The organism is Salinicoccus jeotgali (genome assembly GCF_039538805.1).
Taxonomy (GTDB): domain Bacteria; phylum Bacillota; class Bacilli; order Staphylococcales; family Salinicoccaceae; genus Salinicoccus; species Salinicoccus jeotgali.
Genome location: NZ_BAABCK010000012.1, coordinates 1 through 57671 on the forward strand (window position 1 = coordinate 1; position 57671 = coordinate 57671).

At 43.3% G+C, this 57671-nt stretch carries 58 protein-coding genes (1 of these 58 running past the window's edge); 15 read left to right on the forward strand and 43 right to left on the reverse strand.

From position 1 onward, the window contains the following. Window positions 1-68 precede the first annotated feature (68 nt). The 3 genes from ABD734_RS01720 to ABD734_RS01730 all read right to left on the reverse strand — a co-directional run bounded on the left by ABD734_RS01720 (window position 69) and on the right by ABD734_RS01730 (window position 1752). Window positions 69-488: an amidohydrolase family protein gene (locus tag ABD734_RS01720; protein WP_344700894.1), complete on the reverse strand. Its 420-nt coding sequence runs from the start codon at window positions 486-488 to the stop codon at window positions 69-71. 71 nt (window positions 489-559) lie between these two features. Then, on the reverse strand, window positions 560-1129 hold the full coding sequence (locus ABD734_RS01725; protein ID WP_344701046.1) for an erythromycin esterase family protein: 570 nt from the start codon (window positions 1127-1129) through the stop codon (window positions 560-562). Next, window positions 1120-1752, reverse strand: coding sequence for a hypothetical protein (locus ABD734_RS01730; protein WP_344700895.1), 633 nt, complete (start codon window positions 1750-1752; stop codon window positions 1120-1122). The genes ABD734_RS01725 and ABD734_RS01730 overlap by 10 nt, the downstream gene beginning before the upstream one ends. A 656-nt stretch (window positions 1753-2408) precedes the next feature. Here ABD734_RS01730 and ABD734_RS01735 point away from each other — a divergent pair. After that, window positions 2409-3302, forward strand: a complete 894-nt coding sequence (locus ABD734_RS01735; RefSeq protein ID WP_344700896.1) for a DMT family transporter — start codon at window positions 2409-2411, stop codon at window positions 3300-3302. 53 nt (window positions 3303-3355) lie between these two features. Here the strand turns inward: ABD734_RS01735 and ABD734_RS01740 are convergent, their stop codons facing one another. Continuing rightward, the gene (locus ABD734_RS01740) at window positions 3356-4072 is read right to left on the reverse strand and encodes a DUF5694 domain-containing protein (RefSeq protein WP_344700897.1); all 717 of its coding nucleotides are present in this window, start codon (window positions 4070-4072) and stop codon (window positions 3356-3358) included. A 316-nt stretch (window positions 4073-4388) separates the two neighbouring features. Between ABD734_RS01740 and ABD734_RS01745 the strand changes: the two genes are divergently transcribed. Further along, a complete protein-coding gene (locus tag ABD734_RS01745) occupies window positions 4389-5096 on the forward strand; it encodes an alpha/beta fold hydrolase (RefSeq protein ID WP_344700898.1) in 708 nt (235 codons plus the stop codon). 101 nt (window positions 5097-5197) lie between these two features. After that, entirely contained in the window at window positions 5198-5674 is a 477-nt protein-coding gene (locus ABD734_RS01750) for a GNAT family N-acetyltransferase (RefSeq protein ID WP_344700899.1), read from the forward strand. 258 nt (window positions 5675-5932) lie between these two features. Here ABD734_RS01750 and ABD734_RS01755 read toward each other — a convergent pair whose 3' ends face one another. The 10 genes from ABD734_RS01755 to ABD734_RS01800 all read right to left on the reverse strand — a co-directional run bounded on the left by ABD734_RS01755 (window position 5933) and on the right by ABD734_RS01800 (window position 17751). Then, window positions 5933-6166, reverse strand: coding sequence for a heavy-metal-associated domain-containing protein (locus tag ABD734_RS01755; RefSeq protein WP_344700900.1), 234 nt, complete (start codon window positions 6164-6166; stop codon window positions 5933-5935). 99 nt (window positions 6167-6265) lie between these two features. After that, window positions 6266-8188 (reverse strand): heavy metal translocating P-type ATPase, encoded by a 1923-nt coding sequence (locus tag ABD734_RS01760; protein ID WP_344700901.1) that lies wholly within the window; start codon window positions 8186-8188, stop codon window positions 6266-6268. A gap of 320 nt (window positions 8189-8508) precedes the next feature. After that, complete coding sequence (locus ABD734_RS01765; RefSeq protein WP_344700902.1) at window positions 8509-8835, reverse strand: cupin domain-containing protein; 327 nt, start codon at window positions 8833-8835, stop codon at window positions 8509-8511. 33 nt (window positions 8836-8868) lie between these two features. Further along, entirely contained in the window at window positions 8869-9756 is an 888-nt protein-coding gene (locus tag ABD734_RS01770; RefSeq protein WP_344700903.1) for a prenyltransferase, read from the reverse strand. 16 nt (window positions 9757-9772) lie between these two features. After that, entirely contained in the window at window positions 9773-10270 is a 498-nt protein-coding gene (locus ABD734_RS01775) for a hypothetical protein (RefSeq protein WP_344700904.1), read from the reverse strand. Window positions 10271-10680: 410 nt separating this feature from the next. After that, a complete protein-coding gene (locus ABD734_RS01780; protein WP_344700905.1) occupies window positions 10681-11496 on the reverse strand; it encodes a ZIP family metal transporter in 816 nt (271 codons plus the stop codon). A gap of 402 nt (window positions 11497-11898) precedes the next feature. Then, window positions 11899-13383: a malate dehydrogenase (quinone) gene (mqo, locus tag ABD734_RS01785; protein WP_344700906.1), complete on the reverse strand. Its 1485-nt coding sequence runs from the start codon at window positions 13381-13383 to the stop codon at window positions 11899-11901. 119 nt (window positions 13384-13502) lie between these two features. Further along, entirely contained in the window at window positions 13503-14696 is a 1194-nt protein-coding gene (locus tag ABD734_RS01790) for an erythromycin esterase family protein (protein WP_344700907.1), read from the reverse strand. A gap of 993 nt (window positions 14697-15689) precedes the next feature. Then, a complete protein-coding gene (locus ABD734_RS01795; RefSeq protein WP_344700908.1) occupies window positions 15690-16901 on the reverse strand; it encodes a hypothetical protein in 1212 nt (403 codons plus the stop codon). Between the two features lie 193 nt (window positions 16902-17094). Next, window positions 17095-17751 (reverse strand): hypothetical protein, encoded by a 657-nt coding sequence (locus ABD734_RS01800; RefSeq protein WP_344700909.1) that lies wholly within the window; start codon window positions 17749-17751, stop codon window positions 17095-17097. Between the two features lie 575 nt (window positions 17752-18326). Between ABD734_RS01800 and ABD734_RS01805 the strand changes: the two genes are divergently transcribed. Further along, on the forward strand, window positions 18327-19013 hold the full coding sequence (locus ABD734_RS01805; protein ID WP_344700910.1) for a TVP38/TMEM64 family protein: 687 nt from the start codon (window positions 18327-18329) through the stop codon (window positions 19011-19013). 104 nt (window positions 19014-19117) lie between these two features. Here the strand turns inward: ABD734_RS01805 and ABD734_RS01810 are convergent, their stop codons facing one another. Continuing rightward, window positions 19118-20215 carry a glycerol dehydrogenase gene (locus ABD734_RS01810; RefSeq protein ID WP_344700911.1) on the reverse strand — a complete coding sequence of 366 codons (1098 nt, stop codon included), beginning with the start codon at window positions 20213-20215 and terminating at the stop codon, window positions 19118-19120. Between the two features lie 162 nt (window positions 20216-20377). Further along, window positions 20378-21130, reverse strand: a complete 753-nt coding sequence (locus ABD734_RS01815; RefSeq protein ID WP_344700912.1) for a class I SAM-dependent methyltransferase — start codon at window positions 21128-21130, stop codon at window positions 20378-20380. A gap of 284 nt (window positions 21131-21414) precedes the next feature. Here ABD734_RS01815 and ABD734_RS01820 point away from each other — a divergent pair, with 284 nt between their 5' ends. Then, complete coding sequence (locus ABD734_RS01820; RefSeq protein WP_344701048.1) at window positions 21415-21831, forward strand: GlcG/HbpS family heme-binding protein; 417 nt, start codon at window positions 21415-21417, stop codon at window positions 21829-21831. A gap of 104 nt (window positions 21832-21935) precedes the next feature. On the opposite strand, the gene ABD734_RS01825 is transcribed toward ABD734_RS01820, so the two are convergent. Next, entirely contained in the window at window positions 21936-22733 is a 798-nt protein-coding gene (locus tag ABD734_RS01825) for a YhfC family intramembrane metalloprotease (RefSeq protein ID WP_344700913.1), read from the reverse strand. A 195-nt stretch (window positions 22734-22928) separates the two neighbouring features. Between ABD734_RS01825 and ABD734_RS01830 the strand changes: the two genes are divergently transcribed. Beyond that, on the forward strand, window positions 22929-23330 hold the full coding sequence (locus ABD734_RS01830; RefSeq protein ID WP_344700914.1) for a hypothetical protein: 402 nt from the start codon (window positions 22929-22931) through the stop codon (window positions 23328-23330). On the opposite strand, the gene ABD734_RS01835 is transcribed toward ABD734_RS01830, so the two are convergent. Continuing rightward, window positions 23327-24211: a DMT family transporter gene (locus ABD734_RS01835; protein WP_344700915.1), complete on the reverse strand. Its 885-nt coding sequence runs from the start codon at window positions 24209-24211 to the stop codon at window positions 23327-23329. The genes ABD734_RS01830 and ABD734_RS01835 overlap by 4 nt on opposite strands. Window positions 24212-24350: 139 nt before the next feature. Between ABD734_RS01835 and ABD734_RS01840 the strand changes: the two genes are divergently transcribed. The 3 genes from ABD734_RS01840 to ABD734_RS01850 are packed head-to-tail and all read left to right on the forward strand — an operon-like array spanning window position 24351 to window position 27227. After that, window positions 24351-24713 carry an ASCH domain-containing protein gene (locus ABD734_RS01840; RefSeq protein ID WP_344700916.1) on the forward strand — a complete coding sequence of 121 codons (363 nt, stop codon included), beginning with the start codon at window positions 24351-24353 and terminating at the stop codon, window positions 24711-24713. A gap of 21 nt (window positions 24714-24734) precedes the next feature. Continuing rightward, complete coding sequence (locus ABD734_RS01845; protein WP_344700917.1) at window positions 24735-26000, forward strand: S41 family peptidase; 1266 nt, start codon at window positions 24735-24737, stop codon at window positions 25998-26000. A 36-nt stretch (window positions 26001-26036) separates the two neighbouring features. Then, complete coding sequence (locus tag ABD734_RS01850; RefSeq protein WP_344700918.1) at window positions 26037-27227, forward strand: cation:proton antiporter; 1191 nt, start codon at window positions 26037-26039, stop codon at window positions 27225-27227. A gap of 8 nt (window positions 27228-27235) precedes the next feature. On the opposite strand, the gene ABD734_RS01855 is transcribed toward ABD734_RS01850, so the two are convergent. After that, window positions 27236-27550 (reverse strand): CHY zinc finger protein, encoded by a 315-nt coding sequence (locus ABD734_RS01855; RefSeq protein WP_344700919.1) that lies wholly within the window; start codon window positions 27548-27550, stop codon window positions 27236-27238. A gap of 189 nt (window positions 27551-27739) precedes the next feature. Here ABD734_RS01855 and ABD734_RS01860 point away from each other — a divergent pair, with 189 nt between their 5' ends. Then, window positions 27740-28174, forward strand: coding sequence for a hypothetical protein (locus tag ABD734_RS01860; RefSeq protein WP_344700920.1), 435 nt, complete (start codon window positions 27740-27742; stop codon window positions 28172-28174). A gap of 91 nt (window positions 28175-28265) precedes the next feature. Here the strand turns inward: ABD734_RS01860 and ABD734_RS01865 are convergent, their stop codons facing one another. Next, the gene (locus ABD734_RS01865; protein WP_344700921.1) at window positions 28266-29000 is read right to left on the reverse strand and encodes a glucose 1-dehydrogenase; all 735 of its coding nucleotides are present in this window, start codon (window positions 28998-29000) and stop codon (window positions 28266-28268) included. 247 nt (window positions 29001-29247) lie between these two features. On the opposite strand from ABD734_RS01865, the gene ABD734_RS01870 reads away from it, so the two are divergent. Then, entirely contained in the window at window positions 29248-30705 is a 1458-nt protein-coding gene (locus ABD734_RS01870; RefSeq protein WP_344700922.1) for an aldehyde dehydrogenase family protein, read from the forward strand. Between the two features lie 69 nt (window positions 30706-30774). Here ABD734_RS01870 and ABD734_RS01875 read toward each other — a convergent pair whose 3' ends face one another. Beyond that, the gene (locus tag ABD734_RS01875) at window positions 30775-31236 is read right to left on the reverse strand and encodes a MarR family winged helix-turn-helix transcriptional regulator (RefSeq protein ID WP_344700923.1); all 462 of its coding nucleotides are present in this window, start codon (window positions 31234-31236) and stop codon (window positions 30775-30777) included. Between the two features lie 238 nt (window positions 31237-31474). Between ABD734_RS01875 and ABD734_RS01880 the strand changes: the two genes are divergently transcribed. Beyond that, a complete protein-coding gene (locus tag ABD734_RS01880; RefSeq protein ID WP_344700924.1) occupies window positions 31475-33145 on the forward strand; it encodes an alpha-keto acid decarboxylase family protein in 1671 nt (556 codons plus the stop codon). A gap of 110 nt (window positions 33146-33255) precedes the next feature. On the opposite strand, the gene ABD734_RS01885 is transcribed toward ABD734_RS01880, so the two are convergent. Continuing rightward, window positions 33256-34017 carry a glucose 1-dehydrogenase gene (locus ABD734_RS01885; protein WP_344701050.1) on the reverse strand — a complete coding sequence of 254 codons (762 nt, stop codon included), beginning with the start codon at window positions 34015-34017 and terminating at the stop codon, window positions 33256-33258. Window positions 34018-34274: 257 nt separating this feature from the next. On the opposite strand from ABD734_RS01885, the gene ABD734_RS01890 reads away from it, so the two are divergent. Then, entirely contained in the window at window positions 34275-34769 is a 495-nt protein-coding gene (locus ABD734_RS01890) for a GNAT family N-acetyltransferase (RefSeq protein WP_344700925.1), read from the forward strand. Window positions 34770-34881: 112 nt separating this feature from the next. Here ABD734_RS01890 and ABD734_RS01895 read toward each other — a convergent pair whose 3' ends face one another. The 17 genes from ABD734_RS01895 to lepA all read right to left on the reverse strand — a co-directional run bounded on the left by ABD734_RS01895 (window position 34882) and on the right by lepA (window position 52949). Beyond that, window positions 34882-36750, reverse strand: coding sequence for a PTS fructose transporter subunit IIABC (locus ABD734_RS01895; RefSeq protein WP_344701052.1), 1869 nt, complete (start codon window positions 36748-36750; stop codon window positions 34882-34884). Further along, complete coding sequence (gene pfkB / locus ABD734_RS01900; RefSeq protein ID WP_344700926.1) at window positions 36750-37664, reverse strand: 1-phosphofructokinase; 915 nt, start codon at window positions 37662-37664, stop codon at window positions 36750-36752. The genes ABD734_RS01895 and pfkB overlap by 1 nt, the downstream gene beginning before the upstream one ends. Further along, window positions 37661-38413: a DeoR/GlpR family DNA-binding transcription regulator gene (locus tag ABD734_RS01905; protein WP_344700927.1), complete on the reverse strand. Its 753-nt coding sequence runs from the start codon at window positions 38411-38413 to the stop codon at window positions 37661-37663. The genes pfkB and ABD734_RS01905 overlap by 4 nt, the downstream gene beginning before the upstream one ends. A gap of 110 nt (window positions 38414-38523) precedes the next feature. Next, window positions 38524-39189 (reverse strand): hypothetical protein, encoded by a 666-nt coding sequence (locus ABD734_RS01910; RefSeq protein ID WP_344700928.1) that lies wholly within the window; start codon window positions 39187-39189, stop codon window positions 38524-38526. An 11-nt stretch (window positions 39190-39200) separates the two neighbouring features. Then, window positions 39201-40175 carry a flotillin-like protein FloA gene (floA, locus tag ABD734_RS01915; RefSeq protein WP_380570309.1) on the reverse strand — a complete coding sequence of 325 codons (975 nt, stop codon included), beginning with the start codon at window positions 40173-40175 and terminating at the stop codon, window positions 39201-39203. Between the two features lie 51 nt (window positions 40176-40226). After that, window positions 40227-40910, reverse strand: a complete 684-nt coding sequence (locus tag ABD734_RS01920; RefSeq protein WP_344700929.1) for an NfeD family protein — start codon at window positions 40908-40910, stop codon at window positions 40227-40229. Window positions 40911-41029: 119 nt separating this feature from the next. Continuing rightward, window positions 41030-41206, reverse strand: a complete 177-nt coding sequence (gene rpsU, locus ABD734_RS01925; protein ID WP_344700930.1) for a 30S ribosomal protein S21 — start codon at window positions 41204-41206, stop codon at window positions 41030-41032. Between the two features lie 101 nt (window positions 41207-41307). Continuing rightward, window positions 41308-41973 (reverse strand): deoxyribose-phosphate aldolase, encoded by a 666-nt coding sequence (gene deoC, locus ABD734_RS01930; RefSeq protein ID WP_344700931.1) that lies wholly within the window; start codon window positions 41971-41973, stop codon window positions 41308-41310. Between the two features lie 62 nt (window positions 41974-42035). Then, window positions 42036-43388 (reverse strand): tRNA (N(6)-L-threonylcarbamoyladenosine(37)-C(2))-methylthiotransferase MtaB, encoded by a 1353-nt coding sequence (mtaB, locus tag ABD734_RS01935; protein ID WP_344700932.1) that lies wholly within the window; start codon window positions 43386-43388, stop codon window positions 42036-42038. A 65-nt stretch (window positions 43389-43453) separates the two neighbouring features. Further along, window positions 43454-44200 carry an RsmE family RNA methyltransferase gene (locus ABD734_RS01940; RefSeq protein WP_344700933.1) on the reverse strand — a complete coding sequence of 249 codons (747 nt, stop codon included), beginning with the start codon at window positions 44198-44200 and terminating at the stop codon, window positions 43454-43456. Window positions 44201-44204: 4 nt separating this feature from the next. Then, window positions 44205-45137, reverse strand: coding sequence for a 50S ribosomal protein L11 methyltransferase (prmA, locus tag ABD734_RS01945; RefSeq protein WP_344700934.1), 933 nt, complete (start codon window positions 45135-45137; stop codon window positions 44205-44207). Between the two features lie 2 nt (window positions 45138-45139). Then, window positions 45140-46264, reverse strand: coding sequence for a molecular chaperone DnaJ (gene dnaJ / locus ABD734_RS01950; protein ID WP_344700935.1), 1125 nt, complete (start codon window positions 46262-46264; stop codon window positions 45140-45142). Window positions 46265-46358: 94 nt separating this feature from the next. Then, the gene (gene dnaK, locus ABD734_RS01955; protein ID WP_344700936.1) at window positions 46359-48194 is read right to left on the reverse strand and encodes a molecular chaperone DnaK; all 1836 of its coding nucleotides are present in this window, start codon (window positions 48192-48194) and stop codon (window positions 46359-46361) included. Between the two features lie 58 nt (window positions 48195-48252). After that, entirely contained in the window at window positions 48253-48867 is a 615-nt protein-coding gene (gene grpE, locus ABD734_RS01960; protein WP_344700937.1) for a nucleotide exchange factor GrpE, read from the reverse strand. A 5-nt stretch (window positions 48868-48872) separates the two neighbouring features. Next, window positions 48873-49871 (reverse strand): heat-inducible transcriptional repressor HrcA, encoded by a 999-nt coding sequence (gene hrcA, locus ABD734_RS01965; RefSeq protein WP_344700938.1) that lies wholly within the window; start codon window positions 49869-49871, stop codon window positions 48873-48875. A 93-nt stretch (window positions 49872-49964) separates the two neighbouring features. Beyond that, complete coding sequence (hemW, locus tag ABD734_RS01970; protein ID WP_425568273.1) at window positions 49965-51080, reverse strand: radical SAM family heme chaperone HemW; 1116 nt, start codon at window positions 51078-51080, stop codon at window positions 49965-49967. Window positions 51081-51125: 45 nt separating this feature from the next. After that, the gene (gene lepA, locus ABD734_RS01975) at window positions 51126-52949 is read right to left on the reverse strand and encodes a translation elongation factor 4 (protein ID WP_344700939.1); all 1824 of its coding nucleotides are present in this window, start codon (window positions 52947-52949) and stop codon (window positions 51126-51128) included. A 159-nt stretch (window positions 52950-53108) separates the two neighbouring features. Between lepA and rpsT the strand changes: the two genes are divergently transcribed. After that, window positions 53109-53354 carry a 30S ribosomal protein S20 gene (rpsT, locus tag ABD734_RS01980; RefSeq protein ID WP_344700940.1) on the forward strand — a complete coding sequence of 82 codons (246 nt, stop codon included), beginning with the start codon at window positions 53109-53111 and terminating at the stop codon, window positions 53352-53354. 58 nt (window positions 53355-53412) lie between these two features. Here rpsT and holA read toward each other — a convergent pair whose 3' ends face one another. Then, window positions 53413-54375 carry a DNA polymerase III subunit delta gene (gene holA / locus ABD734_RS01985; protein WP_344700941.1) on the reverse strand — a complete coding sequence of 321 codons (963 nt, stop codon included), beginning with the start codon at window positions 54373-54375 and terminating at the stop codon, window positions 53413-53415. Between the two features lie 94 nt (window positions 54376-54469). On the opposite strand from holA, the gene ABD734_RS01990 reads away from it, so the two are divergent. Continuing rightward, entirely contained in the window at window positions 54470-54604 is a 135-nt protein-coding gene (locus ABD734_RS01990) for a YqzM family protein (protein WP_344700942.1), read from the forward strand. On the opposite strand, the gene ABD734_RS01995 is transcribed toward ABD734_RS01990, so the two are convergent. From ABD734_RS01995 to ABD734_RS02005, 3 genes are all read right to left on the reverse strand, one after another. Beyond that, entirely contained in the window at window positions 54601-56745 is a 2145-nt protein-coding gene (locus tag ABD734_RS01995; protein WP_344700943.1) for a DNA internalization-related competence protein ComEC/Rec2, read from the reverse strand. The genes ABD734_RS01990 and ABD734_RS01995 overlap by 4 nt on opposite strands. A gap of 107 nt (window positions 56746-56852) precedes the next feature. Further along, entirely contained in the window at window positions 56853-57314 is a 462-nt protein-coding gene (locus ABD734_RS02000; protein ID WP_344700944.1) for a ComE operon protein 2, read from the reverse strand. A 17-nt stretch (window positions 57315-57331) separates the two neighbouring features. Continuing rightward, window positions 57332-57671, reverse strand: partial view of a helix-hairpin-helix domain-containing protein gene (locus ABD734_RS02005; protein WP_344700945.1) — the 3' portion only. The gene runs 287 nt beyond the window's last position; 340 of the gene's 627 nt are visible here — the last part of the coding sequence; its start codon lies off the right edge, out of view; its stop codon occupies window positions 57332-57334.

Consider the following 57671-nt stretch of genomic DNA (forward strand, 5'->3'; position numbering starts at 1 on the left):
ATTTATAAAATTAAAGGTAAGTCATACCGGATGAAACACACTTAGGCTTTCCTCCACAAATTACATTGTCAAAAACCTACATTTTTAGATTGCCGAAAACCTACAATTTTAAGTTGCCCTTGACAACTTATAAAGGTCACTCCATTTTTGACCATATCAATATAGCTCTTTTGAGCAATGTACCCAAACTCTTTTTCTGAAATCTCATTTTCTAAGTAATCGAATAGTAGTTGTTGTATTTTCCCTTGCTCTGATGTATTGCCCCAATCTTGAAGCGCCATTTCCTGCATCAATCCTTTAGCTAAAGGTGAGTAGCTGTGAAAATGAGCATTTATAAGTCCCGGGATTACGAAATAATCTTTGCAATCTATTGTATCCTCTTCATCTTCAACATTTAAATCAAAAACTATTTTATTATCTTTTATTAAAAACTCACCTGTTTCAAATTTCATATCGCTATTCAAAAATGTTACATTATTTAGTTTCATAAGTTGAATCAATTCCCTATTTATTATTAGTTTCAATGAATGTGTTTGATGTTTATACATGCTCAATTATCTTATTTATTTATATGATCGATATAAATCAGTCCATCAAATTGCTCTTGAGGTACCATTTTGGAGTCAAAAAACCCTTCCCAAAAAACTGTATATTGATTTTCTTCGATAAAGTCACTGCTGGCAAAATCAATAAAGACGTCGCTTTGAACCCGGTTCCCGATATAACCTTCTAATGCCTCATCTTTCTCTTTTCTTGGTGTGACATAGTCCTCAGAAACGAGTGCATAACTGTCTGCCTCATTGTGGAATAAACCTACATTATACACACTGTAGTCACTCTCTCGAAGCAACGCTCCGAGAGACTCTACACGCTCGCTTCTCTTTTGCTCGACGAATAATTCATTAGTATATTCTATGGACGTCACATCATAATTAGAATGCCCATTCGCTACCCATACAATGGCTTTATCGTCTTTAGTCATTTGTTCTAATACCTTCTCTGCCATCCCAATCTCTCGATAGTCGTAGTATATAGCGACTCCATCTTCAAAACTAATCTTTGAATAGTACTTATCAATATTTCTCTGTCTTGAAATGATATAGTTTTGTGTTTCCGGAGTTAATTTAATAAAAAAACCTGGCTTCTGATAGCTTCATATACATTGGTAGAGCGCTTGAAATACCCTACTTTTTTTCCTTTTAATAACCCTTTAGAAAACCAGTCCCGTAAGGCGAACTCCGAGCGCTTAAATTCTTCTGCAAGCCCAAGATTGTATTCAGAAATTTCATCAACGATGTTCTCTTCTAAAATTGAGACGGAACTGGCACGTTTACCTGCATATCCAGACGCCCAATCCATCGGCAACACTTGAATGCTTTTATTGCTGCCATCCAAGTATTTATTAAATATTTCATGTTGATATTGGGCAGCCACCCCGTCTGTCATTGGCAACCCTTTTTCTTGGTAATAATTAAACTTTGAGTCGTTTGTCTCCAGAAATAACTTGTTGAACCCGTGCTCTTTAGCCAAGTAATCGATGAGATCAGTTTTTTGCTTCGCGATTTCAGTTGACCAATGCGTACTCTCTCCCAGTATGACAATATCCTGTTTTCCGAGGATATCACCAATCGACTCAATGTCCGACTCCAAGTCATAGTAATCTTTAGTAGGCTCAGTTGCTCCGCGACACCCAGATAGCAGAATGAGCAGTAAAAGTGAAATAGTGATTAATCTACATTGTCTAAGTTTCATTTTAATGATTACTCCTTCTCTTATGTACAGCCACTTTACAAGAATGCCACACCAACCAGGCACTGCGTTCGACTATTAAGTCTTGGTTGATTTCGGTATATGTAATTATTTGGTAAAAGATAAGAATACCAAATGTTTTAAATAGTTAAATATTAATTTTTGATATTGAGAAAATTCATAAATTACTTATTATAATGGTTTCCGCTTCACCGCTTTTTTCAATCCTCTTTGGAGTCCCCTTCGGAACTACACACAGTAAGAAAAACGGAAACCATAAGTACAGCAATCAGTATAGCTTTCTTCATGACTAGCTTCCTCTTCTAAAAATGAATTTATAGTACTTTATGCTAAAAATAATCAGCCTGCCACATCTTATTCTTATTGTTATCTGGGAGATAACATTTTAAAGCATAGTCATTAAGGATATCGCCTTTTTTTCTGAACGGCTATAAATTTTAAACTTACAGAAAAGTTTCTTATTAAATCGATTGTAAAATTTAAAGAACACGTGTGATGGAAGCTTCCTTTGGGAATAACTGAGGATAAAGCTCCGGAAACAGATGATCCGAGAAATTTTTTTATGTATCTGAAAGTGTATGTATAGATTGCTCTATCAGGCTGCTCTATATCAGGCTGAATCTGGGGAGGACGTAACCATGAAATACACCGGCATTGCGCTTGTCATGTTGGCTGCCGTATTTTGGGGGATCAGCGGTGGCATTGCGGATATACTCATGGAAAAAGGGTGGGACCCCCTGATCATCTCTTTTTATCGAGGGGTTGTCGGGTTCATATTCTTCTTTGTATGGTTCATAACCCGCTTCCGGCAAAACTGGATCACCTCGTTGGGTTTTCATCTCTGGTCGGTGCTCGGAGGTATCGGGGTAGCGGGAAACTTCACCTTCTACTTCCTGACCATCCAAGATTCGAGCGTCGCTGTGGCGGCAACTTTGATGTACACGGCACCGATATTCGTCCTGTTTATTTCATTCCTCTTCGGTATGGAACAGTCAACGTGGTTCAAGTGGATTTGCGTCTTCTCCGTTGTCGTCGGCATTGTCCTGCTTACCGGTGCTTATGACCCGGCTTCCATTTCAACTGGCATATTCGGTGTGGTGGCGGGACTGATTGCCGGATTGTCATATGCCCTATTCATCTTCGGCTTCAAAAACGCCTCAGCCATCGGAGGTCCACAGACAGTATTGACCGTCGCCTTTTTAGCATTCTGCCTCATTCTTTTGGGGTTCATAGATATAACTGAGACTTTGAATGTATTGACCTCTGATGACATATGGTGGTTTCTGTTGCTTGGTGTGGTGGGTGCCGGTCTGTCATTTATCATCTATGTAATCGGCGTCCGTCAGACGACGCCGACGAATGCTTCCATGGTCGCCATGGTGGAACCGGTGACGGCTTCGCTGTTTGGTGTCTTCATTCTGGGGGCCGAACTTGGATTCATCCAATTATTTGGTATGGGGATCATACTGGTGACGATTACAGTGCTCAGCGTCAAACAATATGAGCGAAATATTATGTATACTTACGATTAGATTAAAATTTATAAAAGTAGCTGAAAGTCGCTTTAACATCAACGTTCAAATGCTTAGACCTCATTAAATCCCACCACATCCACCTGCCTGGATTCTGTTAAAAACTGTTTTAGAAGATGTAAGTGTGCTGCCCCGATGTATAGTAGTACTCTATCGTGCTTGGCTTGAATAAGTTCCATTATATTCTTATATATAATCAAATTCCGTTGATACCACCATCGCAACCAATCGATTCCTATATAATCTGTCCCCTCACCGATCTGGGCTAACCTCATGTAGGCACGATGATTATCACATGTATTTTCTATTGTGTTGATGATTTTAAGGTTCTCAATGATTGTATTGTTATTTTCAACTTGGCTATTCTTCATGAACATACCATAGACTTCATCATATACATTGGGTTGATGAAGTTTCGCCCACTCCATCACATCTCCCATACCTCTATTGCCGACTGAATCCATCCAATCTACTGCATTAAGTCTATCCATATCCAGATGCTTACCCAGCCGATACATCACTTGATGAACTTCATTTGATTCGAGTATGGACTTATCACTTAAATATGCTTGGTACTCATCGTCCAACAATTTTTGCTTATCTTTTGTAATTTCTACTGCTAAAGCGGTCGGTTTAAAGTCAGCGAGTAGATCTATCAGTTCTTGTAATTGATGCTGGTCTTCTCCCTCATTAAATGTGTCGATGTGGGCCACCATATCGAGGTTTGAAGTAAAGTGATAGGTGCCGACCAAAAGGACTTGTGGTTTCATATAAACACTCCAATATATATTAAATTTAAGTATCTCTCAGTAACACATGCATTCTGTAACCGTTGAAAGATACCCCACCTACTCTTGATGAATGGCTTTCATCCCTTCAGAATAGAATCCATTCCCTCAAAGCGTTTCATAATTCTAGTTTTTTCCTAACCTCCTTAGTTCATTTGCTTAATTACCATGTGCCCCCTATCGCTGATTAATCATTCCTGTATTTGTAATTATTTGGTATAGTATGAGTATAACAGATAAATCTTAATTTTTAGATATTAATATGGGAGTGTGAATCCTTATAATCTTAAATACAGAAGTGACAGGTACCGGAGAGCCTATTATTTTTCTACATACCGGATTGCAGACCGGAAAGGCTGAACTCGACCTCCAAAGAGAGTACTTCAATCAAAATTACCAAGTGATACTTCCCGATTTGCGGGGGCATGGAAAGTCAATATCCGATGATTTTTCCGATTATTTTAACCGCTCTGCCTGTGATCTGGCAGAGACGCTTGATGCATTGGATCTTCGTTCAGCGCATATTGTAGGATGTTCATTAGGGGCGCTTGTCGGTCTCGTATTTGCCAAACAATACTCCAACATGGTAAGCAGTTTAACTTTATCGGGCATCATGCCAGAAAAACCTTCTGATTGGGAAAAAATAAATCAAAATGAAACGGAGCAAATAGAACAGGTGTTGAAAAATCCTGATACTTTCAACTATTTTGACACAATTCATAAGGGTAACTGGCAAGCACTGCTAAAGATTACACAAGATCCCGATTGGTATCCTTTCAACACCACTTCAGATTTATCTATGATACATTGCCCCACCCTTTTTATTATCGGGGAACAAAATGTCAATGAAACAATAGGTGCTATCAAATATCCAGAAATGAACCCCAAGATACATACCGCAGTCATCCCTTTTGCTGGTCACACAGTACACTTGGATAGACCAGAAATTTATAATGAGATTCTGGAAATTTTCCTTAATGGATTTGCATTAAATAATGAAGACTAGTAATTCATTTTAGAGTGTTTCGATATATTCAACCGCTATATCTTAAAGTGGGATTGGATTATTGTTAAATGATATCAAAATAAATTAGAGGCGATATTCATATGATTCAATGTAGGCGTTTTGTTAATGAAGATGCTAAGGAGATTTCAGAATTGGTGAGGCAAACGTTAAAGCAAACAAATATTAAAGACTACTCCCAAAAATATATTGAAGATCAAGTAAGACAAATGGATGAAAACTTCTTTATTGAAAGAGCTCAATTCACAAACTGTTACGTCTTTGTAGATGAAAATACAGAAAAGATTGTTGGAGTCGGTTCTATAGGTGCGTATTGGGGAAGTGAGAATGAAAGCAGTTTGTTTACAATCTTTGTTTCTCCTGACTATCAAGGCAAAGGAGTTGGGAAGAGAATTATGGAGACCCTGGAAGCTGATGAATATTTCATAAGAGCAAATCGTATTGAAATACCTGCTTCCATAACTGCTTTGAACTTTTATTTAAATATGGGATATGATTTTAAAAATGGTTTAGGTGAAGTGGATGAAGAAGGTCTTTATCGTCTTGAAAAATTCAAATGAATCTATAGGCTCTCATCTATTTAAATTAGAGTAACTCTTAAAACCATTCTATTTTTGAAATTATTTAAAAAGATAAATCGTATTTATCTTAAACTATGTTCTGCACATACAACACGAAAAACCAGCCTATCTTTTTAAAAAGACGGCTGGCTCATTTTAATTTATGATACAAGTCACTCTCAAATTGAGTTTACCGATCTGCTGCCTGACAGAGGTGCAGGTCGGTAATATCTCATACCTTCTGTATTCTCCGCTCCCCTATGCTGCTTTAACTCTCGAGCGAATAACTGGATAGCCTAAATCTTCAATAGCTTTTTCAATTGCTTCAATTGTCGTCACTTCGGAATTAAACTCTGCCTTTACTCTGCTTGAGTTGAACATGACTTCGACACTGTCCTTTTCAACGCCGCTCAATCCTTTGAGTGCATTTTCTATTTTCTGGATACATGATGGACAAGTGAGCGTTTCTAGATTAATAACTGCTTTTTGCATAACCAATCTCTCCTTTTAAATTTGAAGTGTTCCTTTATTTCTATCTTTAGTATAACCCGGTTGCTTCATTAATAAATTGATCCATATCAAGTTTCATTCCTATTGTTGAGCATCTAATTGCGAAGATCGCTTCTCCTCTGCGTTTCTTGTCGATTGAGGAGATGGTGTCTTCAGACGATAGCTGAGGAGTCTGACACCATTCAAGATGACTGCAAAAACGCTGAGTTCATGTACTAACATTCCGATGGACATGCTCATCCAGTCACTGAACAGCAGCCCGGCAAACAATACGAGGACAACACCGACGGCAATGACGATGTTTTGCTTCATGTTGCTCGCAATTGACTGCGTCAGCCCCATTGCATGGGCCAGATGGCTGAAATCTGATTTCATCAAGACGACGTCCGAAGTCTCAATCGCAACGTCTGTCCCGCTGCCCATCGCAATGCCGATGTCCGCAAGCGCCAAGGATGGGCTGTCATTAATGCCGTCTCCGACAAATGCCACAATCTGACCGGCGTTCTGCATCTCTTTTATATAGGCAGATTTATCTTCCGGCAGCATATTGCCGTGTGCTTCGGTCAAACCCAGTTCGCCCGCTACTAGGTCCACTGTGCCCTGGTTGTCGCCTGAGAGGACGACCAAGTTCTTTGCACCGAGCCGTTTCAGTTTTTGTAGTTCTTGTTTTACGCCGGGTCTGACCTGATCTCGAATGCCTATGAGCACTTTCAATTCACCATCGATGGCAGTCAGGACCAGCGAGTTCCCATTCTTTTCGAAACGGGTGATATCCTTCTTGGCTTGTGGACTCAATATAGCATCTTCTCTCTCCATCAACGCAGCGTTTCCGACAGCCACGCGGTGCCCATTGACCATGGCAACAATACCTTCGCCCTTTACGACTTCAGTGCCGGTTACTGGAGATGCTTCCGTTTTTCCGATATCTGCCAACACAGCTTTTGCCAATGGATGATCTGATTCCCTTTCGACACTGGCCAAGTAGCTCAAAATCGTATCTTTCTCGGCTTCTGTGCCATAAAACGCTTTCTCTGACACTTCAGGATTGCCTACCGTGAGGGTACCTGTCTTATCGAAAACAATTGTGTCTACCCTGCTGAAATCATTGATGACTTCACTGCCCTTTAAAAGTACGCCGTTGCGGGCACCGTTTCCGATTCCGGATACATTGGAGACCGGGACGCCGATGACTAACGCGCCGGGACATCCTAAAACAAGAGCGGTGATGGCCATTTCTATATTTTGTGTAAAGAGCCAGATTACAACCGCAATAATTAACACTGCTGGAGTATAGTATTTGGAAAACCGATCGATAAACCGTTCTGCTTCTGACTTGGAATCCTGCGCATCCTCGACCAATTCGATGATGCGGCCAAAAGTGGTGTCTTCCCCGACACGATCCGCTTGAATTTGAATCGTCCCATTTTCTAGGATGGTGCCTGCGAATACATCCAACCCCTCCCCTTTAGTGACCGGGACCGACTCTCCAGTGATACTCGCTTCATTGATGTATCCTTCACCGGTCAGCACGGTGCCATCTACAGGGATGCTCGATCCAGTCCGGACCAATAGGATGTCACCTTCATCGACATCGAATATATCCACTTCTTCGAACTCCCCGTCTGCTGCCTGTTTTAATGCTCGCTCTGGTGCTATTTCAGTCAATTCCTTGATGGCAGAACGCGTCTTATTCAAAGAACGCTGTTCTAAATAGGCGCCGAATAGGAATAGGAAGGTTACGATGGCGGACTCTTCATAGTTTTGGATCAGGACCGCCCCAACTACCGCAATGGTCACCAGCACGTCAATGCTGACGACTTTCACTTTGAGCGCCTGATAGGCTTGAATGGCAATCGGGGCGATTCCGAGAATGGATGCGATGATGAGGGCCCCATTAAACAGAGTGGCATTGTCCAAGGCAAAATGTCCAAAGAAACCTAAGATGATCAGAAAACCGCTTATTACTGTAATCATATTCTTTTTACCTAAAATATACCTTTGCATGTTACTCCCTCCAGAGTTTGAATTATGTATGCAGACTTGATTAATTCCTTCTATCTTCAATATAGGACACTCTATGTCTAATTAACTTAACGCAGATCAATTTTCGGCACTCTTTTTGAATATCCTGTAAGAATATGAGGAATCATGTAAAAGATATCGGTTAAGGTTGTTTCAGATGATTCATGAAAGTACTTGTGGAGAATAGATGGGGAAAAGCAACTGGGTCTGGCAGGGGATGATGAAGAATAAGGTGCATCTACACAATCAAAAAGGAACCCTGTACCTTAAAATGGCACAGACTTCCCTTTTCCAACGGGTCATTACTGATGTTGACTAATTCTGTTCATCGTCACATAAATGGAGACTTGAGCTTCACTGTCATTCAGGAAGCCTATCATTTCATCCCCTCCAATATGGATGACATCATCTTTCGTTACAGAAATTTCTTCTCCGTCAACAGTAAACCTCCCCTCGCCCTTCAAAACATTCAGATATAGTTCACATCCTGGATGCTTATGCTCGGGCATCTTTTGGCCAGACAAAAAATTCAGGACGAATACCGTACAGTCGATTGTCTTGAATACATTTATCTTTGTGAACCGTTCTTCATTGAATTTCAGTGCAGATCCAATATATTTTTTCTCCATTCCCTTCATCTCCTTTGAATGCGTAGCTTTTCGTCAAAACATAAGTATAATGGCTGATATGATTACTGCGCTGTGTGCTACATGGTGCAAGGCAGCGAGTTCCATGGGATTATGGCCTTCCGATTTATAGAAGCGGTGTATGAGCGCAACTGCTGCGGGGAGTGACAGGAGTACCCACATTGATGAATAGACCAGAAGACTGCTGATATAAGTCAGAATCAGGAGGACAGCCAACAAGATTATGGCTCTTTCCCTGCCGATTCTGATGGCAATGGTCCTCCGTGTCGACCAATCCTTCTCTATATCGCGGATATTGTTGGTCAATACCATCGTTGCCATCAGTAATGCGAATGGGAGCGGATATATCAGCATCATCCAATCCATCCCGGCACCTTGTACAAGCATCGCAATGATGACGGGAAGCGGCCCCAGGGAGATGGCGGCTGCAACTTCACCAAGTCCGAGACTTGAGAGTGAACGTCGGCCCGATGAGTAGCAATAGCCTAACACGAGCCCGGTGATGCCAAGTGGAATGATCCAGAAACTGCTATTGGCAGCAAGCCACAGTGTGAGGATCGAAACGATGAAAACGAGCACAGCCGAAACATACGGCACCTGCCTGTAATGCGGTGTCAAAAACGAGGTGTATTGACTGTGGGCATACCATTTTCCTTCCTCCTGGCCTTTCATGAAATCGAAATAATCATTCAGCATATTAACTGCTGCCTGTATCAGTACACTGGTGATAAGTACTACTATGAAATGCGAAAAATTGAGTCCTGTAAGATGTGAGCCAATCAGCGTCCCGGCAGTCACCGGCATGATTGATGCCGTCAAAGTAACCGGACGGATGATGCGGAACCAGGTGGAATGGTAACTGAAGTCGGAAGCCATATTCCTGTATCCCAATAGATGAGCCATAATACATATCCCCTTTCTAAAGCATGAGCATAAGCGTGAGCAGAACAATGAAGCCCGCTCCCTCGACACTTTCCACGAAAACAAGGCCTGCCAATGAACGTATCAGCGGAGTGTAGTCTCCCGTGGACGCAGCCTCCCAAATGGTACCTTCAGAAAGTACGCGCATAGCGTATGGATAACCGATAAAAGTACCCCAAATCAAAGTCAGTACGCCTATGATGAGAGCTGAAAACCACACAATACCGTAATGGGTCTGCCATATCATACCGAAACTTTTCACAGGCCCGAGCCATGTTCCGAGCAGAATCCCCGTCAGGATGACTCCAGCGCCAATCATCGTGAAAAGATAATGACTATGTTTCATTATGGCCTTTATTGTCCTTCTTGCATCCTGCAGGGGGAAAATTTTTAACAAAGGAAAAACACCCCATCCGACGAAAAGGAGCCCCCCTACCCAATTTATAGCCAAAAATATATGGATCCAGAGCAGCGTCTGGTAGATAGTCCAATTCATCGGCTTTCATCTCCTCTATTCCATTATGAGTCGATTACAGAATAAATTCCTTGACCACGGTCAATTTTTATTGTTTACAAGCGCTCGAATAAATAGAAAAGAGACGAAAACCCATAAGAATTTTCATCTCTCTGTCTGCTTCTATATTTAAATGGCTTCTAGGACTCATCAGAGGAAACATGTTTCTTTATAGATTGATGACAGGCACTAAATTTCAAAAAAATTGTGTACATGATTTTCGTTATTTGGAGAAGATGATGAAATGTTCAGTAATACCTATTTATGGGCCCGCTCAACTGCAGGTCATTCAGAAGATTTTAACCTTTCCTTAAATACAAAAGCCCCGTCATTTGTTAAATGACGGGGCTACTTACTAACATTCTCATTAATCTGATGTAGTCGAATGTTGTCTATCCTAGTGCAACATCGAGAATCATCATAATGGTGAACCCGATCATAAGGCTCATGGAGGCAAGATCAGTATTTCCATTTTCCTGGGAGCCAGGGATGACTTCTTCAGCGACAACGAAAATCATCGCGCCTGCAGCAAAAGCCAATGCATAGGGCAGCAGAGGCTGCATGACGATGACTGCAAGCGCCCCCGTAATCCCGGCGATGGGTTCAACGATGCCGGATGCTTGTCCGTAGGCGAAACTTTTCCTTCTGGACATCCCTTCACGCCGGAGCGGCATCGATACGGCCAAACCTTCAGGGAAGTTTTGAATACCGATACCAATTGCCAGCGCTATGGCGCCTCCGAGTGAGGCAGATGGCAAGTCAGCGGCAACAGCTCCGAATGCAACCCCGACAGCCAGTCCCTCTGGAATATTATGCAATGTTATGGCTAGGACAAGAAGCGTGCTGCGTCTTTTTCGATCGGGATTAATACCTTCTGCCGACTCCATGGCCAATCCCGGATGAAGGTGTGGGAGAAGCTTATCGGCCAGCCAGAGGAAACCACCACCAGCTAAAAAGCCGATTGCGACTGGCGCCCAAACCGGTAAAGCACCGCCTTCAGCCTTTTCCAACGCCGGTGCCAGTAAAGACCAGAAACTCGCAGCAATCATGACCCCTCCGGCAAACCCGAGCATACTGTCCATGAATCGCTGGTTAAAACCTTTCGTTGCAAAAACAAGTGCTGCACCAAGGGCGGTCATGCCCCATGTAAAGAGTGTGGCAATAGTTGCTTGTAAAATTGGGTTCAATCCCAGAAAATAATCAAACATGCTGCATGAATCCTCCTTGTATAAATATTTAAAATATCTAGTTAATCTCCTATCTCTCCTATAACCATTATTCGTTACGCCTTAAACTCATCCAATAGGGTAACATCCCTTTAGTAAATTACGATTGCCCGACAGATCTTAACCATCAACAGAGGATAAAGAATCCCCATCCGATTTGTTGACAATCGTATTATACTCATTTCATGAGCATGAATATGATTTTTAGGTTACTCTAAATTATTATGCAATACAAGAAATAAATTGTAAATAATTTTGTCATTGTCCTCTTGACCGGATATTTTAAATCCATATATACGAAAAAGGCCAACGTATGGCGTAAGTCATACGTTGGCCTTCAGAATACATATTTTAATAGGCTTATAAATGTCTCGCGAAAGTATATTACTGTTCCAGGCCAAGTTCTCGGGAGCTTGATTCTCTGATTTCCTTCAACAATTCACTGTCTTCTATCAAAGAGTGTCCATATGAAGGAATCATTTCCTTTATTTTGGACGCCCATTTCCTTTTATGCTGTGGGAAATTTTTCTCCAGGACTTCCAACACGACAGATACAGATATAGAAGCGCCCGGTGATTCACCCAGCAGAGCAATGACCGAATTATCTTTGGAATGCACGACTTCAGTCCCGAATTGAATAAAGCCTCTCCCGTATTCTTCAGTATCTTTGATCACTTGTACACGCTTGCCGGCTACTAGCAGATCCCAATCTTCATCTTTTGCATCGGGAACGAATTTCCTCAATTCTTTCATCCGGTCCTCCTTATCCATCATGACCTGCTCAATGGAATATTTGACCAGAGGCATATTCTTGATGCCTGCCGAAAGCATCGTCACTACATTACTCGGGTTGATGGATTTGAAGAGATCTGAATTGGAGCCGTTTTTAAGGAATTTGGGTCCAATCGCCGCAAAAGGACCGAACAACAAGCTTTCCTCCCCCTGGATATAGCGCCTATCCAGATGCGGAACAGTCATAGGCGGCGTGTTCGGTGGCTCTTTCCCATAAACTTTGGCGTTATGCTTTTTGACTGCCTCAGGATTGCTGCAGACTAGAAATGCGCCGCTTATAGGGAATCCACCAAGATTTCTGCTCTCAGGAATTTTTGTTTTCTGGAGCAGCGGTATTGCATTGCCACCGGCCCCGATAAAGATATGATCCGCCACGTGATAATCGACTGTATCATTCTCAAGGTTACGCACTTTGACGCCCCACTTGCCGTCTCTTCTTCTCTCGAAATCAAGCACCTCATGATTATAATGAACTTGTGCATTGTCATGTTCACTGATGTTTTTCATTAATTTTCTGGTCAGTTCACCAAAATTGACATCGGTGCCCGAATTAATTTTACTTGCCGCGACAGGCTGATCGGATGGACGTCCTTCCATCATCAGAGGCATCCATTTCTTCAATACATTGAAATCCTCTGAATACTCCATACCTTCGAACATCGGCAGCGGAGACAATGCTTCATACCGTTTTCTTAAAAATTTCATATTATCCGTGCCTTGGACAAAACTTATATGAGGCAATGGATGTATAAACTCCCGTGGATTTTGTATTTCATTATTTTTAACTAGATGTGCCCAAAATTGCTTAGAGACTTCAAATTGTTCATTTATCTCTTTTGCCTTCTCGATATCTATCGAGCCATCTTCCTGTTCGACTGTATAGTTCAGTTCACACAATGCTGCGTGACCTGTTCCAGCATTATTTTTTTCATTCGAACTCTCCATCGCCGGCTGATCCAACTTTTCGAAAACTTTGATATCCCAGTCCGGTTCTATATTCTTTAAAAATGAACCGAATGTGCCGCTCAATACACCTGCGCCGATCAGGATGACACTCTTTGATTTTGAATTATCCACTTAATGACCGCCTTTCTTATTAAAAATGTCGCCTTTTAACACTGTAATTTTACTGATTCATAATGCACCCTATTTTGGATATAAGTATATTGATGAATATTCCATTTTATATCCATCCTCTATTTCTTTATATGATCCATGTATATCAATCCATCAAACTGTTCCTGGGGTATCATTTTATAATCGTGATATCCGACCCAATAAGCTGTATATTGATTTTTTTCGATAAAATCGCTCGTAGCAAAATCGATGAAAACATCTTCCTGAAGGCGGTTACCGATATACCCCTCTAATATACTATCCTTCTCTTTTCTCGGTGTAACATAATCCGTAGGATAGAATTCATAATCGTCGGATGCATTATAAAATAATCCTACATTATATACACTATACTTACTTTCTCGTAACAACGCACCAAAAGATTCCACGCGCTCATCTTCATTTTGCTCTACAAACGTTTCACTGAGATACTCTATAGAGGTCACATCATAATTCGAATGCAGATTCGCAACCCAAACAATTGCTTTGTCATTACGGTCCATTTGCTCCAACACTTTCTCAGACATTCCAATTTCACGATAATCGTTATACTCTGCCATCCCATTCTTAAAGGTAATATTTGAGTAGTACTTTTCAATGTTTTCCTGTCTTGATATGATATAATTTTGTGCCGCTGAAGTTAATTCACTAAAGAAGGTTTGGGTTTTAATATTCTCATATACATTGGTAGGCTGCTCCAAACGCCCTACTTTTTCTCCTTGGAATACCCCTTTAGAAAACCAATATCGTAAGGCGAATTCCGACCGCTTAAATTCTTCGGCAAGATCTAGGTCATGTTCAGAAATTTCCTCCACAATATTTTCTTCCAAGAGGGAAACAGAACTGGCACTATAGCCTGCAATATAGGGGGACCAATCCATAGGCAGTACTTCGACATTATCAACTGTCCCATCCAAGTACTTTTCAAATGACTCGTGTTGGTACTGAGTCACTACTCCATCTATCACTGACAAACCACTCTCTTGATAGTAATTAAATTCTGAGTCGCCTGTTTCCAAAAATAACTTATTGAAACCATGCTCTTCAGCCAAGTAATCGATAAGATCAGTTTTTTGTTTCGCGATTTCTGATGACCAATGCGTACTTTCACCGAGGATGACAATATCCTGTTCTCCGAGTATATCTCCGATCGCTTCAATGTCGTCGTCTAACTTATAGTACTCTTTAGGGGGTTCAGATTCTCCTTCACATCCGGATAACAGGACCGTAAGTAAAAAAGAGAGGCCTATTAATATATAGTCTTTAAAACTCATTTGATGATCGCTCCTCTATAATTATGATCTTTAAAATCAGTATATTTACGAGAATAAGTACGTCACCTATGGACTGAGATGAAGTTGCCAGCTTTACCAGTTATCGATATTGAAATCATATTATAAAGTCATGGCGATTTCGATATATGTAATTATTTGGTATAATGTAAGTGTAACAAATATTTTAAACATTTAAACATTTTATTTAATTGCATATAAAGTTTCAGCGTAGATAGGAAATTACGAAAAATATAATTCAATGTTGATCATAATCTGCAAAAAACACTTAATACAGGAACGTTTGATAACCATTCATATACTATTTTATTTGGCTTTTATTGAATTTGAAGGTTTGTCTTAATAATGTTTTGAAAGAGAAAATATTGTTGTAATATAATTTTTGATGACTATGTACATTAGTTTTAAAATCAGTGTGATTAAAGTGAAGAAATTTGGAATACTGATATTGAAGGGAGATATAGAATCTATATGAAAAGGTTGTCTTGGATGGGTGAAGCCTCATTATATAGTATACTCCTTTCCATCATTCTCTTTATGGTTATTATGTTAAGGGGAACCCTTATTGGATTAAATACAACTATAGAAATATCAATAATTATTATATTATTAGTGTTATCCTTCATTTTCTCTGTATGGAGTCTTCTAAAAAAAACAGAAAGCAATATTATTCCAGTCGTATCTCTCTTTTTAGCAATCGCATTCGGCATCTTCTTTTTATTTATTTATATCATATCAGGTATGACGGCTGATCAAAGGTAAGAATAAATAGCTTGATTTGTAAGTTCCCAGAAGCCATCAACATACTTAGTAAATCATTGAATTATTGGATATGTTTAGAAGAATATTGGTTTTCATAAGAGGCAATGAACTGTCTAGCTTATTTTGACGAATGAAAAACATAAAAGCAGTCGCGGTAAAATTGGCCTTTTTCGCGACTGCTTAATTATTTACTTTGGTAAAATATAAATATATTTAATCAACAGGTTCATTATTGACTTCTTGGTAATCGAAAATCATAAATCCTTGTGGTGTTTCAACGATACTATATTCTACTTCTGTTAATCGTTTTCCGTTGGAGGTTGCATGTGAATATTTTCTGGTGGTCGTTACTTCATAGGTATTCCCATCCGATTGAGTAACATCTTTAACATTTATACCGTAAGTTTCATGGTTCCGATAATTTCCTGAATCTTTATTGGCAGAGATTTTTTCAAAATTAGGGGAGTTTTCGCGAGTGAAGGTCATAATGTCTTCTGCATTACCATTGTAGTAGGCCATCAACTCTTCAATATACCCTTCTATAAAATGAGTGATTCTTTTCTCTTCCTCACTCAATTCGCCTGTCTCTTCGGAGTCTGGGTCGGCAACCTGTTCAACATCATCAGGCACATCATCCATCGTCATTATATCAACGATCTTCTCGCCGGCTTCATTATCATGCAGCCAAAAAGTACCGATGACTGTGGAATCTTCCTTGTCTTCTATTTCATATTTCATCAATTGCTGGCCGCTCACAGGTCCGCCTTCTGTTTCATACACATCGACATCCGGTGTGCCTAATGCATCGACCACTTTTTCATACGGCAATCCGGCATAATACATTACATTGGTTACAGTATTCTCTTCTGGATTCGCCGTTTCTTCTGTCTGTTCATCTTCATTTATAAATGGACCGGGGTCTGAATAATTGACGCCCAGATTGCCATATATGACTACAGGTCCACCATGCCCTGGGTAAATCAGATCATAAGACCCGTATCGTGCCTCTACTTCTGCACGGGACATCCCTTCAGTAATGACATCTTGTGAAAATGTCAGGTTTTCCGTCTTTACACCGTCCGGATCAAATAATGTCTGCTGCACTGAGTTGGAGTGGATGTCGAATGCAGTTGCATTCTGCTTATTATTACTCTCATCTGTTTGGCCGTCGGAACTTTCTGTTGTTGACTCATTTCTATTATTCTTGCTTTCTTCAGTTGGTTCTTCTGACGAAGCACCAGCATCCGGCTCTTCATTGTTTTTTTCGTTCTCTGAAGCGTTGGTATCGGCATTGTCCCCAGAATCCTGCACTGACGCCTCTTCTGTACCGGTTTTTGTACTATCAGCCTCATCATCGGATGCTGCGTCTGATTGGCAGCTTGAAAGTATGAGTAACGATAAAATTGAAAATAAAACTAATCGCATCAAAACGCTCCTTATATTGAATTCATTCGATTTTTTCAACCACTTATTATCTTTCTACCCGTAATATATCAGCCTCAGTCTCTTAATTTTTTTGGAGAGTAAAGCAGTCAGGCCCATTCTATCTCGATGACCATAAAAATGCTGCAGGTTGTATAACCTGCAGCATTTTCTGTCTTACACCTAAAAACTCACACTATTTTCTCTCGTATGACCAAGTCCATTCTGATCCGTCTGAAGAGAAATGATATACATATTCACCCATCTGATCAGTTAAATGAAAATCATAAGTGCCATTGAGCACTGGGGTTTCATTCAATTGCTCGGGGTTATTATGTGCCAGATCAATTAATTCATACGCTGTGAAATTCTTGTTCGTGCCATATACCCACTCCCAATACATGCCGTCGTAAGAGAAATCAAATTCGTAACCATCATAGTTGAAATTATGATGATAAGGGGTTTCCTGCAATGGCGCTTCATTCAGTGTCTGCGGTGAATACATGGCGAGATTGGCAAGGTCCTCCTGCATGCCGTCCATATTTTGACTTGAATCCATGTCTTGTTCCTGACCATCCATATTGGATTGTTCGGCCTGCATTTGCTGTTCTTTTTGGAAAAGTGCTGCCACAGCTTCATTAAATTCTACTTGAGACAATTCTCCAAAGTCCTTCTTATAGGCCAACTCATTAATTTTGTCCTGAGATTCCTGGGACATCCAAGTCGGATCAAAATCCGTGTTCGCCCAGCCATCTCCATCCGGATCGGTTTCAGCAGGCAGTACTTCCCCCCAGACCGTTTTGGCACCGGCTTCCTCTTCTGCTTGTGCTGTACCGCTTAATCCTGTAAACATCAATGTCCCCGCTACTAATGTCGAACTGAGAAAAACTGATCTCTTAATCCAACAACTTCCTTTCATTGATTATGATTATTTCCAATTTAAGGATAACTTACATTTATAATTAATTCAATTGTATGTATTTTCAGTCATTAATGATGCGATAGGAAAATTATAAAGAAGGGAGGATCAAGGATTATGGCATTTTGCATCTTGATACGCCCAGCCAGAAATGTTCATCCATTTCGAATATCAAGTTCCTCTCTTTAGAGAAATAACTAAATATAATTTTTCGTATAATCACAATAGATAACAACGACGAGGCGAGTTAATGTATAATGTACGTTTAACGGAAAGTGTACTGTATTGCTGTTATTTCAGTGAACATCCGTTTATTCAGGAGACCAACCAGGCAATTTTAATGCTATAGTCGGGACTTTAAATAAAGTAACCGTCAGAGGATACACGAAATAGAATCAAGGAGAAATTAAAATGAAGTTTACAAGTATTATCGAAGAACCCGGAAGTACCCACCGTACTTCCGATAGAAAAAAATTACGATTCAACGTCGAAATGACAGGAGGAAAATCATGACTGCAGAAAATGAAAATACTAGTTTATTTTCCCTCCGTTCAGTAGGATCTCTGATTGTTCTAGTTGTATTGGGTGCATCACTGCTTTGGGTGAGCTTCAATATGGAACTGCCCTCACCAGAAGCGTTGCGTGAAACCATACTTGACTATGGTTGGGCCGGCTGGCTAGTGTTTCTCGGAATCACTTCCGCAATAGCCATCACACCTATTCCCGTAACGGTGCCAGCCCTGGTGGCAGGGTCCCTGTATGGCTTGATAGAAGGAACACTACTTTCCTTCTCCGGCGTGATGCTCGGTTCCTGGATCGGTTACTGGTTAGCTCGTGCTTTAGGCCAGCGCATCGTTTTCCGTCTTTTAGGCCGCCACAGTACCATCGTACAAAATTACCTAAGCAATGCAGGATTCTGGGCAATGTGCACTGTAAGGTTAATGCCTGCATTGCCCTACTGGCCAATAAATTATGGAGCTGGTGCTTTAGGTGTGAAACAATATGCATTCGTGTCCGCCACCTTTGTTGCTTCCATACCCGGTCAAATTTCTCTAGTTGCGTTGGGAGCATTTGCATCAAACCCATCAATTTTCCACGGCACAGTATTGGTCATTGCTTGGGTTGCGGTGTTGGTGTCGACCTGGATTTCTTATAAATACTGGCGGAACACAGCCCCTGATCGAAAGGATGCATAATCGATAGAAGAATAGGATTAGCTTTATATTTTGGTGCCAGTTGAAAAATCCCGATCAATGCACATTTTTGTAACATGTGCATTAATCGGGATTAATTGTTTCAGTTATTCATTGGATGTGCTTATTTCATTCACCGCAAGGATTGCATTAGCGATTTCTTCAGGAGTGATTTTATCGTTCAAGTTAGAAAACGTATCTCCAGGATCTGTCGCAAGCTCTCCAACTTTAACAAGATCTTCGAAACTGGTATTTTCCAGATGCATTTCTTTTAGGGTAGTAGGCATGCCTATACTCTTGTAAAAATCGATATATCTATGCAATGTTTTATCTGAAGCATTCTCAAGGACTAATTGTACAAGAGTGCCATAAGTTACCTTCTCCCCGTGCGAGAGATTGTGGATTTCTCCTGAAAGAGAAGTGAAACCATTGTGGATGGCATGGGCTGCAGCCAATCCGCCGTTTTCAAAACCAAGTCCTGAAAGCAGTGTATTCGCTTCTATAACCGCTTCGACGTGAGGTGTCACCAAACCTTTGGATGCAGCTCGGTACGCAGAATCACCATATTTGAACAATGTTTCCTCACACTTTTCCGCAATGGCAATCGAAGCCAAGGTAGGTTGTCCCCCTACCATGTTCTCACCATGGCTTTTTAGGGCTGCTCTTGCTTCTACCAGAGTCGCCATGGCATCACTCATTCCTGAAGCAAAAAGTTTTATCGGAGCATTTACGACTACTTGCGAATCGATGATGATCAGATCAGGGTTTTTATCATAAAACTTATAACCTGTAAATTCACCGGATTCTGAGTAAATTACAGAAAGCGAGCTTGACGGCGCATCAGTTGAAGCTGTTGTCGGAACAATTATGACTGGCGCTTCCAGACTGTCAGCTATTGCTTTTGCAGTATCCAGCGTCTTACCGCCGCCTACCCCAACCACTGCATCAGAGCCCTTATTTTCAGCCGCTTCACTCAACCTATCAATCTCTTTTTCCGAGGCTTCGCCATTAAAGGCTTCGTAGTCAAAATCTATATCGGTATCTTTAAAGCTTTTTATAATTGTTTCGCTGGTGATCGACCAAACCATATCATCGGCTATAATCAGTGGGCTTTTGGCCAGTTTACGGGTTTCCTCACCCAGCTCCTTTAACACGCCCGCTCCCTGGACATATTTGCCTGGTGATTGAAATATCATTCTTGCCATTTTATAACCTCCCAATAGTTGAACATCTATTAGTGACTTTACCCTTTAAGCAAAAAATTATGCCTCTGCCATAGTCTGTCAAAATATGGTGGACAGTCCTTCTACCAGATATTGACCATAAAAAGTGAGCTTCAGATTGCTGTACGGAAAGTTCTTTCCACCTTATTTCTTCTTTAATTTGATCCGATAGGACAGGCACTCATCCAACGATGCGATTTTTTGAAATGCGCCTGTCTCAAAATCCATTGCTCCTGAAGGATAATAGGCTATAATCTGTAATCCTGCCTTTTTGCAGAGCGTATAAATCTGCTCGGGTGAATAGCAAGCAAGGGATTGTGTGATCGCTTCTTTCTCTTTGCCTTTTTCCCACCAAGTATCGGTCATTCTATTTCCGGTTTCGTCATAATCATACTTTCGAATAATGTTTCCTATACCAAACGGGTACATTTCCTGTCCAGCGATTTTTTGCCAGTATAGAGGCTGGTAGATATCTATTAGTGCGTACCCATCATCACTCAGCCAATTGAAGATCCGTTGCAGCAAAAATGACTGATCGTAGTCATTGCCGACACCAAATCCATCAAGGTACAAAATCAGATCGAAATCTTGTTGTAACTTTATTGTATTGAAGTCGCCACACAGCACTTGAACATTTTGATGAGCATGTTTTTTCGCATAATCACAAATTTCCTCCACCAATTCTACGGTTACTATTTCTCTATCGCGGCGCGCCAGTATATTTGCTATATCACCGCGTCCTGCTCCCAACTCCAAGACCGTTGTAAAAGGCCTCCCTACTTGTTCGAGCAATACTGGAACCTCTTCTTCAAAGAAGTAACTGGGCGGGTAGGCGGACTTGGATGTCATTAATTCAAATTGTTTTCTATAGTAGGTTTCTGCCCAATTTGTTTTCATAATCTCTACTCCTTGTATTTTTTTAACCAGCACTTCAAGTGTAAATTTACTGTTCATCATATCATCTTTTGACTAGCAGATATTCATATATAATCAGTCTCAGATACATTTTCAAAATTAAATGAGGTAAATTTCAATTCATTTGACTGAATATTAAGAATAACATAGAATGGAGATATTCATGGTTAATATGGGTGTTTCACAGCTCCATGAATCATTTGTATAAGCAAGGCGCCTTATATAAGCATCAACGCATCATCAAAATTGATAAAGGGGATGTTTTAATGGGCAAGGTAAATCTTCAAGTCGCAAAAGAGATTATTGCAGCGGCTGAGAAGCAGGCAGAAGATATCGGAGTTAACATGGTGATATCTGTTTTGGATGAGGGAGGTAATCTGATTGCGACACATCGCATGGATGATGCCTGGCTCGCAAGTATTGATATCGCGCAGAACAAAGCCTGGACTTCTGTAGCGTTGAAGATGCCGACTTCGAATCTCGCAGAGGCAACGGTCCCGAATGCCGAACTCTATGGTCTGAACACCACCAACCAGGGCAAGATTGTAGTATTCGGGGGCGGCTTCCCTCTTGAAAAAGATGGCAAGGTCATCGGTGCCGTGGGCGTAAGCGGCAGCAGTGTCGAAAATGATACTAAAGTATCCAGAGCTGGTGTAGATGCCTTCGAAAAAATGGATCTGTAATTCCATGATCCTCTGAAAAACATTGTATCGAGGCCGGGGACCCTATCACCGACCTCGATATTTTACTGTCTCCCTTCAATAAATGTGGCCTTTTTACATAAGTTTTAGAATGATGCGTCATGCTGATTTGAATCCAATCTACCGTCCTGTACCACTAGTTTATATGCTATCCACCCGATGATCACGGTCATTATCATCAACCCGGCATACATGAGCCACATATTCTCCAAAAGACCAGCCTGCATCATGGCCGCTGTCACATTCGTCAATGCATGCAGCACGATTGCTGCCGGGAACAGCCACCATTTCCCTTTCTTCATCACAGATGTGAATACAATGATGGACAGGCCGATATGCACAGTGATCGCAAAGATTCGTTCCACAATCGAAAGTATATAGGTGAAGGATGATGTGCCTGCAATCGATTCGATGAGGGCTGGCGGCAGGTTATCGACCGCACTGCTGCCATTGTTGATCATAATGCTGAAGACGACTGAATTCAGCATGCCGAGTCCTAAAACAATGATGGCTTCAATGCCGCCATGGCCGATGCCGTAGGATACTGCCGAATCCATTCTTTTGTATTTGCGCTTCATCATCAGAAAAGCTGTAAGACGCCCGGTCTCCTCAAATATCCCCGCAGCCAGTACACCGTACAGCACATAGAGCCAAGGCGATTCTTCAAGCAGCGAAATCGTGCCATCCATTGCGGGCTTAAGCACCAGAAAATGACTGATCTGCTCAAGCACCATAGCGAATAAGATGAAGATCGCCGCACCGATCAATATAGGGATCCAGCGGATCTTGAATCTGCGCCTTAATATAAGGATGAAGACAAACGGTAGCAGAACCGAAGCTAAGCCTGCCATTACCATAAAAATAATTTGTGTAGTAGCAACCATAAAGTCCCCCTCTTTTTACTTAATGATAACAATAGCATACAGGAAATGGAATGCTGACCAACCACCAATGATTATCCTTCTTTACAGCAGCATGCTATTTTTCTTTTCTATTCATCTGCAGATGGCGGCCTTTATAATATTTATTTGATATACTCGACATGAAAGGCCCATATATAGAAACGGAGCGTAATCATAATGACGATCACGGTTAAAAGAAGTACCAATTCAATCGGAATGGGTACAGGTTTGAACATCAAGGCTGACGACAAAAAAATCGATAGAATCTACCATGAAGAAGAAAAGGAAATTGAACTAGAGCGCCCTGTTGCAGAACTGAGCGTTTCCCGCGGATTGTCCCGAAGCAATACGCTCAAGGTGGCCGATGAAGAGTATATCATCATACGCTCTACCCTATGGCGCACACTGTCCTTAGTCATATTAATCGTCCTATTAGCCGTCATAATGCTTCTTGTCGATACCTTTTTCCATCAGGCCATCGCCTTTTTGGGACTGCTGCTTTATGCTCTAGTTGCTGAATATAGTTTTGAACAGTTCAGATTGGAAAAGGCAGAATTTGAAGCGCACACTGAATTTTAAAGAGTTCTTGCATGCCTTTCACGATGCTGACTGAATAGAAAGAAGTAAACACCGGTCAATACAATTAAGCCACCTACCACTTGAAGCAGCGTCAAACTTTCGGAGAGTATGAAATAGGCAAGAAATGATGCCCCCACAGGTTCCAGAAGCATAGCCATGGAAACAGTCGCAGGACTCAACTCGTTAAGCAGATAATTGAATATCACATGGGCAATTGTCGGAAGGAGTGCGAGCAGAAGAAACAAGCCCCATTCCCGGGATTCATATCTGATTAGTTCAGTACCAGTCACAATATTGTAGATCAACAAAAATATGCCGGCAATACTGAATACAAGGAAACTGTAGACCCAGTGCGTAAGATTCCGGACTGTATTCTGGCCTATCAAAAAATACGCCACAACAGCCATGACGCCGAGAAAAGAAAGCATGTTCCCAAAAATGGCACTCAAGTCCGTGAAGCTGAAATCACCCCAGCTGATGAGAACAACACCAAAGAATGAGGTGAAGACGGCTGTTAGCATCCTTGCCGAGACTTTCTCTTTGTATAAAAGGTAGGCGGCAACCATTGCGACAAGCGGCTGCAAGGCAAGGATGACAGTTGAGCTTGCAACGGATGTCAACTGAAGCGAAGCAAACCAGAATCCAAAATGCATGGCCAAGAAGAGCCCCGCCGCCATCAACGCCCACCACTCTTTTATGCTGGGCCTCGATAATTCTCGCCTGTACTCGAAGACAATCGGCGACAGCAAAATGCCAGCAAACAGCATTCGGTACATGCTGATGATGCTCGCAGGGGCTGCTGATAATTTCACAAAGATTGCAGCAAATGCAATGCACACGACAGAGAGGGCCAGTAATGCCACTACAGATTTTTTCATCATTACACTCTTTCTGAAGCATATTTTAAGACTTAATAGACTGATTATTCGATCGATTAAAGAGTATCATATTTTTGATTCAACGGTTGTGGCTTCTTAGTTATTGAAGAATTAACTATCTATAGAATCTGGAGTGGAACCGATGGAACACCATATGCACCTATTCAAAACCCCCTTCAACATGATCCAGTCAGGATATAAAACTGTGGAAGTAAGATTGAATGATGATAAGAGACGCAAATTAAAACCTAATGATACGATACACTTCACTGTACTGCCTGAAGAGGATCAATCTGTAACAGTGACTGTGGAAAAGTTGGAGACTTACCCTACTTTTAAGGATATGTACACCAGTATAAGTGGCAAAGAGCTTGGTAATGACCGCGGTGAAACAATCGCAGAAATGATCCGGAACACTTATGACATATACAGTAGCGAACAAGAAGAGAAATGGGGTGCGGTTGCCATCTACATCAGATTGGCCGCCGATTCTCCAGACGATTAAAATATAGACAGGAGGGGCAATATGTATTGTGAAGTCTTTGATGAAATTATATCAATCATGCATAACGACTACTCGGGGCATCTGGACAAAAAAGGATGGGACAATCCGGAAAAATTCAAGTCAAAAATTCTCAATATGACAGCAGATGGCTCACTGACACAAGATAAGTTTGTAGAGATCGTGAATGATTATCTAGTAGATTTTAAGGATAAGCATGTCTACTTCACGATAAAAAATAATGAGATACGTGACATCGGGTTCAGAACAAGACGATTTAAAAACCGCTTATATGTTACAAAATCAGATGACAACACAGACCTTGAAACAGGTGATGCGATTCTGGCTTTAGATTATGAACCGATTGGAGATTTAGCAGTCAGACACTCAAGGGAATTGTTAGATAGCATCCATGAGAGAGAGAATTGGACTCCAATCATCTCCAAATATTCCACATGCACTACCGAGAAGAAAGATGGCAGCATTCATACATTTGATTTGACGGCGCATCAATCTCGATTCAACCCGATACCATTCCGACGGACATGGCTGGATGATGCCACCCTTCTTCTGAGGCTCCCCTCTTTTTCGGATACTGAAAAAGCAAACTCATTCATAAGAAGGCATGAAGAGGAAATTTCACGTGCCTGTAATATGATTGTCGATGTCAGACAGAATGCAGGGGGCAATGCTCAATCATTCAAAGGCTTGCTACCCTACCTGTACCCTGAAGGTGACAACACCGTCAAACTCGAGCAGTCCCGGCAATTGTTCAATTGTACAAAACGCAATGCTGAATTGACAAAGAGACTGGTATCACGATTCATTAAAACTTTGGATGACAAGGAAGCTGAAAAGGATCTGAGCGATTACATCACAAATATGTATGACAATGTAGGTGAAGGCTTTAGATTTTTAGATGAAGAAGATGAAGTGATATCAATCAGCGGCACCAGATATCCAAAAAAAGTAGTGGCTTTGTCGGATGTAACTTCAGGCAGTGCTACAGAAGGTTTCTTGGAACTTTGCAAAGATTCTCCAAAAGCCACAGTTGTGGGAAGGGCTACCGCAGGCGTCAATGTCTACTCCAACCTTGTCATAGAAGAATGGGCCGGTCTATTTGAGTTGTATTATCCTACTTCAAAAATGCCGGAAAGACCTGACGGGAACGCTATATCCGAGTGGGATGCTGCTGTTAAGCCGGATATTAATATCCCATGGAACCCCCGTCATATCACTGAAGATCCAGACTTAGAAGCAGCAATGGTTTTTATTGACAGAAGTCATTAAAAGTATCTTAATTTAAATTCTCCAGGAGGTGGCACCATGACTGCTTCACAATTGATCATATTGCTGTTGATTGGCTATATGATCTTTACAATAGACAAAAAGAAGAATAGTTTTCCTGTGCCGGTAGTCCTTGTGCTGATCGGCATCGGCTTATATTTCATCCCCTACTTTTCATCCATCAACTTGACTGAAAACACTATCTATCATATTTTCCTGCCTGCCCTTTTATTTACATCTGCCTATCAGTTTCCAGCTGATAAGTTCCGGAAGAATGTCGGCATCATCGCATTCCTTGCCACTATCGGAATCATGTTGACGGTGGCGATACTCGGCGCCGCTATCTACGTTTTAAGCGGTCCGTTCGTCTCCATATCCCTTCTTGGTGCACTGGTCATTGCTTCAATTCTCACTCCGACCGACCCTGTCTCTGTTGTATCGATCATACAGAGCGCCTCAGACGATGAGAAAGTGGCGGATGTCGTTGAGGGCGAATCCATGATCAATGACGGCACAAGCATCGTCATCTTCAGTACGCTTGCCGGCATGTATACCGGGAGCCAGACATTCGGGGTATTCACTTTCCTCGGGGAATTCCTCTTCGTCTCCCTAGGTGGTACGCTACTCGGCGTTGCATTTGGCTGGCTGATGAGTAAGGCAGTACACTTCATCCATAACAGGCAGTATCAAGTCATGCTTAGCATCATCTTGGCCTATGGCTTATTCAACCTTGCTGAAGCCGTTGGCGTATCTGGTGTCCTCGCAACAATTTTTGCCGGTATCATGCTGTCGTTCGAGTACAGCCGTGCAAGCAAAGAAGATCATTTCAGGGAGGCGCTTGATGGGTTTTGGGGAGTCGTTGAACTATCTGTGTTGTCCCTTCTTTTCTTACTGATCGGTATAGAAGCGGCTAAATTCCTCATCTTCGACGCATGGGTTTTTGCCATCATCATCTTTATTCTGGCACTCGTGACCCGCTTCATCATCATCATGTCGACTACGCAGATATTCCCAAAATGGCGCCATCATATAAGTTGGCGCGAGTCCACCCTGATTTCATGGGCAGGACTGAAGGGCTCGATGTCGGTCTATCTGATACTGAGTCTGTATTCCCAAACGGACTCCTCAGACTCTGCAATGATCATCTCACTGGCATTTGCAGCGACCCTCGCTTCGCTGGTGATACAAAGCCTCGGCGTCTCGCCCCTATCTAAGAAGCTACTCAAATAGACAATCATCTAGACATCGAAATATATATGATGATGAAGCGCGCATCCTTCATTGAAGGCAGTATGACAATTTGCACAACTGGATCGTGATAAGTAATCACGGATTGTGTGGATATGTCCACACAATCCGCACAGTATGGCAGATGTATGAAATTCTTCTTTCTGCCATACTTCCCTATCGTGATCCGCTTCTTCCTGGTGGCACTTGTAGCATGGATAATATGTATTACAGCATTTGAACTTGATTGCTACGATGTCATTCTCGGAATGGTAATGGATGCATCTCGTCTGTTCATCAATCGGTGAACCATGGATTCCATTCATTGAACAGCACCTCTCCTTATTCCCTTCTAGGGTTGGAATATAATAGTAAAACCGTTATCATTGAACATACCATAAAGTAAATGATCTGACTATTCAATAAGTTGAGGCCCCGCATTTCGCGCTAAAGTTTCTGCTTATAAGAGGATTATTTTAACCTGAGCAATTCACTATTCAATGGAGTGCATGCGTATGAAAAACCTAGCCATTATTCTCACACTTCTAGCTTCATGCCTTCTTACGGGATGCGGCAATGAAGCAGATGAACTTTCAGGCAGATCATTCAATCTTATCTATCCAACCACTCTTCCTAGCGGTCAAAGTAATCACCAAGGGTTGACCGTCCTTACTTTCAAGGAAGGAACGGTTGAAACACCGTACATGAAGGATGCCGAAGGAAAGTATGCCTTGGAAGAAGACGAACTCAAGGTGGTCTTCCAAGAGGATTCGCAAAAATTGAACATCATTTTTGAAGATTTCGACGCCAGCACTAAAAACTACAGCACATACTCTGCCATCATAGAACAAGCAGAGCTCAAAACATCAAGTGATCAGAAAGCGCGGGGCTTATCCAAATTGAAACAGATATTCAAAGTGGATTTTCCGGTGGAATTCCTGGAGAGGTAGAAGGTCCGATCTTTATTTTATAGGCCCTTCAATACAGAATACCCCATAATAAAAAGGATGCTCATTGTGAACATCCTTTTTTCATCTGTCATTACAGAGCTGTAATACCGCCGTCTATGACAAATTCTGAACCAGTAGAGTATCTTGCTTCATCTGAAGCTAAGAATACCACCATATCGGAAACTTCTTCAGGTTGTGCAACACGGCGCATAGGGATTGTCTTCTTAAATTCTTCAACCGCTTCTTTTACACCTTCTTGCTCAAGCATCGGTGTCTGGATTACACCTGGGTGAACAGAGTTTACTCTGATGTTGAATGGAGACAATTCACGTGCACTTGCTTTCGTAAGTCCGCGTATAGCGAACTTCGTATCAGTGTATGCTGGAGCGCCCCCTACCAATCCATTCATTGAAGAGATGTTAATGATGGAACCATTTTTCTGTTCTTTCATGAGAGGTGCTACCGTTTTAGTTCCGAGGAAGACGGAAACTTGGTTGATGTTTACAATTTTCATATAATCATCAAGTGAAGTATCTTCAAGTCCTTTATTGTAAGTGATACCGGCATTGTTCACGAGTACATCTACATGCCCGAACTTCTCTACGACTTGATTAACTACATTTTTCCAGTCTTCTTCATTAGACACATCATGCTTGATGAATAGAGCGTTTTCGCCAAGCTCTTTCGCAGCAGCTTGCCCTTTTTCTTCATTGATGTCTGTAATTGCAACTTTTGCGCCTTGTGCGACTGCTTTTTCAGCATGCAGTTTGCCCATGCCTTGTGCCGCTCCGGTAATGATAAGTACTTTGTCTTCTAATCGTTTCATTAATATGATGCTCCTTGTTGTTGGGATTATCTTTATTATTCCAGATTTCACTATGTTTGTGAAACGATATACTCATGGAATAAGTAAAATTCAAAGATTTGTTACAATACGATGAACTGAGTTTAGTTGTGTAAAGTAAGGGAATATGATTTTAGAGTCAACCGATGTTTATCCGGTTGCAATACTACGTGATTAATCAGTAGCCTGCATTAAATTATTGCAGTGCTGTAAATATAGGAGGAAAATCATGAATCAATATCAAAAACTCAACAAAAGTTTCATTAACGGCGAATGGGTTGATGGTGCTGATGAGAAGAAGACTGAAATGACGAATCCATATAATGGTGAAACATTGGCCGAAGCCACCATGGCTTCTGTCGATCAAGTCGAAGAAGCGTTCACAGGTGCAGCCAACGCACAAGATGCATGGGGTAAAAATCCCGCCAAAAGAAAAGAAGTGATGGAGAAGGCCATCCAATATTTCAAGGATAATGAAAAGGATATCGTGGAAATGCTTACGCTAGAGTCCGGCAGTACTTCAGTTAAAGCAGGACTTGAATTCAACTTGACTGTAGGCGTCATGGAGGAATCGCTGACGATGGTCGATAAAATCGGCAAGTTTGAAGAAAAGGAATCGATCATCCCTGATAAGGTCAATGAGAACTATCGCTTGCCGCAGGGTGTCATATCCTCGATTGCACCATTCAACTTTCCATTATATCTATCCATGAGGACGATTGCCCCTGCCCTTGCACTCGGCAATGCTGTCGTGCATAAAGCTGATATACAATGTGGACTGGTATCCGGTTCAGTCATCGCCAAGGCATTTGAGGAAGCGGGCTTGCCTGCTGGCATCTTCCATTCCATCCTCTCACGTTCCAGCGTCATTGGCGATATCATGTTCAATCACGACGTCGTCGGCCATGTAAGCTTTACCGGTTCTACACCTGTCGGACGCCACATCGGTGAAGTTGCCGGTGAGTTGCTGAAAGAAGTCTCCCTGGAACTTGGCGGCAATGGTCCGATGGCAGTCATGAGCGATGCGGATGTCGATAAGGCGGTGGATGCAGCGATCTACGGTAAGTATCTGCACCAAGGACAGATATGTATGGCAATCAACCGCATCATCGTGCACGAAGATCTATATGATGAATTCACAGAAAAATTCGTAGAGCGCTCCAAAAATATAAAATACGGAGACCCTAAAGATCCAGAAGTGGTCGTTGGTCCACTGATCAACAGCAAGCAGATGGAGAAGTCTCTCGATAATATCCAGACTGCTAAAGATTCCGGTTTTGATATATTGCTTGAAGGCGAACAACAAGGTAATGTATTGACCCCTACTGTAATCGGTAATGTAGAGAATGACAGCGAACTGGCACAGACTGAAATGTTCTCTCCTATTGCTATAATAATCAAGGGATCATCCGATGATGATATCATCAAAAAATCAAACGATACCCAATATGGGCTCAGCTCTGCCATATTCTCACAAGATGAAGAAAAAGCACGCCAATATGCGCTTGAGCTCAAATTCGGCATGACCCATATCAATGACCAGCCGGTCCAGGATGAACCGACTGCTATGTTCGGCGGTATGCGCCAGAGCGGTATCGGCCGATTCGGAAGTCCATATATCGTCGATGAGTTTACAGAGAAAAAATGGATTTCAGTCCAGAAGAAAACAAGGGAGTTTCCATTTTAATAATTAAAATGAGCATCCCCCGGGGAATCAGCATATGATTTCTCCGGGGGATGTTTTAATGTGTCCACTTCAAGTGGTACTTCCATCTTCGGTTTTTGGCTCATCAACCGCAATGATGTTTTTCATCACTTCTTTCCAGATTTCCTCGCTGTCTGATCCCATCAACTCAAAGATTTCATTCATTTTACCTCTTTGAACATCGCTCAATTGTCTTTCAAGCGCTTCCCCTTTTTCTGTCAGTTTCAATTCACGAACACGACGATCGTATGATGCAGGTTCACTCGTCATATAACCCATCTCAACCAGTTGACGTGTCGGGGCATGCAGCGCCTGTTTAGTCACTTCTAATGTATCCAAAAGTTCATGGACACTGATCTTCGGTTGTCTGGCGACAAAAAATAGAATTCGATGATGAAGACGATGGATGCCGTGCTGCGAGAGGATGCGGTCAGGTTCTTTTATAAATGTCCGATATGCAAAATAAAAAAGCATAAGTGTCTCATTTAACTGGTCTTCACGATTTTTATCCATAGTGCAATTACCTCCTTGTAAAAGAATATCAGAATATAGTGTCTTTATGCTGAGTCGGGAGCCTTTAAATGCACTAATCTTTTATAGGTCAATAACATTGACCTATAATGATGCTGATGTTACTCTTTAATCAGACATAAGTTGGTTGGAATCTAGTGCGTTATGAAGCGAAGACCCAGCCATCAGACTATGGTTCTATTAAAAATGCACAACAAAATACTAATTTGAGGTGTTAAGAGTGAAATATGAGTATACTGTTTCAGACTATCTATTAGATCGGTTATCAGAGCTTGGCATCCGCCATATGTTTGGCGTACCAGGTGATTACAACTTGGCTTTCCTGGATGATGTCATCGACCATGAAGGCATGGAATGGGTGGGTAACCGCAATGAGTTGAATGCCGCTTATGCTGCCGACGGTTATGCTCGCATCAATGGCATTGCTGCTTTGAGTACAACGTTCGGTGTCGGTGAATTAAGTGCCATCAATGGAATTGCTGGTTCCTATGCCGAGCATGTTCCTGTAGTTAAAATTTCAGGTGCGCCGACGACAAAAGTGATGGATAACGGACTTTATGTCCATCATACATTAGGCGACGGCAAATTTGATCACTTTTCCAGAATGTTTCAGGAAGTGACTGCGGCCCAGACTTTCTTGACGCAGGAGAATGCTGCTCATGAAATTGACAGGGTATTGCTTGCCTGTTTGACTGAAAAGCGCCCTGTCCATATTACGTTGCCGATTGATGTATATAATAAGCCGGCAAGTAAGCCAACATCGCCACTTCATGAAGAAGTGGCCGACAGCAACCAGGAGGCATTAGAGCAGATGCTTGCTGAAATTACACCCATGATCAATGAAGCAAATCGGCCTGTCATATTGGCGGGATATGAAGTGAACCGCTATGAAAATCGGGAAGAACTGCTTCAGTTCGCTGATAAAACAGGCATCCCGGTTACGATTTTGAGTGGCGGCAAAGGGGTATTCAATGAAGAACATCCGCAGTTCATCGGCGTCTATAATGGTGAACTGAGTGCGCCCTACCTGCAGCAACGCGTGGACGAAGCCGACTGCATAATACAGATCGGAGCCAAACCGACCGACTCGACGACAGGCGGCTTCTCCTACAACTTCTCAGAAAAGAACGTCATTCAGATTTCACCTTTCTCCGTAAAAGCGACAGAAAAGAAACACGCGCCTATCACAATGCACGACGCATTGTCTGCACTGAGTGGGAAAGTCAGCAAAAAAGACCCTGAATCGATGGACATTAAGTCCCTGCACGAGCAGCTTAAATCTGGCACATATGAAGCTAAAGAAGAGAATCTTCAACAAAACCGCTTCTTTGAACGCCTATCTTCTTTCATGAAAGAAAAGGATATCCTACTTGCGGAACAAGGCACTGCCTACTATGGCGCAGCAACGATGCCGATACCGAAAGATACGATGGTCATCGGACAACCGCTCTGGGGTTCAATTGGTTTTACACTGCCTGCCCTACTAGGATCTCAACTTGCAGATATGCGCCGTCGGAACATTCTCCTTATCGGGGATGGCTCATTCCAACTGACCGCGCAGGAACTGTCGACAATGCTCGCACAACAGATCAAACCGATCATCTTCCTGATCAATAATGATGGTTATACTGTTGAACGTGCCATCCATGGTGAAAACCAGCCCTATAACGACATACCGATGTGGGACTACATGAAACTTCCTGAAGTATTCGATCCTGAAGGTAAAACTTTGACACTTAAAGTCAAAACTGAGACTGAGCTTGAAGAAGCCTTGAAGACTGCAGAAGATAATTCAGAATCGATGACCTTCATTGAAGTCATCATGCACCGTGACGATAAGCCTGACCTGTTGGAACAACTGTCGAAACGCTTTGCAAATCAGAATGCCTGATTTTGTCCGATCGATTATATATGGAAAAGAAGCCCTTTAGTTTTTAAAGGGCTTCTTTCTATTGAAATGGATTTTGCAAGCCATATTTGATGGTATTTAGATTTTTGCTACTAATATGCGCTCCATCCTGCATCTGCCGCAAGTGCTACACCGTTGATGTAACTTGAATCGTCAGAGGCAAGGAACAAGGCAATATTCGCAATCTCTTCCACTGTGCCAGCCCGCGGCATGAGGTTGACACCCCTCGTTGATGCTTCCATGCCAAATTCGTCTACATCTTTCATGCCAGCTGAGAACCCTGATTGGACAGCCGCTGGCGCCAATGCATTGCACCGGATATTCTCAGGCCCGTAGTGGGACGCAACATTTTTCGTCATGCCGACGATTGCGTGTTTGGCAGCAGTGTAGGTCAATCCTCCACGACCACCCGTCAGTCCGGTGATTGAAGCCATATTTACAATTGTGCCCCCGCCGTTCTCTTTGAAGTGTGGAATGACTTTACGCATTGCATACATGACGCCATCGACATTGATCGACATCACCCGGTTCCATACATCATCTGTAACATTTTCGGCTGCCTGCATGTTGTCACTCACGCCTGCATTATTGACCAGGATATCTACCCTGCCGAATGCCTCTATGGCGACATCAATCATATTTTCTACTTCTTCATTGGAAGCGACATTCACTTTAACGCCATGCACAGCAAAGCCTTGAGATTTGAATTCATCGACCGTATCATTCATCGCCTCTTCATTGAAGTCTGCTATGACGACTTTAGCACCCGCTTCGGCGTAAGTTTTGGCGATTTCTTTACCGATTCCCGACGCACTTCCTGTAATGACTGCAACTTTTTCATCCAATTTACCCATCTTGATCATCCTTTTCATGTAGTATAAATCCACCTGGTTTCTGTCTAATACATTTGTAACCGTTGAATAAACCAAGTGAATGATTAAATCCTTTACTTCTCTATAATATCACTTGTGCTCTAAGCCTTTGAATATAATGGCTTAAAGATTCGATTCATCTGATTACTGAAAAGCTTTTGATTTTCTGGTATCATATCATCAAACCAACTCATATAGATATTTATGCATACCATAAGAACTAAACAGGGAGTGACTCGATGCATATAAGACGCCTGACCATTAGCGATGCTGAAAATTTCCTCGCCTTGAATAAAAAATTGGACGACTCCGGATTCATGCTCCATGACCCGGGAGAAAGAAAGATGAAAACAGCAGAACAACGCCGCGCACTCGTGAAACTGAATGATGATGCTTCAACCATCTTTTATGTTGCAGAGGAGTCAGGCCAACTTATCGGCTTTATAGCAGCCTTTCGGGGAAAACTCAATAGGAACAGACATCGTGCCTCCCTCGTGGTGGGTGTAGATAAAGCGTACCGTGGCAAAGGAATCGCGACCCGCCTTTTTCAGAAGATATTCGGCTGGGCAGGGGATAATAACCTTTTAAGACTGGAACTGACGGTCATCGAGAACAATGTGCCTGCCTTGAAACTTTATCGGAAAATGGGGTTTAAAACGGAAGGTGAGAAAGTACAGTCTTTGAAAATTAACGGCAAAATGGTCAATGAACTATATATGTATAAGCTATTATGATATGCAGGCTATATATTTCTGACATGGATTCAATCCTCCAGAGAAATAATACCGGCCGCATCCAGGTTGATGGATGCGGCCGGTATTATTCTTTATATAGAACTTTGAAGAGTTAGGCCACTCTTTTTTTGAACAATCCGAGCAATAATGCTGAAACTATCGTGCCTATCAACAGTGATACGAGGAACATTAGTCTCCCCTCACCAATCGTCAGTGCAACGAACAGTCCGCCGTGGGGTGCATTCACCGTTGTTGCGAAAGCCATCGCAAGCGCGCCTGCTGTAGCGGAACCGATGACCATCGTCGGGATGACGCGGAGCGGATCAGCTGCAGCGAAAGGTATCGCACCTTCCGTTATGAACGAAGCACCCATAATCAGGTTCGTCGGGCCGGATGATCTTTCAACCTCTGTAAATTTATTTCTGAACATCATGGTCGCGAATGCAATTGCTAGAGGCGGTACCATCCCACCTATCATTGCTGCAGTAATCGGTTCTGCGTTGCCTGCTGAAAGTGCTGCAATGCCGAATGCATAAGCGGCTTTGTTTATAGGGCCACCCATATCGATCGCCATCATGCCACCCACAATGGCCCCAAGCAGGATGATGTTTCCGCCACTCATGCTGCTGAGAGATGTATTCATCCATTCATTCAATGCACTCGCCGGGGGATCGACGATATAATACATGATCAGTCCTGTCAAAAACACACCGATCAGCGGATAGAGCAGTACTGGCTTCAAACCATCCAACGTCTGCGGCAAGCCCTCAAGCAATTTTTTGATGCCGACCATCAGATAACCGGCCAGGAAACCGGCGATCAGACCACCGAGGAAACCTGACCCCATAGTAGACGCCATAAGGCCGCCGATCATACCTGGAGCAAGACCCGGCCTATCAGCGATACTCATGGCGATGAAACCGGCAAGGATCGGGATCATCAGTTGGAAGGCATTTCCACCGACGAAATTGATCATCTCTGCAAAAGGACTGTATTGTTCGTGATCCGGGTCTGCTGAATGGATGCCGAACATGAAACTGACCGCTATCAATATCCCGCCAGCAACAACAAATGGCAGCATATTGGAGACGCCGTTCATCAAATGTTTATAAATCGAAGATTTTCCTTTGGAGGTCTGGCTATCTTCAAGCTGTTTGCCCGATTGTGCAGCTGCATATGGCGATCTCGAAGAATCAAGTGCCTGATTGAGCAGTTCACCGGGGCGCTTGATGCCGTCTGCCACCGGAACTTCGACAACGTTTTTGCCGTCAAAGCGTGACATGTTGACATTCGTATCAGCAGCGACGATGACGCCTGCCGCTTTCTCTATATCCGCTTCAGTCAGTTCGTTTTTGACACCGGCTGAGCCGTTTGTCTCCACTTTGATATCATAGCCCAGCTCGCCTGCTTTTTTCTTCAAGGCATCGGCTGCCATATACGTATGCGCAATACCCGTTGGACACGCTGTGACGCCGACCACATAAGGTTTGTCAGAAGATTCATCGGTTATTTCTTCTGCAGGTGAACTGTCGTCGAAATGATCGATGGTATCCAATATCTCGTCTTTGGTCGATGCCGCCATCAACTGTTTGCGCGCTTCATCATTCATCAATATCGTAGAGAGCTTCGCTAGTGCATCGAGATGGGTCGTCGCTTGACCTTCCGGTGCAGCGATCATAAAGAACAGATAAGCTGGTTGTCCATCCATCGAATCATAATCTATCCCATCAGTACTGCGTCCAAACATGATTGCTGGTGTCTTCACCTCGGACGTCTGGGCGTGCGGAATTGCTATGCCGTCACCGACACCTGTCGTACTTTGATTTTCCCGTCTTTGGATTGCTTCAATGAAACGCGTTGAGTCCGTCACTTTGTCTGTCTGTTCCAAACCTTCAGCGAGTTCTTTTATGACCGCACCCTTGTCCTGGGCACGGACAGACATATTAATTGTATCTTTTGTCAGCAGCTCTGTTATTCTCATCATTTCACCTCTTCTATCGATTGGAGTTCTATCATATCCACTAAATGCTCAATATCCGATCTTTTGGCAAGATCGTCATTGAAAGCTGTGGCACTTCCTGAAGCCACTGCATATTTAAGCTGTGCTTCAAGTCCCCTTCCCTTTTTACCAATGAAACCTGCGACTGTAGAGTCGCCTGCACCTACAGAGTTTTTTAGCGTTCCCGGTGGAGGTGGCATGCGATAAATAGCCTCGGCGTTGACAAATAGCGCCCCTTCACTGCCGAGTGTCAGCAATACATTTGAAGCCCCCTGCGACAGAAGCTCACGACAGGCACTGATCCTCTCTACCTGCGTACTGAGTTTATGGCCCACTATCTCTTCCAATTCGACGTCGTTGGGTTTAATGAGATAAGGGTGATACTTCAACGTTGATACTAGCTTTTGCCCTTCAGTGTCGATGCTGAAGCCGATATTATGCTCATGGAGCAGACTGCTCAAAAATTCATACACATCCTTATGGTTCGAGGGGACACTGCCGGCAAACACGACATGGTCACTCTCATTCAAGGATGTGAGTTGATCTTCGAGCTTGGCGAGATCATCATCTGTGATGATAGGTCCTGCTCCATTTATTTCAGTTTCCTCATCCGTCTTTAATTTGACGTTGATGCGGGTATCTCCTTCCACCCTTAAAAAATCATTTTTAATGCCGCTTTTTGACAATGTGGATTCAATGAAATCTCCGGTGAATCCACCTACGAATCCAAGTGCGGTCGTTTCAACACCGAGTTCATTCAAAATGCGGGATACATTGATGCCTTTACCGCCTGCGTATTTGGCAGTATCAGAACTTCTGTTGAGTGCACCCATTTCAAATTCCTTCAACCTTACTACATAATCCACGGATGGATTGAACGTTACTGTATAGATCATTGGCTGGCACCCCCTATTATATTTGTCCTTGATTGAATTGCTTTAAGGAAACCGTGGGAGGCATCGTCGGTAATTATCGCCGTCTCTTCTATATCGGCAAAATGGACGAATGCATTACGGTTGTATTTCGAACTGTCGACCAGTGCATATGCCACGTTGGACTGACGGATGGCACTCTTCTTTATGAACGCTTCTGCTTCTTTGGGTGTCGATAAACCATGTTCAGCCGAAATGGCATTTGCCCCTACGAAGCACTTATCGAAACTGAGATGATTGATCTTCTCTATGACTTCAGGCCCCACGACTGCTTTGGTCGCTGGTTTCACTCTGCCAGATAAAACATGTGTTTCATGCCCGTTTCTGACCAACGGTTCTATCAGGGTGATGCCATTCGTCACAATCGTGATGTCCTCTTGATTGATGAAGTGTACCATTTCGTAGGTCGTGGTTCCTGCATCGATAAAAATGACATCTCCATTTTCAATCAATGAAGCAGCCGTTTGAGCGATTTTGATTTTTTTCGAGAGGTTTTTTACGGATTTTTCCCCATAATCTTCTTCTCTCTCGTTTTTTCTGCTTGTTGCCCCACCATGTACCCGTTGAAGGGCGCCTTCATCCTCTAGATATGATAGATCCCTTCTTACAGTAGCTGAACTGCTTTTAGTCAATTCGACAAGTTTTTTGACGGAGGCAGTTCCATTTTTGGCAAGGTGGTCCATTATGATTTCATATCTTTTTGACGTGAGCATTTAATCACCCTCTTGAATGAATTGTATAGTAAAATTCGATCAAAATCAATCTTTTATAATCAATATTAATCATATCCAATCAAAAAAAATAACACCCGCAAATGCGGATGTTATTTCTTCGATTTGGGCTTACCAAGTATTTCAGAAAAAATGACGCCGTTGACGACATCATGTGCCTCAAATGTAAGACCATTTTTCTTCAATTTTGTTTTTTCCTTTTTACCAGCAGTGCTTCTCTCTGTTTCTGCTTCTGGTTTACCAACTTCTATCGGAGCATTACGACTTCGTGACTGCCCCATTCTGGATTGACTTTCCTCTTTTACTCTCTCAGCCCAATCTGTGTTCCTCACTTCGCGTTCAAGATTCTGTTCTTGACGCCCAGCCCTTGTGTTCTTCACTTTATCTTCCATTGTGCGGCTGGACGTACGCCCAGATGAAGTACGTTCACTGGAGCGGCGTTCCCTCGGTTGGCGTTCGCCTCGGGTAGACGCTGGCCTGGAAGATTGTTCGGTTGGTTGTTCTTGACGAACAGGCTGAGTCTTGCTATCTTCTCCGGTGCCCATACGACGCTCAATCTCGCCCATCAGATCGCCAAACATGCCTTTTGATTCTTCTGACGTATTCGGCTGTCTTCTTCTTGGCGCAGATTTGCTGGTCGGACGCTCCATCTTGCTCGGATCAATATTCCGCTCCTTATCTTTGCTTTTATCTTTTTGGCTGGCGATCGCTGTATAGATGATACCGCCCAAAAATATAAGCAGAGGAAGTATTTCCATAGTATCACAGCCTATTCATCTTGATCTTTGCGTGTCGGGTCAGTCATTTTATTGATCGAATCGCGCATGTTTGTATCCGCTTCGACATTTTTAAGATCATAGTAATCGCTGACTCCGATGTTGCCGCTTTCAAGTGCCTGTGCAAACGCAAGTGGTACTTTAGACTCTGCTTCGACCACTTTCGCGCGCATTTCTTCTACGCGTGCTTTCATTTCCTGCTCTTGTGCGACAGCCATGGCACGGCGTTCTTCTGCTTTAGCCTGGGCGATATTCTTATCGGCCACAGCCTGTTCAGTCTGAAGATCCGCACCGATGTTCTTGCCGATGTCCACATCAGCAATATCTATCGACAGAATTTCAAACGCCGTACCGGAATCGAGTCCTTTAGCCAATACCGTCTTTGAGATGCTGTCAGGGTTCTCAAGTACAGCTGTATGGCGTTTTGAGGAACCGATTGTGGAAACGATGCCTTCACCTACACGTGCAACGATCGTTTCTTCACCCGCACCACCGACAAGACGTTCGATGTTGGCGCGGACGGTGATGCGCGCTTTCGCCTTGACTTCGATCCCGTCCATTGCAACACCCGCAATGAAAGGTGTCTCGATGACTTTAGGATTGACGCTCATCTGCACTGCTTCCAAAACGTCACGGCCTGCAAGGTCAATGGCTGCACACCGTTCAAACGTAAGGTTGATGTCCGCACGCTGCGCTGCAATAAGCGCATCTACAACACGGTCTACGTTACCACCGGCGAGGAAGTGCGACTCCAACTGGTTCGTCGACACTTTCAGGCCGGCTTTATGTGCCTTGATCATCGGTTCGATGACTCGCTTCGGCTTGACCCGTCTGAGCCTCATTCCGACAAGCGAGAAAATACCTACATTAACGCCTGCAGCTATGGCAGAAATCCATAGCCCGATCGGCACGAAGGACAGGAAGAAGGAAATTACAATGAATGCAATGACGACCAAAAAGATGATCATCAATCCTGATCCTGTAATAAACATAAGATTCATATGATACGCTCCTTTTCATTATTCTTCTAATGGTCTGACGACTACGCGCGTTCCCTCGACATGTATCACTTTTACATCTACATTCCCTTCAATGAACGCACCTTCTGCAACAGCATCGATACGCTGGTCACCAAACTTGATTGTTCCTGATGGCCTGAGCGGAGTAACCGTTTTAGCAGCTTCCCCGAGCAGATACGACCGGTCATCAAATGACGTATAACCAGACTCCTTATCTGTGGCATCCTCTAAAATCAGACGGCTCAAAAAAGGAATTTTCTTCTTTTTGAACTTCACAAATATCACCCATTCGACTAATGCCAATAAAATGATGGTAGCTAAGAAAATACTGAAGAGCAGCATATCATCACTTACAAGCAAGATACTAAAAAGCAGCATCAGGCCACCCAAAATGCCAAGTATGGCACCGATTACAAAAAACTCGATTATTATGAACATCATGCCCAAAATAAAGAGCGAGAGTGATAATCCATTATAATCTCCAACAAGAAGGTGTCCTGCATAAAACACGATAATTGAGAGGAAGGAGAGGAGGCCAAGTAAATTGAAGTTCTCGGAAAACAACTGATAGATCAAACCTAAAAAGAATATGGATAGTAAAATAAAGGCAATCAATGGCATAGTTACGACATCTCTGAAGGTTGTGATTAAACTTCCGAGCAAAAATGAATCTAGTATCGCCATTTGAATCCCTCCATTAAGTTCATTATACATTAAAACATACTATTATAAAATCGATTCCACTAAAAAGAGACAGCACACAAGTGCTGTCTCTATATATCGACTATTCAGAGGGAGTCGACCTATTTGAATTTGCGTTTACGGGCAGCTTCTGATTTCTTTTTGCGTCTTACACTAGGTTTTTCGTAAAATTCTCTTTTACGAGCTTCCTTGATCGTGCCGCTTTTAGAAACTGTGCGCTTGAAACGACGCAGCGCGTCTTCAATAGGTTCATTTTGCTTAACTACTGTTTTAGACATCGTATTCCCTCCCTCCGGATAACAAAAAGCTTACTTATTACATAGCATCTACTATGTACTTATACATTATAATATATAGAGAAAATTGGGTCAACCGCTAATTAATAACTGCTTTCTCCCTGGCCACCGTTTACGATCGCTATACCGCTAGATGCACCGATTCTCGTTGCGCCACTTTCGATCATGAGTTTGGCATCTTCAAAGGAGCGTACGCCACCACTGGCCTTGACTCCCATATCTTCTCCAACAGTCATCCTCATCAGGGCGACATCTTCGACTTTGGCGCCTTCACCATTGAATCCAGTGGATGTCTTGACGAAATCAGCACCCGCTTTCTTGCTCAGTTCACACGCCTTAACGATCTCATCACTGTCTAAAAGCGCAGTTTCGATGATGACTTTGACGAGCACTTCCTGACCGGCTGCATCGCATACGGATTTGATGTCATTATAGACTAGATCTTCATTTCCTGACTTCAGTGCTCCGATATTGATGACCATATCCACTTCATCCGCTCCATTTTGAATAGCATTCATCGTCTCGAACGCCTTAACTTCAGAAGTAGAGGCTCCAAGCGGGAAGCCGATGACTGTACATACTTTGACGTTGCTGTCTTCCAGTAGGTCTCTTGAAGTTGCCACCCATGCTGGATTGATGCAGACGCTGCAGAAGTCGTATTCTTTTGCTTCCTTGCAAAGTTCGAAAATCTGATCTTGGGTTGCTTCAGGTTTAAGCAGTGTATGATCGATATATTTTGAAAGTTCCATTCTTCCACTCCATTACTTTAGGATCAACAGATGATCTTTTTTTATTGTCTCACGTCAAATAACTAAATCGTGCGCTCCAGATAGGCATAGGCTTTAACCATCGGTTTTTCGAGGACTTTAACTACTTCCCCTTTGCTGACTGGGTAACCTGGTTCAGTAATCTTCACTTTGATGAGCTCACCCGTCAAGGAGGCGTCCCCTTCTATTTCCACCTTCAGATAGTTATCCGAGTGGCCGATGAGCTTACCATCTTTCTCTTCCTCAGGTATGATTTCAAGCACATCATCCTTGAACAGTTCGGCATAGCTTGTCGCCAGGCGGTCAGAGAGCTCAATCAGGCGGTGGACCCGTTCATTCTTCACATTTTCATCCACCTGATCCGTCATGCGTGCGGCTGGTGTGCCTGTACGTATCGAATACGGGAATACATGCAGTTCAGAGAAATGGTGACGGTTGATGAAGTCATATGTTTCCATGAACTCTTCTTCTGTTTCTCCTGGGAAACCGACTATGACGTCACTTGTGATGGCGACATTCGGCATGATTTCTTTCAATTTGATGATGCGTGACTCGAAGAATTCCATCGTGTACTTGCGTCTCATGCGTTTCAAGACCGTATCACTACCTGATTGTATCGGTATATGGAGGTGGCGGACTATCTTATTCGAGTCATTGATGACATCGATGACTTCGTCGGTCAACTGGCTCGCCTCGATGCTTGAAATCCTGAGGCGGTTCAAGCCTTCCACTTCTTCAAGGTCACGCAGCAGCTGGGCCAGGTTGTAATCCTTGAGATCTTCTCCGTAGCCCCCTGTATGGATGCCTGTGAGGACGATTTCCTTATAGCCTTCATTGACCAGTTGAGTCGCCTGTTCAATGACTTTTTCCGGGTCTCTTGAACGCATAAGGCCCCGTGCCCATGGAATGATGCAGAATGTGCAGAAGTTGTTGCATCCTTCCTGTATCTTCAAGGTGGCACGTGTCCTATCCGTGAAGTACGGCACATCCATCTCTTCATATGTACGTTTCTTCATGATGTTCTTTACACCGTTGATCGGTTGGCGTTCCTCATGGTATTGGTTGACATAGCCAATCAGCTTATCGCGGTCTTCTGTGCCGATGATTATATCTACTCCTGGAATCTCCATGATATCCTTTGGTGCAGTCTGGGCGTAGCATCCTGTCACACAAACTACGGCATCCGGATTTTTCCTGATGGCCCGTCTGATGACTTGTCTGCTTTTTTTATCTCCGGTATTCGTTACGGTACACGTATTTATGACGAACACATCAGCGTTCTGGTCAAAATCCACGCGGTCATACCCTTCATTTTTGAAGAGTTGCCACATCGCTTCCGTCTCGTAGTGGTTTACCTTACAACCAAGTGTATGGAATGCAATTGTTTTTTCAGTCATTAAAATCAGATCTTTCTTCATAGAATTTGTCGTACATCTGCACCAAATATAGCACAGCCGGCACGTTACTTCAATGGAGCCGGCGGTGCTTCGAATATGGTGCTGATGGCTGACAGCGCATATAACGGAGCTGTCTCTGCGCGCAGAATACGTGGGCCTAGATGGACTGAGTGAAAACGCGATAATTTTTCTATCTCACGCTCACTGAAACCGCCTTCAGGTCCAATGATAATGGCTATGTGGTCGCCAGCTACAGCTTCGCTTGCCACTTCGGCTAGACTGGCTGCACGCTCCCCTGCATTTCCTTCGAAGGCGAAGAATACATGGTCGAACTGTTCGAAGTCCAGTTGATCGACGCCAGCCCCAAATCCTATTTCTGGAATGATTTGGCGTCGGCTCTGTTCGCTCGCTTCCTTGATGATTTTCTCAAACCGTTCAAGACGTTTCCGCCGTTTCTTATCATCCAGTTTGACGATTGACCTATCCGCTGTATATATCTGAAAAGCGTGGGCGCCAAGTTCCGTTGCCTTCTGGAGCATCCATTCAAATTTCTCACCTTTCAAAAGTGGACACAGCACTGTCACATCAACTGGAAGTTCAGGGGATTCTTCGATCAATCCCACAGGCATGAAACTCACCGTCTCTTCCACTGTAAGCAACTTACATAAATACGTCTGTCTTGAGGCATCTACCATATGGACAGTATCGCCGGGCTTAAAACGCATCACATTTCTGACATGATGCACATCTGACTCAGGAAGCTCGAAAGCTTTCCCTTTTTCGATGACGTCTTTTGTGAAATACCTCTGCATGGTGCTACACCTTGCGGGCCAATATGCTGACCCACCCATTCTCTCTTAGCACTTCTTCTATTTCGAAGCCTACTGCGCTCATATGGGAAGTGATTCCCTCTTCTGCTTCGGTTATGATGCCGGAAGCGATAAATCGCCCGCCGTCATTCAGACGGCTATAGGCATCATCGATCATATCATCGACGATATGCGCGAGAATGTTGGCGATGACGATATCATACTGTTCCGTCTCATCTTTCAACAGATCACCGGTCTCCAGTACAATATCGTCCGCACAGTCGTTCAGCTCGAAATTTTCACGGGCCACTTTTATTGAAAGATCATCAATATCGGTGGCTTTGAGGTCCCTTGCCCCCAAGAGATGCGCACCGATCGTCAAAATGCCGGAGCCTGTTCCGACATCGATGATCTTGTGTTCTGGTCCGACGATCCTCTCGACCAGCTTAAGACACATGCTCGTCGTGGGGTGGTCCCCTGTACCGAAAGCCATGCCAGGATCCAGTTTGATCAATTTATCATCTTCCATAAATTCATACTCATCAAGCTCCCATGAAGGAACTATGACGAAATGCTCTGAAACGCGAAAACTATGGAAATATTTTTTCCATTCATTCTCCCAATCGGCTTCATCTATCTGCTTTACCGCTACTTTTATATCCTCTTTGGCATCCAATGGCTCTTCATCGATAAAGGAACGAATTGAATTCATCTTATCATCGAGATCTACTGTTTCATCGAAATAGACGACAATCCGGATGTCACTCTCCGGGTAATCTTTCGGGTCAAGGCGATATTTATCGTCGAAGTCATCTATTTTGCGTTTCAAAATATCGAGGGAGTGTTCAACCGACACTCCCTTGGATATTTTATTCAGAAAAATTGAGAATGACTCTTCATTGCTTTCTTTTGTATGGATTGACACTTCATTCCACTTCATGATCAGTCACCCTTAAAAAATCGTCTTGTTTTATCAAAAATATTCTCGTTTTGCTCCTGTATGTCTTCACCGCCATGTTCAGCCAATTGACGGAACAGATCAACTTCCCTCTCAGAAAGCTTGGTCGGCGTTACAACTTTTACTGTTACGAAGAGATCGCCATAACCATAGCCGTGGACGTTTTTGACGCCTTTTTCTTTAAGGCGGAAACGTTTGCCCGTTTGTGTACCGGCCGGTACAGTCAGGACGACTTCAGAATTCAATGTCGGCACCGTCACCTCATCGCCAAGAGCAGCCTGGGCAAATGAAATCGGCAGTTCATAGTGGATGTCATCGCCATCTCTTGTGAATTTGGAATCGGCTCTGACACGGAAGACGATATAGAGATCGCCTGACGGGCCACCGTTTACTCCCGGTTCACCCTTACCTTGTAGTCTGACTTGTTGTCCATTGTCGACACCTTCAGGCACAGTGACTTCGATTTCGACATCTTTAGTTACAGTGCCGGCGCCTTTACAGACGTTACATGGATCTTCAATTTCTTCACCTGTACCTTGACAAGTTGGACATGTGCGTTCGGTTTGTATCCTGCCAAACGGCGTATTCTGTTCGACTGCAACACGGCCAGCTCCGGAACACATCTTACATGTCGTTTTGGATGTACCAGGTTTTGCACCTGAACCGTCACAAGTTTCACACTGCACTTCTTTTTTGACTGTTATGGTTTTTGTGATCCCGAACACTGCTTCTTCAAAACTGATTGTCATGGTGTATTGAAGGTCATCGCCTTTTCTTGGAGCGTTCGGATCCACTCTGCCGCCGCCTCCAAAGAATGAGCTGAATATGTCTTCAAAGCCTCCAAAGCCACCGGCGCCGCTGAATCCACCACCGCCACCGAACTGCTGATTCATGCCTTCATGGCCAAAGCGGTCGTATTGCGCCCTTTTGTTTTCATCACTCAATGTTTCATAAGCTTCAGATATCTCCTTGAATTTAGCATCTGAGCCCTCTTCTTTATTTATATCAGGGTGATATTTCTTGGACAGTTTCCTGTATGCTTTCTTTATGTCATCTTTTGAAGCATCTTTACTGACACCAAGCACCTCGTAGTAATCCTTCTTTGCCATACTATCGCCTCCAACCTGTATACTATATCATTTAAAAAAGTCAAAGCCAATGCGTTTGGCTTTGACTTTTCCTCAATTGAAATTATGGTTCTGCTTATTTTTTATCTTCTTCGTCATCCACTTCTTTGAAGTCTGCATCAACGACATCGTCATCTTGCGTGCCTTCTGTTTCTGCACCTTCTTGGGCTTGCTGTTCCTGAGCCATCTGCTCGTATAGTTTCATGGACATGCCTTGGACGATTTCTTCCAGTGCATCTTTTTTCGCTTTGATATCTTCGATGTCAGTACCTTCAAGCGCAGTTTTCAATTCTTCTTTTGCACTCTCAGCTTTTTCTTTTTCGTCCGCTTCCACTTTGTCGCCAAGATCTTCGATCGTCTTGTCTGTAGTGAATACGAGTTGATCCGCTTCGTTCCTCAAATCAACCTCTTCGCGGCGCTTCTTATCCTCTTCAGCATTCTTTTCAGCTTCCTGAACCATTCTGTCTATATCTTCATCAGACAGGTTGGAGCTGGATTCGATTGTGATCTTCTGCTCTTTTCCTGTACCTTGATCTTTAGCTGCAACATTTACGATACCGTTTTTGTCGATGTCAAATGTCACTTCGATTTGAGGTACGCCTCGTGGAGCTGGTGGGATATCCGTCAATTGGAATCTGCCGAGTGTCTTGTTGTCTGCAGCCATCGGGCGCTCACCTTGCAGCACATGGATATCGACTGCCGGCTGGTTGTCCGCTGCTGTTGAGAACACTTGTGATTTGCTTGTCGGGATTGTAGTGTTGCGCTCGATCAGGACAGTGGATACGCCACCCATTGTTTCGATACCAAGGGAAAGTGGTGTAACATCCAACAGTACAACGTCCTGAACATCACCAGAGAGAACTCCGCCTTGGATTGCAGCACCCATTGCGACAACTTCGTCCGGGTTGACACTCTTGTTTGGATCCTTGCCTGTTTCTTTCTTGATTGCTTCTTGAACTGCAGGTATACGGGTTGAACCACCGACCAGGATTACTTCGTCGATTTCACTTGTGCTGATGCCTGCGTCTTTGATTGCCTGACGTGCAGGGCCCATAGTGCGCTCGACCAGGTTTCTGGACAATTCTTCGAATTTGGCTCTTGTCAGAGTTTCTTCAAGGTGTAGTGGACCTGCTTCTCCTGCTGAGATGAACGGCAGGGAGATTTGTGTGGAAGATACTCCAGAAAGATCTTTCTTGGCTTTCTCAGCCGCATCTTTAAGACGCTGTGTCGCCATCTTATCTTTAGACAAGTCGATGCCGTTTTCTTTCTTGAAGGACTCGACCAGGTAATCGATGACTACGTCGTCGAAGTCGTCACCACCAAGTTTGTTGTCACCTGCTGTTGAAAGCACTTCGAATACGCCATCTCCGAGTTCAAGGATGGAAACGTCGAAAGTACCGCCGCCAAGGTCGAATACGAGTATTTTTTCATCCTGCTCTTTTTTATCCAGGCCATACGCCAATGCAGCTGCAGTCGGCTCGTTGATGATACGCTCAACTTCCATTCCTGCAATGCGTCCCGCGTCTTTTGTAGCCTGACGCTCGGAGTCGTTGAAATATGCAGGTACAGTTACAACTGCTTTTTCAACTTTTTCCCCAAGGTAGCTTTCTGCTGTTTCTTTAAGGTTTTGAAGAATCATAGCTGAAATTTCTTGAGGTGTATAATCTTTGCCTTCAATTGTTTCCTTGTGTTCAGTACCCATATGTCTCTTGATGGACATGATTGTGTTAGGGTTTGTGATCGCCTGACGTTTAGCGACTTCACCTACTTGTTTCTCACCATCTTTGAAAGATACTACTGAAGGCGTCGTACGGTTGCCTTCTGCATTCTGGATGACTTTTGGTTCTCCGCCTTCCAGTACAGAAACTACAGAGTTAGTTGTTCCCAAGTCGATTCCGATAACTTTACTCATTACAAAATTCCTCCATTTTGGTTGATTGGTGTTACTTCATTCGTGTCGATGGAAAGTTTTATTCGCTTACTTTAACCATGCTCGGACGGATGACCCGGTCCTTCAGGATATAACCTTTTTGGAATTCCTCAAGGATGATGCCGGCTTCTTTATCAGAAGACTCGGTCATGACCGCCTGGTGGAAATTCGGGTCGAAATCTTCTCCGACGCTTTTCACTTCCGTCACTTCATATTTCATCAATGTATTGACAAGATCATTGTAGACCATTTCAACACCTTTGTGGAGTGATACGAAAGACTCGGAGTCCCCCTCGATTTTAAGGGCCCGCTCAAAATTATCAATGATCGGGAGAAGATCTTCCACAATCTTCTGATGTTTGTATTTGTTGTTGTTCTCAATCTCTTGACGATTCCTGCGCTTGAAGTTATCAAACTCAGCATGCAGTTTCAGATTTCTGTTCTCTTCATCTTCCAGCTTCTGCTTAAGCGCTTCGATTTCCTCGTCCTTTTGTGTGGCTTCTGATTGGGTTGATTCGTCATCTGATACCACTTCAGCACTGTCGGCCTCGATTCCAGATTGTTCCTGTTCAGTCGACTCATGCTCGATGATTATGTCCTCATCCTCGGCATGATTCTTTTTCGCCACTGTTTCTTCGCTATTATCTTTTGTCACTACAATCACTCCTTTTTCATTTCCTGGTTCCGGATGGCGTACATCAATCCGATTACCTTTTTGTACCCCATCAATTCTGGACCGATTATCATCAAGTTGCCGCTCATGCCGTTTACATGAAAGTCCGTCGCAATGACTGAAATGGAATCATAGTCCCGATTCAATTCATCACTGAAATAGACATCAACGCCATCTATTTTAGTGAGATCAATCAATTCATTCAACTGATCTGATTCCATATCGTCATAGAGCAGCTGCAAAGTGCTGATGTCGCTGCTTATTTGATGGATCAGATGGTTGAATCCGGAATGCCCCACTATCTGTCCCGGCTCGCCGGCAGCTTCTGCAGCTGCCCGCGCAAGGTTCGTCTTCAAGCCATTGAGCGCGTGTCTGACTTTCATTGCATGGATGATCTCCGGCAATCTGCTGATCGGCTGATCGAACGTCAGCACATTCAGCTCGTTACCCAGCTTTTCTAACTCAGGTACCGTGATTGCGTCTTCCATGTTGACTGGAATTTTTCGGATCGCACCTGATTGAAGCACGATGATCAATAATAGTGTGTGTGTGGTAATGGGTGTAAGCAAAAGGCCTTTTACTTTTTCATCTTCTTCTGATAAGGAAACCTGTGTCAGGTATTGGGTGGTGCCGCTGATCATATCTGCCAGGGAACGGCTCATCTGATTGCGGTCCATCTCCCTTTCCATCTTCGGCAGGAAAGTGAAGTCGAGTGCATCACTGTCTGTGCTCAACTGCTGGTTGAGTCTATCGATGTAGAATCTCAGCGCCTTCCTTGCCGGTATACGACCTGCTGAGGTATGTGGTTTAGTCAAGAAGCCATCCGCTTCGAGCTTGGCCATTTCATTCCTCACAGTTGCTGAAGAGATATCCAGGTTATACTTGTCGATCAGATATTTGGAACTGATCGGCATCATGACCTTCAGAAAATCATCAACTATCGAAAAAAGTATGAGCTCCTGTCTATAGGTTAAAATTGACCTCACCTCATTAGCACTCCATATCCTCAAGTGCCAATATTAATTTATCAAAATGGTCAAAGAATGTCAATCCATAAGTTTGAATAAATTCAAAAACGCTCAATCAAGAAGAAAATCCATAAAAACGGTGTTGCCCACAAGCCGGCCTTTCTGTGTAAGTGAAACGTAGCCGCCATTTTGTTCCAGATGTCCAGCAGCAATTTGACGCCCCAACACTTCACCATACACATCGTCAATCGGACCGTACTTTTGACCGAAGCGTATCATGTCGACACCCTTATTCATCCTCAGGCCAAGGAACATCTCCTCTTCCATCTGTGCTTTCTTTTCAAGGACGATTTTCTCTTTGACGACATCACCTGAATCCTTCATCGCTTCTATATAATGGTTCACCGGTTTGATGTTATAGTACCTTGTTCCATCTATATAGCCGTGGCTTCCTGCGCCGGCCCCATAATAAGGTTCATTTTTCCAGTAAGTTTTATTGTGTTCCGATTCGTACTGCGGCTTGGAAAAATTTGAAATTTCGTATTGCGGATAACCCAGTGCATCCAATCCATCGATTACATACAAATATTTCTCAGCTTCCACATCATCGTCATCCACAGTCATTTTGCCTTTCTTTATTTGATTATAGAAGATCGTATGGGGTTCTATGATCAACGAATACCATGAAATGTGCTTTGGCTTTAAGGAGGCGATATGGCTCAGGCTGTCGTCTAAGTCACTCATCGTTTCGCCTGGCAGATTATACATCAGATCCAATGAGTAGTTGTTCAACCCTATCTTCTCCATATGATCTATGGCATTGAAGATGTCCCGGTAACCGTGCGAACGGCCCAGAACTTTAAGCAGATCTTCATTGAATGTCTGCACGCCTAGACTCACGCGGTTGACGCCGTGGGTATTGAGGACGTCCAGTTTACCTGGCGTCAATTCATCCGGATTGGCTTCGAAAGTAAATTCTTCCGTTATGTTGAATCGATTGTTGATGACTGTTAGTAGGCGATCGAGCTGCATTTCGGTCAGGGCAGTTGGTGTGCCCCCACCGACGAATACAGTTCTGAGGCTCGTTTGTTCAATTCCTTCAAGTTCAGCAATCAGTGCATCTAAATACTGATCGACAGGCTGATTTTTTATCAGCACCTTATTGAAGTCGCAGTATGTGCAAATCCTGTTGCAGAACGGTATGTGGATATATAGGCTTTCTGTCATGATTTACTCTCCAATCAAAACTAAAAGCCACTGTTGTAGTGGCTTTTAGTCTTCATCCATTTTAAGTACGGCCAAGAATGCTTCTTGCGGTATTTCGACGCTTCCAACCGATTTCATCTTCTTCTTGCCTTCCTTCTGCTTCTCGAGCAGTTTACGCTTCCGGCTGATATCCCCTCCGTAACACTTGGAAAGAACATTCTTGCCCATTGACTTGATGTTCGTCCTGGCAATGATCTTTTGGCCGAGGGAAGCTTGGACAGGCACTTCGAACTGCTGACGGGGTATGAGAGTCTTAAGTTTTTCGACGATGGTCTTGCCGCGTTCATAGGCAAAGTCTCTGTGTACGATGACACTCAGTGCATCTACTCTTTCATTGTTGAGCAGGATATCCATCTTGACAAGCTTGCTTTCCTTATAGCCTATCAGTTCATAATCAAATGAAGCATAGCCTTTAGTCTGTGATTTCAACTGATCGAAGAAATCGAACACTACTTCTGAAAGGGGAATTTCATAAATAATATTTACCCTGATATCATCAAGATAATCCATGGTGATGAAATTTCCTCGTTTCTTCTGGCACAATTCCATTACTGCGCCTACATAGTCATTCGGGACCATGACTGTGGATTTGACGTATGGTTCTTCGATATGTGAAATTTTTTGCGGGTCCGGCATTTCTGCAGGGTTATCTACAGTCACCTTCGTCTCGTCTGTCATATAGACATCATAGATTACGGATGGCGCAGTGGCAATCAGTTCAATGCCAAATTCGCGTTCAATCCGTTCCTGGACGATCTCCATGTGAAGGAGCCCGAGGAATCCTGTCCGGTAACCGAAGCCGAGTGCTTGTGATGTCTCGGGTTCGTAGACCAGTGAAGAGTCATTTAATTCGAGCTTCTCCAATGCCTCCCTAAGGTCAGTGTACTTGTTGGCATCTATCGGATAGATACCGCAGTAGACCATGGGATTCATCTTTTTGTACCCTTGAAGAGGCGCTTCTGCTGGGTTATCGGCAGACGTAATCGTATCCCCGACGCGAGAATCACTGACATTTTTGACCGAAGCCATCAAATAGCCTACATCTCCGACAGTCAATTCCTGCACGGGCAGTGGCTTAGGCGTATTGATACCTATCTCAGCCACTTCAAATTCTTTACCGGTGGCCATCATGCGTATCTTGTCACCAGGCTTTACTGTACCATCGACGATTCTGATTGAGGAAATTACGCCGCGGTAAGGGTCGTAGACCGAGTCGAAGATAAGTGCCTTCAATGGTGCAGAAGGATCGCCGTTTGGCGGTGGCACTGTTTCTACAACCCGTTCCAAAATTTCTTCAATGCCGATATTTGCCTTGGCGGAAGCGTGTATGGCTTCATCCTTATCCAAGCCTATGACGTCTTCCACTTCCTGGGCGATGCGGTCGGGTTCAGCTGCCGGGAGGTCGATCTTGTTGATGACCGGAATCAGTTCCAGATCGTTATCCAACGCCAAATAGACGTTGGCCAGAGTCTGTGCTTCAATGCCCTGCGCGGCATCCACAACAAGGATGCCACCTTCACACGCGGCTAATGAACGGGAGACTTCGTATGTAAAATCGACGTGTCCCGGCGTATCGATAAGGTGGAAGATGTAGTCTTCCCCGTCTTTTGCGGTATATTTAAGCTGTACTGCGTTCAATTTGATTGTTATGCCGCGCTCGCGCTCCAAATCCATGGAATCGAGCAGCTGCATCTTCATCTCCCTTGATGTGACCGACTTGGTGTTTTCAAGGATGCGGTCAGCAAGAGTACTCTTGCCGTGATCAATATGGGCGATTATGGAGAAGTTACGTATATTTTCCTGTCGTTCCAGACGCTCTTGATCATTCATATATCTTCCAACTTTCTCTAATAGCAATGGTTGTATTATAGCAACAATAACAATTTCATTCAATTCCTTTTCTGTTTATATTGCATAAGGGTGCGATGTTTGATAAAATACTTCTTGTTGCAATCAATGTTGTACAACTACAAGGTGGAGGTGAATGCAATGGCTAATATTAAATCAGCAATCAAAAGAGTAAAGACGACTGATAAAGCTCAACGTCAAAACATTGCTCAGAAAAATGAAATGCGTACTGCTGTCAAGCGTGCCATGACTGCAAAAGAAAATAATGCGGAAAATACGGAAACACTCGTTTCCAATGCTGTTAAATACGTAGATAAAGCTTCTAAAAAGAACTTGATCCATGATAATAAAGCATCCCGCTTGAAATCAAAATTGATGACAAAATAAACCCCCTCCTCTGTGAAGGGGTTTATTCATGAAGAAAGGTCTCCACTCGGAGGCCTTTTTATATTTCCAGGATAAAGAGCTCAAACAGGCTCTGACGGTTCAGGTAACTGGATTTGAACTTATAGTCGATATCGCGGCATTTGACCATCTTCTGCTCCAATTCATCCTGGCGGTATTTGCCTATTTCCCGTGCAGCCAACTTCACCCGGTAGGGGTGCACCTTCAGGGCTTTCGCTATATTGTCCCCCTGATAGCCCTGCTGCATCATCAGCTTAACTTGATACAACAGCCTCAGCTGATTGATGATCAGATGCAGCAGCTGCATCGGCTCTTCATTCTGAAGCATCAGCGCACGGAGCAGTTTGACTGCAGCAGCTTTCTGACCTGATAGTATGAGATCGGTCAGCCTGAAGATATTCTCTTCAAGACTTACACTGACTATCTCCTCCACAGCCTCTTCAGTGATCTTCCCATCAGTATAGAGGAGGAGTTTATCCAACTCATTCCTGACTTGATCATATTTGATGCCGACACGTGCAATAAACAGGTTCAAAGCTTTAGGATCCACCTCAACACCGGATTCTTCAGCTGTCGCATTGATGAAACTTCTGACTTCATTCTCCGTCATCTCGGCCATTTCAGTGATGGCGCCTTTTTTCTTAAGCAGTTTGGTTATCTTCTTACGGTTATCAAGCTGCTCATGATAGACTTTGAATATGATGAGTGCATCATCGTTTTTATTGTTGATGTATTCCACCAGCAGATCAATATCATGATCTACTTCAGCGCGAACTTTAGCTCCTGTAAAAGAATAGGCATCATCAACCAAGATAGCCTTCCTGTCCGATAGGAACGGTAAAGTTTGTGCTTCTTCTATAATCTGCTCGATTGTCGATTCCCTGTAGTTCAGGGCAACGATGCTGAAATCATCCGCTTCCCCGACATAATCCTCAGCCAATTTCTTAGCTTTTTCTGATATCCTTAGTGCATTATTGCCATAAATGAGCTGTAAGCGATCCATATTGGTCGTCACCCTTCTGTCTATTCTAAATCCATTATAGCTTTTTTTTGTTAAATATCATATAATGTTAGTGATATGTTTAGGAGGTTATCTCATGAATAAATTCGAAAAACATGTTCAATCCAAGAATAACGATGTCGTGGATTCCGGTGTCGGCTTTGTTGTCGGTTTCCTCGGTTTGACGGCGATCTACGTCGTGGCACAGATTTTCCAGATTGTTGCAGGTTAATGAAGAGCTGAATAATCAGCTCTTTTTTTTATGCAGTGATTTTTCTGTTCGAACTTTGTTTCGACGCACATCACTTCATTCTTTATATTGAACCGGACCATACCATGTATGGAAGTGTCGAACATTTCGAGATGGGCAGTCCGCTCCATCACTTCATCATGGGGGTGACCGTAGCGGTTGTCTACTCCGGCAGATACCAGACCATATGTAAATGACCCATTTTTGATGAACGCCTCTCCAGTCGAAGTATTCGAACCGTGATGGCCAAGCTTCAGTACATCTGCATGTATTGATCCGTACTGCTCTATGATCTGGGTTTCACCCTCCGTATCAGCGTCTCCTGTAAACAAGAAGGTGTAGGCACCTGCCGAAACCTCCAACACCAGTGAGTGTTGGTTGGAATCATCACTTGCCAGTTCGGAGGTGGGATATAATTTCCTGATGCTGATGGCCCCTACTTCAATTTCAGGCGCCTCCATAGCATCCACCACCCTGCCCTTTTGCACTACGGACAAATCAGCATACCACTCTTTAAAGCTCGGGTCGAGCGGATTCAGATAAATCTGTTTTACATCGAGTTTCTCCATTATATACTTTGATTCCCCGACATGATCAAGGTCGAAGTGCGACAGGATCAATAGATCTATACTGTTGATTCCCGCTTCTTTCAACAGGGGGAGTACGGTCTGAACCGATAGTTTCTTCGAGTCCGGATTCAAGTATCTTTTGCCCCCTGTATCGATCAGTATGGTCCGGTCATTCACATGGTCGGTCACGATGAAGGCATCACCCTGACCGACGTCCACCATGGTGACGGTGACGTCATATTGATGGATTGCATCAGATGTGAACAGTGTAGTGATGAAAACCAAAAGTGAGAGGATGAAGGATTTCATCTCCCTCAGACATAGGGCGTACATCATCCAATAGGAGGCGATGACAACGATGATCAGCGCCACGGCACTTAAATTTTTGACGGCGATCCGATGGGTCATCATATCCGCCAAATATACGATCGAACCTTTTAGATTGTCGAACATGAAAGCATATAGAAGATCCACCGATTCGGGAATACCCATTAACACCAAGCAGTTATAGAAAATGACCATCGGGAAAAATACCAGTGTAAAAACAGGCACATAGATCATATTCATCACTATTCCGCTGATGCTGAGTTCATTGAACTGCATCAGTACTGTGGCGACTGTAGAAATTTCAGCAATAAGCGTAATGCCGAGCAACTGTGCTATGAAGCCATAACCCATCCAATAGTTTTTGGAAAGAACAATGGCGAAAGTCGTAAGATATGATAACTGGAAGCCTGCATGGTGGACAATCCAAGGATTCATGGCTATCTGGATGATCGCAGATAGAGAAATGACTGTAAGGTATGGTCTACTCCTTGTAAATGACAGCAGCAATAGTGTAATCGTCATAAAGACGGCACGGAATACGCTCGGGCTTGGAAAGTTCAATGCAAGGAACAGCAGCAGCACAACGATCATGATGATCCTGATCGTACCCACTTCCAGACGCAATCGATTGAGGATATGGAATATTACTGCACCGATGAAAGCGACGTGCGTGCCTGAGATGACATACAGATGATAGATGCCGAGCTTCTGCAGAGCATCAAAAAACTCTGACGTTATATATGATTTATTGCCGATCGACAGCGTCAGGATATCATACTTGTAATCGTGTTCCGTACTTCTAAGCACCTTCTTCATATATGTATCGCGTGCCTGTGCAATCTTCATATGTAAAGTTGGTTGTGTGTGGCTCCCGCACCTATCCAGATCCCCACTATCCATATATATGCGGCCATCCATGCCGTTGACCCCCATCATCCTAACGGCATCGTATTTGATGAAGTTGCGTGTCGCCTCAGGCTGCTCCACCGGAAAGGGGCCGGCACACCGGGTGCCTATCGGCAACTCGATGCCTTCAGGTACATACACATCAAGACTATTCCCGTCCGCTTCGGCAATATGCCCCAGACCTTCACGGTAGTATTTGTATTCAGTTATCGTAATGGATTGAACCGTTTCAAGCACAGGTTTTTCAGACAATATAAAAACAGCCATCGTCAGGATGGCTGTCAAAGTAATATGGAAAATAAGATATGAATAGCCCTCCATCCTCTTGATGCAGACCAGACAGGCTATGGATATAAAAAATGCCCCTAATAAGGGGTCATTGCAGATGATATGGGCATTTACGAGTGATAATAAAATCAGGAACGACTTCATGACTCCTGTTTGAATAGTTCCAGGATGTTTTCCCGGTCGAATGCGATACGTTCATGATGGACACCGGTTTTATCAAGGAGTTCCAACGCGTAAGGGTGATTCTTATAGTCTTCTGCATAGTAGATGGAGCTGATGCCGGCCTGTATCAATGATTTTGTACAATGCACACACGGGAAATGCGTCACATAGACACTTGCGCCTTCAGTCGACACGCCAAACTTGGAACATTGCAGCAATGCATTGATTTCAGCATGGATCGTCCTGATGCAATGCCCCCCTTCGAGCAGACACCCAACATCGATGCAGTGCGCTTCTCCGGAGACTGACCCGTTGTAGCCACCGGCAATAACCCTGTTATCCTTAACGATGGTCGTACCGACTCTAAGTCGCTCGCAAGTCGACCGCAGACTGAGCAGATGACTTTGTGCGAGAAAGTACTGATGCCAATTGATTCTCATGTTACCCCTCCTGTATCCTATTCATCTATTGTAATATAAGGTTTCAGACTTTCAAATGTTTTATCGCCGATGCCAGGGATATTCTTTATATCTTCAAGCTTCATGAACAACCCGTTCTCTTCCCTGTAATCCAAAAAAAGCTGAGCTTTCTTTTCACCTATGCCATTAAGCGTCGTAAGTTCGTCTACATCTGCAGTATTGATGTTTACAAGCGCTTCTGCCTCTTCATTTTCTTCCGTCTGATTAACAAGACCTTCAGCAATTTCTTCCCCGACAGCTGGTACATACACCACCTGTTCATCCTTGAGTTTCATGGATTGATTGACGGTCAATAGATCGGCATTCCCTTTGATCTGC

Coding starts and splice junctions, on each gene's coding strand:
- ABD734_RS01720 (WP_344700894.1), bottom strand. CDS start 488: ATGAAACTAAATAATGTAACATTTTTGAATAGCGATATGAAATTTGAA.
- ABD734_RS01730 (WP_344700895.1), bottom strand. CDS start 1,752: ATGAAACTTAGACAATGTAGATTAATCACTATTTCACTTTTACTGCTC.
- ABD734_RS01735 (WP_344700896.1), top strand. CDS start 2,409: ATGAAATACACCGGCATTGCGCTTGTCATGTTGGCTGCCGTATTTTGG.
- ABD734_RS01740 (WP_344700897.1), bottom strand. CDS start 4,072: ATGAAACCACAAGTCCTTTTGGTCGGCACCTATCACTTTACTTCAAAC.
- ABD734_RS01750 (WP_344700899.1), top strand. CDS start 5,198: ATGATTCAATGTAGGCGTTTTGTTAATGAAGATGCTAAGGAGATTTCA.
- ABD734_RS01755 (WP_344700900.1), bottom strand. CDS start 6,166: ATGCAAAAAGCAGTTATTAATCTAGAAACGCTCACTTGTCCATCATGT.
- ABD734_RS01760 (WP_344700901.1), bottom strand. CDS start 8,188: ATGCAAAGGTATATTTTAGGTAAAAAGAATATGATTACAGTAATAAGC.
- ABD734_RS01765 (WP_344700902.1), bottom strand. CDS start 8,835: ATGGAGAAAAAATATATTGGATCTGCACTGAAATTCAATGAAGAACGG.
- ABD734_RS01770 (WP_344700903.1), bottom strand. CDS start 9,756: ATGGCTCATCTATTGGGATACAGGAATATGGCTTCCGACTTCAGTTAC.
- ABD734_RS01775 (WP_344700904.1), bottom strand. CDS start 10,270: ATGAATTGGACTATCTACCAGACGCTGCTCTGGATCCATATATTTTTG.
- ABD734_RS01780 (WP_344700905.1), bottom strand. CDS start 11,496: ATGTTTGATTATTTTCTGGGATTGAACCCAATTTTACAAGCAACTATT.
- ABD734_RS01790 (WP_344700907.1), bottom strand. CDS start 14,696: ATGAGTTTTAAAGACTATATATTAATAGGCCTCTCTTTTTTACTTACG.
- ABD734_RS01795 (WP_344700908.1), bottom strand. CDS start 16,901: ATGCGATTAGTTTTATTTTCAATTTTATCGTTACTCATACTTTCAAGC.
- ABD734_RS01800 (WP_344700909.1), bottom strand. CDS start 17,751: ATGTTTACAGGATTAAGCGGTACAGCACAAGCAGAAGAGGAAGCCGGT.
- ABD734_RS01805 (WP_344700910.1), top strand. CDS start 18,327: ATGACTGCAGAAAATGAAAATACTAGTTTATTTTCCCTCCGTTCAGTA.
- ABD734_RS01810 (WP_344700911.1), bottom strand. CDS start 20,215: ATGGCAAGAATGATATTTCAATCACCAGGCAAATATGTCCAGGGAGCG.
- ABD734_RS01815 (WP_344700912.1), bottom strand. CDS start 21,130: ATGAAAACAAATTGGGCAGAAACCTACTATAGAAAACAATTTGAATTA.
- ABD734_RS01820 (WP_344701048.1), top strand. CDS start 21,415: ATGGGCAAGGTAAATCTTCAAGTCGCAAAAGAGATTATTGCAGCGGCT.
- ABD734_RS01825 (WP_344700913.1), bottom strand. CDS start 22,733: ATGGTTGCTACTACACAAATTATTTTTATGGTAATGGCAGGCTTAGCT.
- ABD734_RS01830 (WP_344700914.1), top strand. CDS start 22,929: ATGACGATCACGGTTAAAAGAAGTACCAATTCAATCGGAATGGGTACA.
- ABD734_RS01835 (WP_344700915.1), bottom strand. CDS start 24,211: ATGATGAAAAAATCTGTAGTGGCATTACTGGCCCTCTCTGTCGTGTGC.
- ABD734_RS01840 (WP_344700916.1), top strand. CDS start 24,351: ATGGAACACCATATGCACCTATTCAAAACCCCCTTCAACATGATCCAG.
- ABD734_RS01845 (WP_344700917.1), top strand. CDS start 24,735: ATGTATTGTGAAGTCTTTGATGAAATTATATCAATCATGCATAACGAC.
- ABD734_RS01850 (WP_344700918.1), top strand. CDS start 26,037: ATGACTGCTTCACAATTGATCATATTGCTGTTGATTGGCTATATGATC.
- ABD734_RS01855 (WP_344700919.1), bottom strand. CDS start 27,550: ATGAATGGAATCCATGGTTCACCGATTGATGAACAGACGAGATGCATC.
- ABD734_RS01860 (WP_344700920.1), top strand. CDS start 27,740: ATGAAAAACCTAGCCATTATTCTCACACTTCTAGCTTCATGCCTTCTT.
- ABD734_RS01865 (WP_344700921.1), bottom strand. CDS start 29,000: ATGAAACGATTAGAAGACAAAGTACTTATCATTACCGGAGCGGCACAA.
- ABD734_RS01870 (WP_344700922.1), top strand. CDS start 29,248: ATGAATCAATATCAAAAACTCAACAAAAGTTTCATTAACGGCGAATGG.
- ABD734_RS01875 (WP_344700923.1), bottom strand. CDS start 31,236: ATGGATAAAAATCGTGAAGACCAGTTAAATGAGACACTTATGCTTTTT.
- ABD734_RS01885 (WP_344701050.1), bottom strand. CDS start 34,017: ATGGGTAAATTGGATGAAAAAGTTGCAGTCATTACAGGAAGTGCGTCG.
- ABD734_RS01890 (WP_344700925.1), top strand. CDS start 34,275: ATGCATATAAGACGCCTGACCATTAGCGATGCTGAAAATTTCCTCGCC.
- ABD734_RS01895 (WP_344701052.1), bottom strand. CDS start 36,750: ATGAGAATAACAGAGCTGCTGACAAAAGATACAATTAATATGTCTGTC.
- pfkB (WP_344700926.1), bottom strand. CDS start 37,664: ATGATCTATACAGTAACGTTCAATCCATCCGTGGATTATGTAGTAAGG.
- ABD734_RS01905 (WP_344700927.1), bottom strand. CDS start 38,413: ATGCTCACGTCAAAAAGATATGAAATCATAATGGACCACCTTGCCAAA.
- ABD734_RS01910 (WP_344700928.1), bottom strand. CDS start 39,189: ATGGAAATACTTCCTCTGCTTATATTTTTGGGCGGTATCATCTATACA.
- floA (WP_380570309.1), bottom strand. CDS start 40,175: ATGATCATCTTTTTGGTCGTCATTGCATTCATTGTAATTTCCTTCTTC.
- ABD734_RS01920 (WP_344700929.1), bottom strand. CDS start 40,910: ATGGCGATACTAGATTCATTTTTGCTCGGAAGTTTAATCACAACCTTC.
- rpsU (WP_344700930.1), bottom strand. CDS start 41,206: ATGTCTAAAACAGTAGTTAAGCAAAATGAACCTATTGAAGACGCGCTG.
- deoC (WP_344700931.1), bottom strand. CDS start 41,973: ATGGAACTTTCAAAATATATCGATCATACACTGCTTAAACCTGAAGCA.
- mtaB (WP_344700932.1), bottom strand. CDS start 43,388: ATGACTGAAAAAACAATTGCATTCCATACACTTGGTTGTAAGGTAAAC.
- ABD734_RS01940 (WP_344700933.1), bottom strand. CDS start 44,200: ATGCAGAGGTATTTCACAAAAGACGTCATCGAAAAAGGGAAAGCTTTC.
- prmA (WP_344700934.1), bottom strand. CDS start 45,137: ATGAAGTGGAATGAAGTGTCAATCCATACAAAAGAAAGCAATGAAGAG.
- dnaJ (WP_344700935.1), bottom strand. CDS start 46,264: ATGGCAAAGAAGGATTACTACGAGGTGCTTGGTGTCAGTAAAGATGCT.
- dnaK (WP_344700936.1), bottom strand. CDS start 48,194: ATGAGTAAAGTTATCGGAATCGACTTGGGAACAACTAACTCTGTAGTT.
- hemW (WP_425568273.1), bottom strand. CDS start 51,080: ATGACAGAAAGCCTATATATCCACATACCGTTCTGCAACAGGATTTGC.
- lepA (WP_344700939.1), bottom strand. CDS start 52,949: ATGAATGATCAAGAGCGTCTGGAACGACAGGAAAATATACGTAACTTC.
- rpsT (WP_344700940.1), top strand. CDS start 53,109: ATGGCTAATATTAAATCAGCAATCAAAAGAGTAAAGACGACTGATAAA.
- holA (WP_344700941.1), bottom strand. CDS start 54,375: ATGGATCGCTTACAGCTCATTTATGGCAATAATGCACTAAGGATATCA.
- ABD734_RS01990 (WP_344700942.1), top strand. CDS start 54,470: ATGAATAAATTCGAAAAACATGTTCAATCCAAGAATAACGATGTCGTG.
- ABD734_RS01995 (WP_344700943.1), bottom strand. CDS start 56,745: ATGGAGGGCTATTCATATCTTATTTTCCATATTACTTTGACAGCCATC.
- ABD734_RS02000 (WP_344700944.1), bottom strand. CDS start 57,314: ATGAGAATCAATTGGCATCAGTACTTTCTCGCACAAAGTCATCTGCTC.